The sequence below is a fragment of the Acetobacter sp. DmW_125128 genome, assembly GCF_008704325.1.
GTDB classification, from domain to species: domain Bacteria; phylum Pseudomonadota; class Alphaproteobacteria; order Acetobacterales; family Acetobacteraceae; genus Acetobacter; species Acetobacter oryzifermentans.
Map to the genome: position 1 here is coordinate 113202 of NZ_VHOP01000018.1, position 57293 is coordinate 170494.

Consider the following 57293-nt stretch of genomic DNA (forward strand, 5'->3'; position numbering starts at 1 on the left):
TTAACAGATTGGGCACTGGCACGCCGGAATCGAAAAATACAATGCCGCATGTGCAAGCAACAAAGGGCAAAAGCCCTGCCACCATGAGCACGACAGCCAGAAATGGAAGTTTTTTCATGAACGTGCAGCAGGCCTTTACCTGATAATTTCATACCCAATGTGGTTGACAGAAAAGCCCAACAAGCGGCCACTAGCAACCGTAGGCAGATTTACCCTGCCCACCGTGTTCCGCCCGGAACCAAAAAAAAGAACACCGGCTTCTGCCCGCCAGAGGCCAGACAATAAAGGAACGGAAACACCAATGAGTGCCATTGTTGACATTATCGCACGTGAAATTCTGGACAGCCGCGGCAACCCAACGGTTGAAGTAGATGTGGAGCTGGCATCCGGCGCCAGAGGGCGTGCGGCTGTTCCTTCTGGTGCCTCAACCGGTGCGCATGAAGCCGTAGAACTGCGTGATGGTGACCCCAAGCGGTTTGGTGGCAAGGGTGTTCTCAAGGCTGTTGAGAACATTGAAAACGAAATCCTGCCCACGCTACAGGGTGCCGAATCGGCAGATCAGATTGATATCGACAACGCCATGATTGATCTGGATGGCACACCCAATAAAAGCCGTATGGGTGCGAACGCCATTCTGGGTGTATCTCTTGCCATTGCCAAAGCCACGGCAGCCGAACTGCATGTTCCGCTGTACCGCTACATTGGTGGCGTGTTTGCCCATGTTCTGCCCGTGCCGATGATGAACATTGTCAACGGTGGGGAGCATGCAGATAACCCCATTGATATTCAGGAATTCATGGTGCAGCCGGTGGGTGCGCCTACTGTGGCCGATGCCATCCGCTGGGGTTCGGAAATTTTTGCCCAGCTCAAAAAAGCCCTGAGCGCTGCTGGTTACAACACCAATGTTGGGGATGAAGGCGGCTTTGCGCCTGCCCTTAAATCTGCCGATGAAGCACTGGGCTTTATCACCCGCGCCGTAGAAGCCGCAGGCTACCGCCCCGGTGAGGACGTAACCTTTGCGTTGGACTGCGCAAGCACCGAATTTTTTAAAAACGGCAAATACAACCTGAAAGGCGAAGGCAAGGAATTCGATTCCGCTGGCATGGTGTCCTACCTGTCTGACCTTGTGAGCCGTTACCCGATTGTTTCCATCGAAGACGGCATGGCAGAAGATGACTGGGAAGGCTGGGCCCTACTCACGCAGGAACTGGGCAAAAAAGTCCAACTGGTTGGGGATGATCTGTTTGTAACCAACCCAGAACGCCTGCGCCGTGGCATTCAGGCTGGTGTTGCCAACTCCCTACTGGTGAAGGTTAACCAGATTGGTACGCTTACGGAAACGCTTGAAGCCGTGCAAATGGCCCAGCGCGCTGGTTACACTGCGGTTATGAGCCATCGTTCTGGTGAAACGGAAGATTCCACCATTGCGGATCTGGCTGTGGCTACAAATTGTGGACAGATCAAAACCGGCTCTCTTTCCCGTTCTGATCGGACAGCCAAATACAACCAGCTCATTCGTATTGAGCAGGAACTGGCAACTGCTGCACGCTATGCAGGCCGCACCATTTTGAAAAACGCATAAGCTACAGCGCTTTTGGCGCAACAGATTGCAAAAAAGCTGCCTCCCCACCCGGAGGTGGCTTTTTTCATGCCCTCATGCCTTGGCGCTGCCACACTTCATGGTTTAGACAGAAAGGAAGACCCAGAGGTGCAGGCTAAGCTGCACAGAACCAGAAAAAAGGCAGCGCCAGAGTGCAGATCGGTCGTTTCATTCGTCGCACAGTGCGGGCGGTTGTGCCCCCTTTGGTTTTTCTTGGCATTGCGGGCTATTTTGGCTGGAACGCAACGCAGGGCGATCATGGTATTCAGGCCTATAAGCAGCAATTAGGTCTGCTGGAACAAGCCAAGCAATCCAAACAGGATGCTATTGCTGAGCAAGCTGCATGGCACCGCCGCGTAAATGGCTTGCGTGAGCAATCTCTGGATACAGATATTCTGGATGAACGCGCCCGCGCCATGCTGAACATGGCAGACCGTAACGATATTGTTGTGCCTTACGATAGGCGAGACCCGCTGTTTTAAGCGCCTTCCCCTAATATCTGTGCTGGATACCGCATTTTTCTGGCACAATCAGGCATAAAAAAAACGGCGCTCTCGGGCGCCGTTTTTCGTATCCACATTCCGAAGAATGCAGATTATTTGATTTTAGCTTCGCGGAACACGACGTGCTTACGCGCAACCGGATCGTACTTCTTGAGTTCCATTTTGCCGGTGTGTGCACGAGCATTTTTCTTGGTCACGTAGAAGTAACCGGTGTCCGCCGTGGAGACGAGACGGATCTTGATAACGTTGGTCTTGGCCATGACTTCCTCAGCAGAGCATGATGTACGGAGCCGCATAAACGGCACCGACGGTGTTCAAGTGCCGGCAAAATGCGCATACAAGTGCAAAAGGTCAAGTATTCTTGCATCAAAGCGGTGCAACAGGCCCAAAAAGGAGGAATTTTTATGCTGGATGTGGCTGTTGCGCGCGCCCGAATTCTTGAAAACCTAAAAACATGCGGGCAGGAAATTGTGCCGCTTTCACACGCCTGTGGCCGGGTGCTGGCCCAGCCGGTGCATGCCCGCACTGCCAACCCACCGGTTTCTGTTTCCGCAATGGATGGATACGCAGCCAAAGCGGAAGATGCGCTGGAAGGCGCAGTTTTGCACATTGTGGACGAAGTGCCCGCTGGCCACCCATCCGCCGTTACCGTGCAGAAAGGAGAATGTGTGCGCTTATTTACCGGCGCGCAAATTCCCGCTGGCGCAGATACCGTTATCATTCAAGAAAACGTGCAGCGTGAAGGTGACCACGCCAAGCTGGCTGCTCCGGCGCGCCAAGGGCAGTATATTCGCCAGCAGGGGCAGGATTTTCAGAAAAATGACACGTTATTGCCAGCAGGGCGCAGACTCGGCCCGCGTGATATCGGGCTGGCGGCTGCGGGTGGGCATGTCTGGCTTACGGTTTCACGCCGCCCGCGCGTGGGTATTTTGGCCACGGGTGATGAAATTATCCTGCCCGGAGACCCAGCCCCTGCGGATGGCATTTTTAATTCCGCCTCCTTCATGGTGGCAGCGCTTCTGCAACAACAGGGCGCAGAAACAATTATGCTCCCCATTGCACGAGACAATATGGAAAGCCTGACAACCCAGTTCCGCCAAGCGGCCACGCTGGACATGCTGGTAAGCATTGGTGGTGCAAGCGTGGGAGATTACGATCTTGTCCGCCCTGCGCTGGCTGAAATTGGGTTGCAGCAGGATTTCTGGAAAATTGCCATGCGCCCGGGCAAACCGTTGATGTTTGGCCAGCTCGGCAACACACCCGTTATTGGTCTGCCCGGTAACCCAGTGGCTGCCATGGTGTGTTCCATCGTGTTTGTAACCCCTGCCCTGCACGCCCTTATGGGCCTACCCGTTGGCACCGAACTGCAAACAGAACCCGCCATTCTGGGCTGTGATGTAAAAGAAAACGATACCAGGCAGGATTTTTTACGCGCAACACTTGCGCCCTCCCCACAAGGCGCTGTACCTGTGGCCACACCTTTTTCCCGGCAGGATTCAGCCCAGCTGAATATTCTCAAGCAAAGCCAGGCTCTGGTCATTCGTGCTCCCTTTGCGCCAGCACAAAAAGCAGGCATGCCCTGCCAGATTATCCGCCTGCCCTGATCTCTCCCTTGACATAAAAAGAGAACTTATATAGAACAAGGCTAAGATTTTCTTTTCATTACGACAGCCGCTTTTGAGGTGCGATATGCTAACGCGCAAACAGCACAAACTTCTGCTTTTTATTGATTCGCACCTCAAACAGACAGGTTTTTCGCCTTCCTTTGATGAAATGCGTGAAGCCATGGGCCTGCGCTCCAAATCTGGTATTCATCGGCTGATTTCCGGGCTGGAAGAACGCGGTTTTTTGCGCCGTCACCACCATCGGGCACGGGCTTTGGAAGTTATTCAACTGCCAGAAATGCAAGAATTGCCACCCAATGTGGTGCGTGCCAGCTTTACCCGGCCTAAGGCTGAAACCGTAAGAATTCCGCTTTATGGGCGCATTGCAGCAGGCCTGCCCATAGAAGCCGTGCCAGATACCTCCCACGTTCTCACTGTTCCAACAGAAATGCTGGGTACGGGAGATTATTACGCGTTGGAAGTAGCTGGAGATTCCATGGTGGATGCTGGCATTCTGGATGGTGACAACGTAATTATCCGCCGCACGGATCAAGCCGAAAACGGGCAGATTGTGGTGGCGTTGATTGATGAGCACGAAGTGACGCTCAAACGTCTGCGCCGCAAGGGCAACATGATTGCGCTGGAACCTGCCAATTCCAGTTACGAAACCCGTATTGTTCCGGCTGAAAAACTGCGTATTCAGGGCTGCTTGGCTGGGCTTATCAGGCAGTATTAAGCAAAGTGCCTGCGTGGTAAAAAACTTCCCCCGTAGGCATCTGCTTTTCTATTCCGAGCAGATATCATCCCATTGCGGAAAAAGCTTTGCCAGTTCGGAAACCACAGCAGGCGTAATTTCCGCACAAAATGGTACTTCTGCCAAAATACGTACCTTACCTTTTTGCTCTATGGTCTCACGGTTTTCTGCATTAAGCGGGCCGCTTAACACTACACCGGCCACGGCAATCTGCCGTGTGCGTAAGGCTTCCAAACTCAACAAAGTATGATTGAGAGTGCCTAGCCCGCTACGCGCTACTAGCACGACGGGCAAGCCCCAACGCTGTGCCAGATCAATCATCATCAGCTCTGGCGTTGCAGGCACCATCAGGCCACCTGCGCCTTCTACAACCAATGGTTTGTCTGCTTCACCTTGAGGCAGCACCAGTTGGGCCGGATCAATCTGCACGCCTTCCGCACGTGCAGCAGCATCGGGGGAAAGTGATGCAAGAAAAGCCCCTGCGGGTTTGAAACAAGGCGCATCCCCCGCAAGATGCTTAACCGTAGGGGTATCCCCTTCTTCATCCGCCAAACCGCTTTGCAGGGGCTTCCAATAAGCGCCCTGCCAACGCTGCACCAAACAAGCAGACACAAGGGTTTTGCCTATGCCGGTATCCGTGCCCGTTACAAACACACCCTTACGTGGCGGTTTGCGAAAACAGGCATACCCAACCCGCCACGTAACGGTGCACCCTGCCTGCTGAAACCGCAAGGCAACACGGCGCAACTGAACTACGGATAATGGTACGGCCCCTTCACGTGGGGTAGATGCACCTGTTGCTTTCAGATGCCTTACAAAATCCATCCCATCTGCAAAAGCCTGCACAATATCCTGCTCAGCCCAACCGCCAGAAAACGCGGCCGGTCGCCAACTTTGTGCATCGGCCAATTCTGGATAAACCGGGGTTGCCGCCTGCCGCCCTTCCTGCTGGCAAGCCTGCTGCCATTCAGCAAATGTACCGTCCAATAATGTTGAAACCGCAAACACACCATCCGGAGCCAAAAGCCCTGCAAGGTTGCGCAAAACCTTTTCTGGTTCAGGCAGCCATTGCATAATCAGGTTGCCACAAATCACATCAAACGGGCCAGAAACATCCGGCGCGGCTGCGTCCATCTGATGGTAGGAAACAGCTTCTCCTAGCCGCATTTTAGCCCGCGCCAGCATATTCGGGGCAAAATCTGTGGCCAGAATTTCTGCTTCTGGCCAGCAAGCATGCAGATGCTCTGTCAGCAATCCTGTGCCACAACCAATTTCCAAAATACGCAGGGGACTTTTGCCCGCCATGCTGGTTTGTATGCGCTGGAACAATTCACGCGCCGCCACACGCTGAACCGTGGCAGCTTGATCATACTTTTCCGCAGCATCAAAACTTTTACAAATACGCGCGGCGCGGGTGGGTGTTTTCATGGTTGTTGTTCCATCCTGTTGCGCAGCATTTCCAAAAACCGAGCACACTCAACCGGGTGCGTTTGAGGAAGCAAATGGCCACCATTTTCTACCCATTTTATATGGACCGAAGCCCGAAAAGAAACCTCGGTCATACTGGGGGAAGCAATTTCATCCTGCCGCCCCGCCAATACATTTAATGGGTTTAATGGTAAATCTGCCCGTACATCTTCCGTGCGCAGAATATCCAACCCATATGCCAGTGCTTCTGGCTGGCAGCGTGCCGCCAAAACGGAAGATGCCCCACAACGCTGGCGAAAGTCATTCACCACAGCAGCAGGTTCGCGCCCCAAGCCACGTATCATGCGTTGCACAATACGCGGTGCCACACCTTCAGGAAAATCTTCTCGGCTGGCAAAACAGGCAAACGTGTTGATACCTGCAAACCTGCTTTCGGCTGGCCAAACGCCCTGCCTGCGTTGCAGCATCAGCCACATGAACCCAAGGGAATGGCCAATTCCCAATATGGGGTGCTGACTTTGGCGCAGATCATCCAACGTAACCGTTTTTTCTGCGCCAGTGGTTTGTGGTTTCAAAAAACCCAGATCCAGCGTTACGGCATCTGGCCAATTCAGTTGCATAAGCACAGGTTGCCAGAATTCCGGCCCAAACCCCCAGCCATGCACAAACACGGGTAAAAGCCGCGCCATTATGCCATGCCTTTGCTGGCGCGGATAAACGTATCAGCCAAAGCCTCCATTTGCGCCCATGTATGGTTGGCATGAAAAACCACCCGCAAACGGCAGCTCCCCGGTGGCACAGTAGGCGGGCGAATAGCCACAGCAAGAAAACCCGCCTCTGCCATTTTCTGGGCCAGAGTGCGTGCTTGTGCCTCCTGCCCTACCAGAATGGGTACAATCTGGGTGCTTGATGGCCCGGTATCCTGCCCGGCATCGTGCATTTTCTGGCGAAAGCTGGCGGCAAGTGCGCCAACATGAGCGCGGTGGGTATCCATTTGCGGCAGCAGATCAAGCGCTGCATCAACGGCCCCCAACACCAAAGGAGACGGCGCGGTGGAATAAATAAAACCGGAAGCTGCGTTATCCAACCATCTGCATAAGCCTTCAGATGCTGCAATAAACGCGCCCATACTGCCTAAGGCCTTGCTAAATGTGCCAACCACCACATCTGCCAGCCCGTTTGCCAGCCCGGCACCTTCTGGCCCCAGTATGCCGGTTGCGTGGGCTTCATCTACGCACAGTAGCGCATCGTATCTTTGGGCCACCTCATGCAACGCGGCAATATCCGCCACATCACCATCCATGCTGAACACGCTTTCTGTCAGCACAATGCGTAGGCCTGCCCCTTCGATTTTCTGAAGTTGGCTTTCAAGGTGCGCCACATCATTATGGCGGAACCGAATCGGGCGGACACCTGCTGCTGCACAACCATGATACAGGCTGGCATGAATAAGCTTATCCGCCAGAATAACGGCGGGAGCACCACATACCTGCGCAGAAAGCCGCGCCAAAGCTGGCACCAGCGAGGCATTGGCCTGCCAGCCAGAAGAAAACAAACGTGCCGCCTGCATATGCTTTAGCCGCGCCACGCGCTTTTCCAGCACACAAGCCTGGGAGGATGTACCCGTTACCAACCGGGAAGCACCACTGCCGCTGCCTTCTGCCTGTGCCCAAGCGGATGCGCGCTCACGCAACAAAGGGTGCATGCGCAGGCCCAGATAATCGTTGGACGAAAAATCTATGACCACAACGCCATCTGAACGCTTGAGCAGCGCACCACCCGCATATTGCCATTGCTGACAGGTGCGCAAACGCCCCTGAGCAGACAGATCCGCCAGCCCCTTCTGGAAAAGATTATCAAACCGCGTCATGTAACATGTGGTGCCGCAGCCTGAAGGGCGGGTCAATCATCTATGGGGAAACATTCCATGACAGAAGCTTCCGGCTCATCTTTATCTTCCATGCCGGAATGGTACACGCAGGGCCTGCCCCATATCTGGCTGCCTTATAGCCAGATGAAAACAGCCCCTGCGCCTCTTGCCGCCGCAAGCACGCATAACACGCGCATTACCCTGACAGATGGTCGGGAACTGGTGGATGGCGTGGCGGCATGGTGGACAGCCTGCCACGGCTATAATCACCCGCATATTCACCAAGCCGTCTGCCGGCAAATGGAAACCATGCCTCATGTAATGTTTGGCGGCATGGTGCATGAACCTGCCTTACGCTTGGCGAGCAGATTATGCGCCATGCTACCGGGAGACCTAGAGCGGGTGTTCTTTACGGATTCAGGTTCGGTTTCTGTAGAAGTCGCCATGAAAATGGCTATTCAGTACCGTTTGAACAAAGGGCAAACCAAACGCACCAAAATGCTGGCGTTCCGTGGCGGCTATCATGGAGACACACTGGCCACCATGTCTGTTTGCGATCCGGAAGAGGGTATGCACCATCTCTATGGCTCTGCCCTGATGGAGCACGTCATCTCTCCCCTGCCAGTAGATGCGGCCAGCACGGCCGTTTTTATGAATCTGTTGGCAAAGCACGCGCACGAACTGACCGCCATTATCACCGAGCCTTTGGTGCAAGGTGCTGGCGGTATGTTGTTTCATTCTCCACAAACACTGCGCACCTTACGCAAAGCTGCGGATGACCATGATGTTCTGCTGATTTTAGATGAAATCTTCACCGGCTTTGGCCGAACAGGCACCATGTTTGCCTGTGAACAGGCTGGTATTGTGCCCGATATTATTACGCTTTCAAAAGCGCTTACCGGGGGCACCATGGCCCTTGCCGCCACAGTAGCACGCCAACATGTGTTTGAGGCTTTCCTTTCTGATAACCCCGAACATGCGTTAATGCACGGCCCCACCTTTATGGCCAACCCACTGGCTTGCGCCTGTGCCAATGCCTCGCTTGATCTTTTTGAAACCGCGCCACGCCTTCAGCAAGTCCAAGCTATCAACGCGTTTCTCACTGAGGCGCTAGAACCCTGCCGCACGCTGCCCGGCGTAAAGGATGTGCGCACACTTGGGGCTATTGGTGTTGTAGAACTAGAAAAAATCAGCAACCCGGATGCATTGCGCCAACGTTTTATTGCTGAAGGCGTGTGGATACGCCCTTTCCGCAATATTGTTTACCTAACACCTGCTTTTACCATTGAAAAACAGGATTTACGCAAACTTACCAATGCTATTTATAAAGTATTGTCCTGAAAAATCGTAAGGTCAGGAAGATGAAGGTGCTGTGCGCGTCCATGCCGCCGCAGCATGTTCATCTTCTTCCCGCGCATCCACCCATGCGGTATGGCCATTGGCAAATTCTTCTTTTTTCCAAAACGGCGCGCCGGTTTTAAGCCGATCAATCAAGAACGATGTGGCCGAAAGCGCAGCACCCCGATGGGCCGCAGCCGCCCCAACCAGCACAATGGGTTCGCCCACTTCTAACCGACCAACCCTGTGTATAAGGGTGCACCCAAGCAGGCTAAAGCGCTGCATGGCCTCCTGCGCAAGTTGGTTGAGAATAGTTTCCGTCATGCCCGGATAATGTTCCAGTGTCAGGCTCAGCAAGCCATCTCCACCACGCACCTGCCCTACAAACAGGCCCATACCGCCAATGTGTTCGGAAAGGTTGGAAAGGCGCAAGGTTTCAGCCCCTATGTCAAAAGCTGCCTGCTGCACCAGAACACGGACAGACATAAGTATCAGCCGCCCGTCATGGGGGGGAAAAACGCCAGCTCATCACCCGGCTGCACGCAGGTATCAAACCCGCCCAGCTTTTGGTTGATGGCCACACGGATGCGAGGCGTCGCTGCAAACACCTCATCCAGCTTAGCATCGTGCAGGCGCAGTTCCTGCACCAAAGCCGCTACAGGCACACTATTGGATGGCAGAGTAACCTGCTGGCCTTCGCGCCCCAGTTGCTCACGCAGGGCGGCAAAATAAAGAATATTTACTGAGCCTGTCATGGCCTGCCTACTGCGGTTTGAGTTTTCAGCCGTTTCATCTGCCACGCTTCAACAGCGTAGCGGTTAATGATGTACGGTAGAACGGTTATCTTTGATGGTGCTAACGGATCCATCTGGCTGGATCAAGGTAATGGTACCATCATCATTTGGGATTTCAATGGGGGCCCCATTACCACGATGCGCCCCGTATTTGCTGGAAACATCTGGTTCTGCATCTGGCAGTTTACCTGCCGTGCCTCCCCCAATAACACCGTGGCGAATATCTTCTTTTTCGCCAATACTCATTTCCTCGCCATCAGGAAGCTGCGGGCCTGCGGCAGAGTCTCCGCCCAACACGGTGCCAGCACGGTCTTTTTCAACATCTTCCAGCGTAGGCAGCGGCGTTGGTGGGCCGGGCCACATATTACCGCCTTCTGGCAGGATGGGGACATCTACAGCAGACTGCCCCCTGATCCGCCGCATGTTTAAATCATCCCCGGTGGCTGCATTGGGGTTTTCACCCGGAAGCGTTGCTGTATCCGAGACAAACTTGTCAAAGCCTGCACATCCGCTCACGATCATACATAAACCTAGAAGAGCGGCTTTCCGCATGCCCTGACTCCGCAATCATCATCTTTCAACAGCAGGCGAATCATTCCCTGCCTGCGATTGCGGCCTTTTAGAACCGCACCTCATGCTAAATAACGGTTTATCCACCAGACACAAGGCGATGCAGCAAAATGAAGTTATTTTTCTGGAATAGATGCAACGTATTACTAAAATAGTAACAAAGTTTTTTACATTTCAACATGACGTAGGCCGGTTGTTAAATAATCCCAGCCGGTTATCAATGTAAGCACCGCAGAAATCCAAAGTAATACAGCACCAATAAGCGCAACTGGCAGCCACGGCATACCCAATAAAGCGCCTGTGCCATCCCCCGCCAGCAAAAAACCAATAGCTGTCATCTGGAAGCCGGTTTTCCACTTTGCCAAACGGGTTACAGGCAAGCGTGCGCGGCGTTCCGCCAGATATTCCCGCATGCCGGACACCAGAATTTCACGGCACAGAATAATAATGGCAGGCCATAAACCCTGATAAGGCAGGCGTGCAAAACCAGCCAGAACCATTAAACAAGCCCCAACCAGAAGCTTATCTGCAATGGAATCAAACATACGCCCGAAATCTGACATCTGATGGCGTGAACGTGCCAGCTTACCATCAAAATAATCGGTTATTCCCGCTAGAATAAACAGCAGACACGCCAAGGCATCTGTGCGCGGGCTCCCCCATGCAGCCAGAGTGACCACAATGGGTATGGCTACAATACGCGAGATTGTCAGGACATTCGGCAGATCTGTCAGCATTGCGAGATATAGTAACCTATTTCCTGCACTGCTGGAATGGCTTATGCCATCGCAAAGGTGTCAGATACCCAGAATTCTTCTGCAATGCTCATATGCCCATATTTATCCCGGTGTCCAATCCGGGTGAAAATGGCCGTAAATGGCGCGCGCTGTTTCCCGGCTGATACCATGAGCGGCTTCCAGTTCTGCCAAACCAGCCTGCTTGATGGCGCGCGCTGAACCAAATGTGTTTAACAACAGCTTTTTACGTGCAGGCCCAATACCGGGCACATCATCCAGTTCGGACTTCACCAGTGTTTTGGATCTACCAGACCTATGGGTGGTAATGGCAAAACGGTGGGCCTCATCGCGCAGCCGTTGCAAATAGTACAGTACGGGGTCTCTCAGATCGAGCTGGAAGGGTTCCTTATCCTCCGTATAGAACCACTCCTTCCCAGCATCGCGGTCCGGCCCTTTGGCAATACCTACAAGTTTTACACCCGTTACGCCCAGATCATCCAGCACACTGCGCACGGCAGAATATTGCCCTGCCCCACCATCAATCAGCAGAACATCTGGCCAGTTAGAGGTATCGCCCTCTTCTGCCTCTTTCAAAGCGCGGCCAAAGCGGCGTTCCAGCACTTCGCGCATCATGCCAAAATCATCCCCCGGCGTGACAGGACCTTTGATTTTGAACTTGCGATACGCCTTGCGGTTAAAGCCCTCCGGCCCGCCCACAATCATAACACCATAGGCGTGCGAGCCCTGAATATGGCTGTTATCGTACACTTCTATGCGTTCTGGCGGCGCATCCAGCCCCAGAACATCTGCCACGCCTTGTAGCAACTTGGCCTGCCCTGCGGTTTCCGCCAGCTTGCGGCTTAGTGCATCCCGCGCGTTGCTCACGGCATGGTCAAGCACCTGCTTTTTCTCGCCCCTTTGCGGCGCAAGAATTTCCACCTTGCGCCCCCGCCGAAGAGAGAGTGCCTCTGTCAGCAGCAAAGATTCCGGGAGTTCATAATTGACCAAAATCTGTGCTGGACAGGGTTTGTCATCGTAAAACTGCGCGATAAAGGCAGAAAGCACATCTGCGGGTGAGGCATCCTGCGTATGGGCGGGAAAGAATGAGCGGCTGCCATTATTACGCCCACCGCGAATGAAAAAGACCTGAATACAGGCGTGTCCGGCCTCCTGCCACAGGGCCAGCACATCTGCATCCTGAAGAGATGCGGGGTTGATTACGCTGGATTCCTGCATTTGCGCCAACGCACGAATACGATCGCGCAATACAGCAGCACGCTCAAAATCCAGCGCTTCTGCTGCCGCATTCATTTCCTGCCCCAAGGTTTCACGCAGCGCCGTATCCTTGCCAGAAAGGAACTCTCGCGCCTGTTCCACCAATTTGCCGTAAGCTTCCTGATCTATTCGATCCACACACGGGCCAGAGCAACGTTTGATTTGATAAAGCAGGCACGGCCGGGTGCGTGCGTTAAAAACCGCATCCGTGCAGGAGCGTAGCAGAAAAACGCGCTGGATCAGATTAAGGGTCTGATTAACCGCCCAAGCCGAAGCAAACGGCCCCCATAGGCTGGCCCCTTTAATGGCCTTGCCACGGTGTTTGGCAATTTGCGGAAACGCATGCGCATCTGTCAGCATCAGCCACGGATAGCTTTTGTCATCCCGCAGCAGAATGTTGAAGCGCGGCTTCATGCGCTTGATGTAGTTGGCCTCCAGCAACAGTGCTTCGGCTTCCGTATGGGTGGTAACAATTTCCATTGCTACCGTTTCGGAAACCATGCGCCGTAGCCGTTCGGGCAAGCGGTTAATGTGGGTGTAAGACGTTACCCGCTTTTTAAGCGCCAACGCCTTGCCAACGTACAACACTTCCCCCTTAGCGCCGAGCATACGATACACGCCGGGTGAAAGCGGCATGGTTTTAAGTGCATGCCGAATGGCCTCTACCCCCTTTACAGCAGGGGCTGCTTGTTCCTGCGCCACAGGCAGGGTATCTGAAGGGGAAGAATCAGCTGTCATCATACGCTCTTGGTCGAAAGGGAAATTTCATCCACCGTTTTTGTGGATAACTCTGTGGAACAGCTGGGGCTGACTCATCATAAACCGCAGAAAGTCAGCCCTTTCAACAGATTGCACAGTTTTTGGTCATTCCCGCCAACTCACTGATTTCAAAAGATTTAATGTGTTGCGGTTTTTTGACACCCTATGATTTTTGAACTTTTTGTTGAAAATACGCGATGTCAAGACAGGAAGTGGACAATTTTTGCAGTTTTTTGTTCTCATACAATCCTGCTTTGTTCTGCCGCCTGTTCTGCCTTTTCCAACACGCGCAGGAAGTTTTCACCCCAGAAAGCCGCAATTTCACTTTTGTCATAACCTCGGCGCATCAACTCGGCAGTTATGTTCACGCCCTGCGTGGCGTTCTGCCAGTCTTCCAACGCGCCACCGCCATCGAAATCTGAGGAAATACCGACGTACTCTGGCCCAAGCCTGCGCACAACGTAATCAATATGATCCACCAGATCAGCCACAAAGCCTTGCCGTTTACCTTCCTCCGGCTTGGTCTTCAAAAACGCGGGCATGGCCGTAATCTGGATAACGCCACCACTTTCCTTGAGCGCATCCAACTGCTCATCATCCAGATTGCGCGGATGATCGCACAGCGTGCGCACACAGGAATGACTTGCCACAATAGGCGTGGTTGAAACCTGCACCGCCTGAAGCATGGTTTGCTTGGAGGAATGAGAAACATCCACCACAATGCCAAGGCGGTTCATTTCTGCAATTGCTTCACGCCCAAGAGCAGAAAGGCCGTTGTGGCGCTGTGGTGCATCCCCAAGGCTGGGGCGATGAATAGCCGCATCTGCCAACGCGTTATGTCCGTTATGGGTGAGCGTAACATAACGCACCCCCTTGGCCCGAAACTGCTTGAGCAATGCGGAGTCATCCCCCATGCCGTAGCCATTTTCCACAGCAGGAACAACAACCAGCACACCTTCATCAAACGCGGCGCGCATATCTGCCACAGCGGAACATACACGTGCGCTTATACCATTATGGGTGCCCTGCATGCGGCCTATGGCATCCAGCATAGCCAAGCACTGCGCTTGCGCCTGTGCGTGCCCTTCCCGATCTATGGCGGCTTGGGCAATGTACGCCACAAAGCATCCGGCAGACATGCCGCCCTTTTGCATTTTAGGCAGATCCACCCGTCTATCTGCCGTATTCTCAAACGCATCATTCCGATCGGGCCACGGAATATCAATATGGCTATCCAGAGTGAACAAGGCGCGATGCAGCGCAACTGCATCCGGAGAAACGGAAGAAGATTGGGTTGTCATAATCTAGAAAATGGCCCTGTTACATGAAATTACAAGGGAACAGCCGGGTTCCATCTGCCCTAGTTATGCGCCTGTTTTTGCTTGCCCTGCAAACTGCAATCCGTCATGCCACCGCACATGCGATTAGTAACATGGAACATCAATTCCCTCCGCCTGCGCCTGCCTCTGCTTGAAAAGCTGGTGCAGCACCTCGCCCCAGATGTTGTGTGCCTACAGGAAACCAAGGTGCCAGACCCTCTGTTTCCCGAAGACGGCGTGAAGGCTCTGGGGTTTAAGCACCTGCATTACCGGGGCATGAAAGGCTATAACGGCGTTGCCATTCTTTCTCGCCACCCGTTAAGGCCTGTCACGCAAACCCCAATATGGTACGGTAAGGAAGATTGCCGCCACGTAGCCGCAACCGTATGCACGCCAGAAGGCGAAGTGGAATTGCACGACTTTTACATTCCCGCAGGTGGGGATGAGCCAGACCCAGAAACCAACCCAAAATTCGCCCACAAACTGGCTTTTGTAGAAGAAGTGACAGAGTGGTTTCAGTCTCGCCCCCTTAACCGCACGGTATTGGTGGGAGACTTCAATATCGCGCCGCTTGAGCATGATGTATGGAGCCACAAGCAGCTTCTTAAAATTGTCAGCCACACCCCGCCGGAAACAGAACGCCTTAACCGCTGGCTACAAACCGGCTTTGTGGATGCCATGCGCCACTTTGTCCCGCCGGAAGAAAAACTTTATACGTGGTGGTCTTACCGTAACCGGGACTGGAAAAAATCTAACCGTGGCCGCCGTTTGGACCACGTATGGATGACGCCTGACCTCCTACCCAACCTGCATGGCATGACGGTTGTGCGTGAAGCACGAGATTGGGAAGGCCCTTCCGACCATGTGCCCGTTGTGGTGGATTTCAGCCTTTCGGACTAACGCCTGATTTGAGGCGCTTGTGAGAAAAAGCGCCTCAAATATGCGCCTGAATGCTTAGTAACGGTACTGCCACAGCAGCCCGACACTACTGCCCGGATCGTTTTCCGGGGTGGTAAAGCCTGTTACGGTGCCGCCTGTGCCCACGGTTGTGTTCAGCTTGAGATGTTTTGTCAGGTCAACCTGCACCTGTGCCTGTGTGCCAGAGCCAGAAGTTGCCTGCTTGGCACCTACGTAAACACCTTTCATCACATATTTACCGGCCTCAACACTGGTACCGCCATTCCCCACACCAGAACCGCCGCCAATAGCCAAACGATCCAGATGCAAAGTTTTGCGGATAGTGCCCATTGGGTCAAACGGTGTAAGCCCTGTAAGGGTGGCAAGTGCCGTGCCCAATTCCACCATCTGCGTGGAGGAGAGAGAGTGCGCATCCGTGCCAAATAACAGCATGGCCAATACCTGATCCTGCGGCAGCGGCGGCATGGATTCAAACGTAATCTTGGGCGCGCTGGCATACCCGCCCACCTTCAGCATAGCCGTTTGCCCCTGCACGGCACGGTCGGCCTCAAAATCCAACGTGGGGTCCATTTTATGGCCAACGCCAGAACCATTAAAAGCCACCCGCCCCTTGGTGAAGTTGAGTGAAATACCAGCCAGATCAAAGTTACCACGCTTGAGATCAAACCCTCCGCTAACCTGCGGAGCCTGCGTTGTGCCGCCAACTTTCAACTTGCCAGCCATTTCTGCATCCAAGCCATGCCCACGCACAAAGAACTTGCCCGGAGATGTCACGCTCAGGTTCAGCCCGATCACCGCGGCCTTGGTGCTTTCTACTTTGGCGGCTTCCGCCTGCTTTTGCTCATCACCGGGGCGCACAACATCAAGCCGCGCTACGGATGAGGGCAAGGAATTGGGAATGTTAATTTCCACACGCCGCAAATCCACCGTGCCATCAACATCCATGCGGGTTTGCACCTGCCCTTTTACGGCAATATCCGCGTTCATCACCGCTGTTAGCAGATCACTGGAAATGGGCCGGGCATCATGGGCCTGCAAACGAATATCCAGCGGCATGCCGGGGGAGCCAATGCCCACAAAGCCGGTTACGCCCAAATTGCCATCACCAGCCTTGGCCGTAAGGTTCTGAATAACGATCTTGTCGTTCTCGCCCACCACGCGGCCATTGATATTGGCCAGATGGAAGCCTTGGGCAAAATCCTGCACATCGGCATCGCGCAGATCCACCGTGCCCGTTACACGGGGGGAGGACATGGAGCCCGCAACCAGCAGCGCCATTTGGGCTTGCCCCATGGCCTGCCGCGCCTGCGCGCCCAGAATGCCATTGGCAATGCTTAAATCCAGATTGCCATTTACGCGCAGGTTCATTGGCCCGGTTTTGTTCAGCGGGGCCGTGCCAGCCACATTCACGTTCAGCTTGGGCCCCGCACCTGCCGCCACCTGCACCTTGGCAGAACTACCAGCCAGATTGGCTGCGGCATCTAGATGCAATGGCGGAATGGAAGCCGCAGCAGAACTGCCAGCCATACGCAAATCACGCCCGGTAAGCTTAACCTGCCCTTGCGGTGCATTTAACGTGCCCGCCACCTTGGCCTGAACGGAAACCGTGCCAGATGCCTTGAAATCTGGCGCAAACGGATGTGCCAAGGCAGGCGTAAGATTACGAATATCCGCCGTAACAGCCAAAGAAGGCTTGATCTTGCCTGCAACATCAATGGTGGCGGGCTGGCTGCCTGCCGTTACCAACGTGGCCCGCAGCCGATCAACCCCCATAGTCTCCCCAAACGAGACCAATGCAGGTCCCAAAAGGCGCAGTGTCTCCTGTTTGGCGGTAGCATTCAGGCGCTGCACTTTCACCTGTTTGGCAGGCAGGTTTAACAGGGCTGCGGTATCCAGCATCAAAGGGCTGCCAGACCAGCTTGCTGGTCCCACCTGCGCGGTGAGCGCCATAGCGTTATCCGGCCCCTTGGCAATCAGACGCGCCTGCCCGGTTACGCCAGAAGCAGAAAGCCCCCCCAGTTTAAGCGTAAGATCAGCATTGGGATGAGCCGCCGGATCTTTTACCGTACCAGCTAAAGCCAGAGAGCCAATTTTTACGCTGGGCATAGCCACGTTGCCATCCAGCTTAAGGGCAACCTGAGGTGTATCCGCCACCTGCGTAGTTTTAACAGAAGCTGCCAGCGCGCCAGAGATAGCCTGCCCAATAAGCGGACGAAAATCTGCCAAGCGCCCCACTTTCAGATCCAGCGTGCCCAGAGGCACCACCTCACCTGTAGGAAGAGAAAGCTGCCCCTGCCCGGCCACGCTGTTCCATGACAGTTTACGAATATCAACCTGCCTGTCACCCTGTGCGCTTTGGGCCAAAGCCACATCCAACACCAATGGGGCGCGGTTAAGCGTGCCATTTGCCTGCACCGTGCCTTCTGGCGCAGTTGGCAAGTGCTGCACATTGGCATCCAGCGCTATGGGGCCGCGTGGCATGGTGGCAGTACCGGGGTCTCCCTTCGCATGCAGGGTGGCTGTAAAATCCTGCATCGGACCTTTGGCCTGCAAGGCCAGCGTGAGCGCCCCACGCAAGGAGGGTAACGCCCGCGCCAGATCTGTCAGCCCCAGATCAAACGCCAGATCCATATCGCGGCCCGTGTTTACCTGCCCGCCTCCTTTAAGATTAAGGGCACGGCCATCCACACTGAAGTTTTGCAGGTCAATCTGTTTAGCCGCTGGTAGCTTATCCTGCGCAGGCAAGGGCCGCATGGTGGCTGTAAGGGCAAACTTGCCGTCCGGCCCGATCAGCCCGGCTGCCTGAGGCTGCCCCCCTGTAATAGCCAGCGTGCCATCTGCTGTAAGGTGCGTATCTCCCTCCGGCTTTGCCGGAAGGTCAAACTGTGCGTTCATGCCCGCATTACCGCGCAAAGGCGTACCGGCCATTTCACCAAACGGTAGCAAATCGGGCAGCTTTAACGCTACCGTGCCACGCTGTGGCGCAGCAGACTGCACATTGCCAGAAAGATTCAGCAAAGGATGAGACAGCGTAAAAGCCAGCGGTTTGCCGGGCTTTTGTGGCTCTAACTGCGCATCAAGCTGCAACGGCGCAGATGCCAGCAATGTTGGCGCTTTGCCCGGCAGGCGCACACCATCTGCTGTTGCCACCACATGCAACAGATTGGCCATATCGGCACTGCCATTCTCACCTGAGAACTGAACTTTCAGCGTGCCCACACCTGCGCCAGATGCAGCAAGCTGATCAACCTGCACCTGTGCTGTGCCCAGCGGTGCTGCCATTTTACCATGCAACTGCGCCCCTAAATGGATGCCCCCCCACGCCAGATCGGGCGAGAGAGACATGGCGGGGGCATCTACTCCGGCATTCAGGTTACCAAGCTTTTCAGCCAGCAAATCCAGCACGCCATCTGCATGGGCTTTTATATCCCCAGCAGAAGCAGCAAAACCAAGCACAGCAGCCGAAGGCGGGCCATTGATATCCAGCTTAAGCGCCAGAGGCACCAGTTGCGGCATTTTAAGGCGCGTGGCTGCAAAACCATCTGTGCCCTCGCTGGCATCCAGATGCAGGCCCAGCTTACCTTTGCTGGTGGTGGTTGCCAGATCAATCTGTCCGGCGGCATCCAGCCTTTTCAGATGCAGCGCAATATCCGCACCCGGCAAAGAAGGCAGACTTAACCCATTGATAACCGGATCAATATTGGATAACTGACCGCGCCCAGCCAAGGAAAAACTTGCCGGAGAACCCGCAAGCGCAGCCCCCACGTTAATACGCCCCACTGCAAGTTTGCGAATATCCACCCCCAGATGGAGCGCAGAAGGTGAGCTTTTGGAAGGCGTGGCTGGCTTGGCCGGATCAGACACAGGCAGGCGCGGAATATCCAGCTCATCTGCCGTAACGGCATAAATACGCGCCGTGCGCCCAATTATTGCCAGAGGTGACCAGTTAAGCGCCACGTTATGCAGCGTAAGCCAAGCACCCTGCTTATCGTGAATTTCCAGCGTATCCAGCCGGAAGTTATCGGGGAAACGCCCAGACATGCCCGAAAGCCCGATCATCCCGCCCGTAAGGGAGGATGTCTGGTGCATGAGCATTTTGCGGCCCGGCCCGGTATTGGCCCCCACCAGCAAAACAGCTACGGCAAGGCCCGTTATGCCAAGCAGAGAACCACCGGTTATAAGGGCAACACGCCCTACACGCCGCCACAGTGGGCGTGTAGGTTTATCTGGTGTGCGTGGCAAAATGGGTTCTGGCATATCGGCCATTAGAATGTCTCCCCAAGGCCGATATACAGATCCCACTTATCACCACGTGGGGCGCGGTTAAGAGGTACGGCAACATCCAGCCGGATGGGGCCAATAGGCGTATAATAACGCACACCCCCACCAGCACCCACGCGCAGCTTGCCCGTAAAGGGCAAACTGCTGCTGCCAACCTGACCGGCATCTATAAAACCGGCCATGCCCACGTTGCCTATAATTCTTTGGCGAAATTCTGCACTTCCTGCATCTAGCGAGGTTCCGCCAATAGCATAGCGCGTATTTTTATACTGCGGCCCCACACCCTGCCAGCGAAAGCCTCTTACTGTAGAACTGCCCCCAGCATACAGACGTTGATCTGGCGGAATATCCCACGTGCTGGCGCCCTGAATACTGCCAACCATGCCACGAAATGCCAGAACACTATTGCCGGGCTTGCTGATGCCCAGATGGTGCAGATCAAAGTATGTAGAGGCCGTGCCGTTCAGAATGGCAAAAAACGAGGTGCCGCTGCCCTTATTCCCCAAGGAAACGGATGGCGTAATGCTCATGCTGGCGCGTACGCCGTGTGTTGCGGGCTCGATAGGGTTTCCAACGCCTGTGTTATCAAACATGACGGAAAGTGGCGCAGAAATAATGGTGTAATCCCGCGTGACACCAAACTGCTCGATCTTTTCCTGCTCTGCCATCAACCCAAAGCTGCCGTTCCAGTTTTTAGCCAGCGGGCGTGTAATGCCGCCACGGATCAAAAATGCCGTTTGCCGGTAAGACCAGAACAACTGTCGCAGCCCTTCAATACGCGCACTTAGATTCTGATTGCGTTCCAGAAAATCGGGTTTGAAGAAATCTGCATACACATCATACCCCAAGCCTTGCTGGGCCGAGCCACCAAGCCCGGTAATAAGAGCTGTCAGCCGCAAACGCTCTGCATTGCCCAGCAGGTTATAATGTGTCCATGATCCACCAGCACGCGCGCCCAAATCTGTGGAATATCCGCCCTCTGCCCCCACGGAATGTCGCTTGGCTTCCTTAAAGCTGAAATCCAGCGGCATGGTGCCATCTACCGCATAGGTGGAGGCATCCTGCACTGTTACGTTCGAAAACACCCCAACGGAGGCCAGATCCTGCCGCGCGTTTTCAATTTTAGAAGGCTGATAAAGCTGGCCTTCTTGCACTGTCATACGGCGACGCACGAATTTTTCGTGCACCTGTTTCAGGCCGGTTGTGTCTATCTTACCAATATTTAGCACCGGGCCCGGCGTGACCGGGTAGGTAATATTCAGCGTATGCGTAGTGGGTTCCAGAAAAGCCTTGGGCTTTTCCACTGTCGCCAGGGCGTGCCCATCTTCCCGCAGGGCGTCCATCAGGTTGCTGCCACCATCCAGCACGCTTTTGGCAACGGCTGGCTGGCCCGATGCAAGGCCAAAGGCTTTTTTCTGGGCATCTGTTAAAACAGGTGGTTTGCCAGTTTTACCATCCACCAGCGTAACGGTGCCCAGATGAAACAGCGGGCCTTTATCTACCTTCACCTCGGCCTGAATCTTTTCACCCGTCGGCACGGATTCGATCCATTGAGAAAGGGCGGGAGACATCCCGTCCATCTTCACGGCATCCTTGCCACCATTCCGGCTGAGGGTGATATGCACTGTACCGGCGTAATAACCACAGCTTTCCAGCGCCGTGCGTAGGCGGTCATATTCATTCCGCACACGCCCAGCCAACGCAAATGGCCCCACCGCATGCGTGGACTGGAGAGACTGCAGATCAGATGAGCTTTTAATAGCCGTATCCAAATCCGCCTCTCCGGTCGGCACCAGTTTGGTGGTGTAAGGCTGTGGATCTGCCGCCCAAGACCAAGACAGGCAGGACGATGCCCCCCACAAGGCGGCGCCAGCCAGAACACGATTCGCGGTGAGAGCAAGCCTGTTCAGCATGTTATTCTTGCGTGTCCTCACCAATAATCTGCCTGCCACCTATTTGCGGAAGTTCTGCTTACAAACCCTTTTATGCACATACCATGACAAAAATACGGTGCCGAAGCCGAAAACAGCTTCTGTTGCGCATAAATTGGGAGATGGATTGTCCCGCCAGCTAAAATCGCGGTAAGAGAGCGCATGCTTTTTCATTCCATCTGCGCCGCTGCCGGGCGCGTTTGTCCGACAGAGCTGTGTCTGGCAGAAATGAAACGATGACACCACGCCCGTCTGATCAAACCCATCCCCCCTATGCTTCCCCCAAAAAGAAGCCCAATGGCCTTTCCCCCTTACCTGCATGGGTGGAAGCTTATTTCCGCCGCACGGCAGATTTAAGGGCAGCCTTGCGCCTTGGTGCGCTGGTTGTCTGGGTGCCGCTATCTGTGGGTTTTGAAGCGTGCCTGCTGCTTGTGCCCGGCACGCCAAAAATCCGCTGGACGCGGGTTATCTGGGGCGTGCTGTGCCGTATTATCGGGTTGCAGATCCATATTGTGGGGCAACGTGTGGGCACAGTGGGCGGCCTAAAAGCCCGCCAGCGGGGGGAACGCCCTGTTATCTATATTTGCAACCACATGTCTTGGTTGGATGTGCCTGTGCTGGGCACCATCCTTCCCTCCGTATTTGTGGCCAAGGGCGATATTGAAAAATGGCCCATCATGGGGTTGGTCTCACAAATCGGGCGCACCATTTTTGTCAGCCGCCAGCGCAGCACCACAGGCCGTGAGCGTGATGAAATGATCCGCCGCATGGTGGAGGGGGATAATCTGGTATTGTTCCCTGAAGGTACATCATCAGATGGCTCCCGCGTGTTGCCGTTTATGTCCGCCTTTTTTGCCATCGCAAAATTGCCACGCCTGAAGGAAGGCATGGATAAAAGCCTGCTGCCCATAACGTTTGAACCAGGCATGACGCCCCTTATCCAGCCCGTATCCCTTGTATATGACCGGCTGGAAGACCTGCCCATTTCCCGCCTCCGCCGCCCCGTGTTTTCATGGTACGGAGATATGGACCTTGGCCCCCATGTATGGGCCTTGCTGAAATGGAAGCGTTCCCGCGCAACTGTGTTGCTGCACGAACCGCTAGACCCAGATATGTTCCCCAGCCGCAAGGCTTTGGCACAGGCGGCATGGAAAGCCGTATCCATAGGGGCGGCAGAACTGCGCCAGAACCGTAAACCTACAGTTATCAAAGGCCGGTTTAACCCAGCCACTCTGCCTGCCAATTTTCTGCCGCCTTCTGTCAAGAAAGCCAAAAGGATACTTGACAGAACCGCCTGCTTTTTTGCTTCAATACGTATAAGACTTTAGGCAACAAACTAGGTGGCTGTTGCAAGCCACCAAACCCATAAGGAACATTCGGTCTGTTAACCGCCAGAATACTTTTTGGCCGTTCTTACCTTTCCACTATTCTCGCCTTGGTGAGAAAAGAGGCTTGACCTGCACGCGCTCTGGCCCGATTTCCTCCACCTGCCGCATGGAATGGGCCTGCGGCATAGCGGAGCGCCTGCCATCATGACTGGAACCCCAGCCAACACATCCCCTGCTCGTGGCCTGCACGTTATTACGTGGGGTTGCCAGATGAATGTGTATGATAGTGCACGTATGGGGGATGTTCTGCGACCACTTGGCTATCAGCCTGTTGCCACGCCAGATGCAGCGGACATGATTATCCTGAACACCTGCCACATTAGAGATAGAGCGGCAGAAAAAGTGTTTTCAGAACTCGGTCGCCTGCGCAAGATCAAGGAAGCGCGGGAAACCGCCGGGCAGCAAACCATTATTGCCGTAGCCGGATGCGTAGCACAGGCAGAAGGACAGGAAATTCTGGCCCGCGCGCCGTATGTGGATATTGTTCTGGGCCCGCAAACCTATCACCGCCTGCCAGAAATGGTAGCCCGTGCGGCCCGTGCAGGTGGCGCGGTTATTGAAACGGATTTTCCAGCAGAGCAGAAATTCGATTTTCTGCCAGAATCCGAGGCCCCGCAGACCGCAGGAAATTACACCGCTTTCCTTACCATTCAGGAAGGGTGCGATAAATTCTGCTCCTTCTGTGTGGTACCTTACACACGCGGGGCAGAAAGCAGTCGCCCCGTGCTTTCCGTGCTGGCAGAAGCACGCCGTATGGTGGAAAGCGGTGTAAAGGATATCTGCCTGCTAGGGCAGAACGTAAATGCCTATCATGGTGAAGGCCCGGATGGCTCCACATGGGGCTTGCCGCAACTGGCATATGAACTTGCCAAGCTGCCCGGCCTTTCCCGCATCCGTTACATGACATCCCACCCGCGAGACATGGATGATGCGCTGATAGCCGCCCACCGTGATCTGCCGGAGTTGATGCCGTTCCTGCATCTGCCGGTTCAGGCTGGGTCTGACCGTATTCTGCGTGCCATGAACCGTGGCCATACAGCAGATGAGTATCGGGATATCGTGCGCCGCCTGCGTGAAGCACGGCCCGATCTGGCTCTTTCATCCGATTTCATTGTGGGCCACCCCGGTGAAACGGATGAGGATTTTGAAGCCACCATGCAGCTTGTGCGTGATGTTGGCTTTGCTTTGGCTTATTCCTTCAAATACTCCCCACGCCCCGGCACCCCTGCCGCAGGCGCTGGCATGCAGGTGCCAGAGGATGTGAAGGATGCCCGCTTGCAAGCTTTGCAGGCCCTGCTGCGTGAACAACAGGATGCCTTTAATGCAACACTTGTGGGCAAAACCATTCCTGTTCTGTTTACCTCAGAAGGACGGAAACCGGGCCAGATAGCCGGGCGTTCTCCGTGGTTGCAGCCTGTGCATGTTTCTGGGCCCAAGCATCTGATTGGCAAGGAACTGCCCGTGCGTATTGTTGAACGCCTGACCAACTCCCTGTCCGGCGTTTTAGAAGAGGAGTGTGTGTCCGCTTGAGTAGCACGCGTATTTCCGCCTCACCCCGCATGGCAGCAGAAATGCCCCATGCCTCTGCTACCCTACAGTTTGAAGATAACACCCTTCTGGCGCGCCTTGTGGGAGACCACGATAAGCACTTACGCTGCTTGGAAGAAGGTTTGGAAGTGGAGGTTGCCCGGCGCGGCAACCGCATTTCCATTCAAGGTGTGCCCGAACAAACAGCCCGCACGCGTGCGGTGCTTGGCGTGCTGTACCAAAAACTGGCAGCAGGCGAAAACGTGGATATCAGCAGCATAGAGGCCGCCATACGCATGTCCCGCCCGCCCCAAAACACCACCAGCATTCTCCCCAACGCGCCACAGACCGCCCCGGAATTGGAAGGGGATCTCCCCCTTATCCGTATGCGGCATGGCAATATCGAACCCCGCTCCCCCGGTCAGGCCGCATATATGAAAGCACTGGCCAAAAAGGAACTGGTGTTTGGCATTGGCCCAGCAGGCACGGGCAAAACCTATCTGGCCGTGGCGCAGGCGGTGGCCATGTTGCAGGCTGGCTCCATTGATCGGATCATTCTTTCCCGCCCGGCTGTGGAAGCGGGTGAGCGGCTGGGTTTTCTGCCCGGAGATATGAAAGACAAAATCGACCCCTACCTGCGCCCGCTGTATGATGCCCTTTACGATATGCTGCCAGGGGATCAGGTCGTGCGCCGTATGGCTTCGGGGGATATTGAGGTGGCTCCGCTGGCCTTTATGCGCGGGCGCACGCTTTCTCATGCCTTTGTTATTCTGGATGAAGCCCAGAACACCACCATTGCACAGATGAAGATGTTTCTTACCCGCCTTGGCCCCGGCTCTCGCATGGTGGTTACGGGCGATCTTACGCAGATTGATCTGCCAGCAGGCACCACCTCCGGCCTACGTGATGCCGTAGAAACGCTTGAAAACGTAAAAGGAATTACTATTTCCCGCTTTGATTCAACAGATGTGGTGCGGCATAAGCTAGTCGCCCGCATTATTGAAGCCTATGATGCAAAGGCGACGGCTGTAAGGGACGCCTCCCATAGCAAGGGCCGTCAGGAGAAAAATGGAACCGCCAAGTAGCCCCGCCCATATCCCTATGCAGGATATGGATGCCCCAGAAAAAAGCCTGCCTTTTCAGGCTGTTTTTTCCGATGAGCAGAACGAAGGCCCTGAAATCCTTATCCGGGATAGGCGCTGGCGCTCTTATGTGCATAACCTGGAACAGTTGGTATGGCGCGCCTTGGCCGCTTGCTCAGAATATGGCGGCCTGCCCGATACTGTTGTTTTGGCAACAGATCGGGAGGTGCGAGAACTGAATGGCCGCCACCGTGGCAAGCAGCGCCCGACCAATGTGCTAACATTTGAACCTCCGCCCGGCATTAACGGCGGAGACATTATTCTGGCGCTGGAAACCGTGGTGCGTGAAGCCCGCAAAGCTGGCAAACCTGTTGCAGACCATCTTGCGCATTTGGTCATCCACGGCAGCCTTCATCTGGCTGGGTATGACCACCACCATCCTGGTGAAGCGCGCGAAATGGAAATGCTGGAATCCCGCCTGCTTTCGCGGCTCAAGGTTCCCAACCCTTGGAAACCCCGATCATGAGCGAACACGATTCCTCTTCAGACAAGCAGGAAGCCAATAGTCGCGGCCTGTTTTCCTTTTTCCACCGAAAAAAACATCAGACAGACCTGCGCAGCTCCATTGCCGCGCTTGTGCAGCAGGCTGCGGATGAACCAGAAGACTCTGCAACAGGTGAAAAACCGGAGCTAGACAGGCAAGAACGCGCACTTATTGCCAACGTGCTGCGCCTGCGCAACATTTCTGCCGATGATGTGATGGTGCCACGCGCCGATATTGTGGCCATGCCGGTTTCCATCAGTCTGGACGAAGCATTGGCCATGATGCGGCGGGAAAACCATTCCCGCATGCCAGTTTATCGGGATCAGTTGGATGATATTGTAGGCATGATCCATGTGAAGGATCTGATTGCCTATGTTGGCACCAGCGAGGCCTTTAATCTGGAAGTGCTTTTGCGCCAGCCGCTGATGATTGCCCCCCAAATTCCGGTGCTGGATCTGCTGTTACAGATGCGCCAGCGCCAGACCCACATGGCGCTTGTGATTGATGAATACGGCGGCATTGATGGTTTGGTAACCATTGAAGATCTGATTGAAACCATTGTGGGTGACATTTCAGATGAGCATGATGAGCCTGCCATTGTCATGATCACCCCACGGCCTGATGGGTCTTTCGATATAGATGCACGCTGCCCGATTGAAGAGTTTGAAAAAACCATCGGCCCCATTCTGACCGAGAGTGAAAGAGAGGCCGAAATTGAAACCATTGGCGGGCTTGTGTTCCGCATGGCAGGGCATGTCCCTACCCGTGGTGAAGTGCTGACGCATGAAAATGGCTATCTCTTCCGCGTGCTAGATGCAGATGCCCGGCACATCCGCCGTGTGCGCGTGCGCAAGCTAACCGAACAGTCTGCAACACCTACTCTGGCGGAAACATCTGCTACTACGGATAAATCTGTGGGTTGACGGCAGAGCAAATCTGCCGTCATGCCTTTAACCGCTTATGATTTGCACCCATTAAGGGAGACCGGATTTCCATGTCTTTCACCCGCCGTTCCATTTTAACTGCCGGAAGTCTGGCCGTTGCCTCCACTGCCCTGCGCGGTATCTCTTTAGCGGCAGATGCCACAGATACACGCTTCACCCCGCGTGAACTGGGCAACCCGAACGCCAAAATTGTTGTGGAAGAATGGTTCTCCCTTACCTGCATTCATTGTGCGCATTTTGCAGAAAACACCTTTCCGCAGGTGCAGAAAGAACTGATCGATACCGGGAAAATCCGCTACGTTTTTCATGATTTTCCCACAGATCAGCTCGCAACAGTTGCCGCCATGGTCGCCCGCACCCTGCCACCAGAACGGTATGAGCCTTTCTGCTCCTCCCTGCTTTCCAGCCTAGACCGCTGGGCCTACACCAAGGAAGGCAACCCGAAGGATGAGCTCAAGAAAATGGCCGCCTTTGCTGGCATGCCGGGCGATACGTTTGAAAAAGCCATTGCTGATCAACAACTCATGCAGTTCATTCTAAACCAGCAGACCGAAGCGCAGGACAAATTCCATTTTGATTCCACCCCCACTTTCCGCTTCAACAATAAAGAGCAGGTGTCCAGCGCGCTAACTTACGATGACTTTGCCAAGTATTTGGCAAAAGCCAGCTAAGCTTACGCATGCTCTCCTAAGCCCGCGCACCTTACCTGCATGACAGTTCGTTTTGTTCGTCTGCGCATTGTCGGATTCAAAAGCTTTGCGGATCCGGTAACGGTAGAAATCCTACCCGGGCTGACAGGTATTGTCGGCCCCAATGGGTGTGGCAAATCCAATGTGGTGGAAGCCCTGCGCTGGGTTATGGGCGAATCTTCTGCCCGTTCCCTCCGTGGGGGGGAAATGGATGACCTTATTTTTGCAGGCACCACAGGCCGCCCCGCCCGATCTTTAGCCGAAGTAACTGTTACGCTGGAAGGCACCAAGGGTTTTGGCCCTGCCGCCTTTGCAGATATGGACGAACTGCAAATTACCCGCCGGGCAGAACGCGGGTCTGGCAGTGATTACCGCATAAATGGTCGGCCCGTACGTGCGCGAGATGTGCAAACCCTATTTGCCGATCTGGCATCTGGCGCACGTTCTTCCGCCATGGTGAGCCAAGGCCGCGTGGCCATGCTGGTGGGCGCTCGGCCAGAAGAACGCCGTACCATTTTGGAAGAAGCCGCAGGCATTACCGGCCTGCACGCCCGCAGGCATGAAGCAGAACTCAAGCTGCGTGCCACAGAATCCAACCTGACACGCGCAGAAGACCGCCGCCAGCAACTCTCAGACAGACTGGATGGACTAGCCGAACAATCGCGCGATGCCAGCCGCTACCGAGAGCTTTCTGCTGCGTTACGAGAAGCAGAAACAGAACTTCTGGCCGTATTACATGCACGTGCCCGATTGGCTGTAGAACGCGCGATTGATAACGCCGCCCGCGCCCGCAAAGCCCTAACCGAACATGAGGAAGCCGCGGAAAGCGCGGTGGTTGCCGAGTTTGAAGCCAATAAGGTTTTGCCCGGAGCCAGAGAAAAAGCTGATGCAGCCCGCACCGCGCTGGAACGGTGCCGTGTGCTGGCCGAAGGCGTTGCACGGGAAGAAGAACGCGCCGCCACACAGGCCAATGATGCAGCAGAACGCCTAAAACAGCATGAAGCAGACGCAGACGCGGCCAAAACCCGGCTGGATGATGCCACTGCAACACTTGAACGCCTACAAGCTGAAAAAGCAGAAACAGAAGCCAACATTATCTCACTCCCTGCCCGCACGGCAGAGACAGAGGCAAAGCAACAGGCTCTTACAAAAGAACTGGCAGAAACAGAGCAGAAGCTCACCCAGTTAACCGCAGACCTGAACACCGCACGCGCCGCCCATGAACGTGCAGCAGAAAATCTAACAACCGCACAAAATCACCATGCCCGTATTGCGGCTGCATACACCGCATTACAGGCAGAATTGACATTACTAGAGCAGCAACTACCGGATTCTGAGGCCATTCAAGCGACACAAAAATCTGTCGAAGAAGCCCAAACCGCTTTCCAGAATGCCAAAACCACATTGGATGCGGCGGAGCGCACGCGGTCTGAATGCAATGTGGCGCTTTCCGTTGCGCGCAATAATGCACAAGCAGCAGAACAAGCGCTTACCGAACTGCGGCGCACTCTGGAACAAGCACGCTCTCGGCTGGATTCTCTCAAGGCTGATCTCGCTCAAGCGGAAAAACGTCATGCCGATACGCTGGCCGCTTTGGTTGAAGAAAGCATCCGAACCCAGCTTAAGCAGGAAACCGAATCTGCCTTTCAAGCCGTGCACGCTGCCCGTGAAGCTCTGGAAAAAGCAGAAACAGAACGGCTAACCACCAATACAGCCCTAACTGATGCCAGCCGCGCCGCGCAGGAAGCTGAAGCCCAGCGCCGCAATGCAGAAAACAACCTGCGGGCTGCCGAATCCTCTTTCAAACGCGCAACGCAGGAAGCCCAAACCCTTACGCAAGCGCTGGAAAAGGCACAAGCAGACGCCCCGCCTGAAGATGCGCTCAAGCAAGCGCGGGAACAACGCGCCACACAAGAACAGGCCCTGCAAACAGTTGTGCAGGCGCTTGAAACAACAGAGCACAACCTGCAACACCATCGGCAGGAACAAACACAAACTCAGCAACAGCTTACCACTCTGCAAGCCGAACTCACCCGCCTGCGTGCGCAAGCTGAAGGCTTGGCCGAAGCACTGGGGAATGAGAAAGAAGCCTCGGCTGAGCCCATATCCGCTCAGATCACCGTTCCCGAGGAATACGAAGTTGCGCTGGCTGTAGCGCTTACAGATGGGTTGGACGCCCCCGCGGCAGACAATGCCCCGCGCGGCTGGCATTTGCTAAAAGATGCCGCTACCGCACCTCTGCCCGGCAAAGCTGTTGCGCTTAAATCCGTTATTACGGCACCGCCAGAACTGAACAGAGTGCTGGCATATACTGGCGTTGTACCCGATGGCACAGATGGCACCAGCTTGCAGGCACAACTTTTGCCGGGGCAATGCTTGGTTTCTCGCGCCGGAGATTTATGGCGATGGGATGGTTTTTACACCCGCGCGGGTGAACCCGATTCCTCTGCCCGCAGGCTGGCCCAACGCCGTATTCTGCGCGAAACGTCGGCCCGCATTGCGGAAATGGAACAGTATGTTCCGCAAACTGAGCAAAAAGCTGTAGCCGCCCGCGCCAATGTACAGGCCGGGGAAAAGCTAGCGCAGGAACAGCGCATAGAACGCAGTAAGCTAGAACAAAACCTGCAAAAAGCCCGTACGCAGGAATCTGATCTGGAACGCCAGCACACATCGTTCCGGGCACGGTTAGATGCGCTGCGTCCACAGCAGGAACGCGCGCTTGCCGCCCAAACAGAAGCCGAATCTGCCTTGGCAACGGCCACAGCAGCACAACAGAATCTGCCCCCCGATCAAAGCTTTCAACAAGCCCTCGCCACCGCGCGGGAACAACATGCAGCCGCACAAAAAGCGGAGCAGGACTGCCGCACAGCCCTTAAACTGGCAGAACAGACCTTCCAACGTGCGCAGCAAAAGCAGACCCAAACAGAAAACCAGCACACAGCCGCCACAACGCGGCTGGAAACACTGGCGCCAGAACGCCTCCGCCTCCGCCAGAATCTGGAAGCCGAAGAAGCCAACGTTCTTGAACTTGAGCAGCGGTTAACATCTGCCCAAACAGAAAACGCCACAGCGGTGGCCCTGAAAGACGCACAAAACAATCTGGAACAGGCGCAACAGGCCTTTCAAACGGCCACATCCACCTTTACCCAAGCCGAAAAAGCTGCTCAAGACACCATCCAACAGCAGCAAAAAATACAGGAGCAGGCCCTTACGCTGCGCAGCCGAATTGCCGCCCTAACCCCTCGGCTAAAAGAATTGCAGCAAGAACAGCAGGACTCCCAAGATAAACTCACAGCCGCCACACAAACAGAAGCCCAAACAGCCGCAGATCTGCCACAGGATGCCGAGGAAACACTCGCCCAGTTGCACACACAGCGCGCGGCTCTTACCAGTCAGCTAGAAGCAACGCGTGAACTGCGCGCCACCCTTCAGGCCGAATCCTCAACGCTGGAAATACGCCTGACATCTCTTGTGGCCGCAGCAGAAGAATGGAGCCAACGCGCCACCACAGCGCGCACAGAAGCCGAGAACGCAGCCCAACGCGTGGAAACAGCACGTAATGAGCACACCAAGGTTTCAGAACTTCCGGCCGAAGCGCAACGCCAGAAACAACAAACCCTTTCAGCACTAGAAGAAGCCGAAGCAGCCTATGCACAGGCAGATAAAATACGCGCTGAAGCCGAAGCTGCATTAAACGCCGCCAATGAACAACGCCGCCGTACAGAATCTGAGCTGAACACTGCGCGTGAAAACCTGCTAAAAGCCGATGCTAAAAGTGAGCAGGCACAGGCTATTCTGGATCAACTTTTGGCCGATACCCCTGCCCCGCCGCGTCAACCCACGGGGGATCTGACAGAAGCGGCTGAAAGCTCCCTACGCCGCAAAATCTCTCGCCTCACGCGTGAACGCGAGGATATGGGGCCAGTCAACCTGCGTGCAGAAATTGAAGCCGAAGAGGCATCTACCCAAGCGCGCACACTGGCAGATGAGATTGCAGATCTAGAAGCCGCCATTAGCCGCTTGCGTGGTTCCATCGGCACACTAAATAAAGAAGGACGTGAACGGCTGATGGCCGTGTTTACGCAGGTGGATCACCACTTCCAGTCCTTGTTCACCCGCATGTTTGGTGGTGGCCGTGCGCATCTGGGGCTTGTGGGCAGTGATGATCCGCTGGAAGCAGGGCTGGAAATTTACGCCCAGCCACCGGGTAAAAAGCTTGCCACACTTTCCCTTCTCTCTGGGGGTGAACAAGCTTTAACCGCATTGTCATTGATTTTCGCGGTTTTCCGCTGTAACCCTGCACCAGTATGCGTTCTTGACGAAGTGGACGCGCCGCTGGATGATGCCAATGTAGGCCGGTTTAGCGCCCTACTTGGTGATATGGTAACCGAAGCGGGAACCCGTTTTCTGGTGGTAACCCACCATCAGTTAACTATGGCCCATATGGATCACCTGTTTGGTGTCACCATGCAGGAGCGAGGCGTAAGCCGCGTGCTTTCAGTTGATCTGGCACGGGCTGCTTCCATGGCTGGCCAGAATGATAAGGAAGAACCGAATGTCGCATCCTGAAAAGGCGGCTGACATCTCTGTGCAACAGAGCAGCAAGTCTTCTCGTGGCTGCTTTAAAAAGATCGCTCTGGCTGTTGGGCTGTGCGTAGCCGTGGGCACAACACTGGTTGTGCAACACTCCAAGGCCTATGGCATTATGGCGCGCATCCATCATGGGCTGATTGTTTGCACACCGGGTACAGGGCTTGTAACCACCCCGGTTTCCACCTCCTCACCTCATAATGGCGTGCCCTCCATGCTACGGTTGGAACTTGCCAATGGGCCGGATGGCCGGATTATGGTGGAACCCGGCTCTAATGAACTAGAAGGCGTGCTGGCCTCTGCCCACCACTCCAACACACTGCTGATGCTGGATATCAACAGCGCCAGTGCCGATAATGTGGTAAAGCTGGTACGCAAAACCCGGATGCGGGATAGGGTTATTCTGGTGCCTTCAGATCATAAGGACACAGAAACCGTTCTGCATGCCGATTCCAAAATTATGGTGGCCATTCCCGTGCATTCCGAGCGCGATGCCTATGCTGCCCACAAACTGGCAGGCCACCATCCTTATGCCGCCTACCTTTCGCCTTCTGCCGCACCATATTTGTTTGCCCTGACACACCGCGATGCCGAAGCTATTATTACGGATAATCCGGACACACCCAAAAGCTCCACCAGTGAGTTTCTGGCTGAACGCCCTGTGGATATCATGATTACTCAACAGCCCACACAAATGGCTGATACAACCACCAATAAAAGCTAAGCGTAAAAAAGGCTTCTTCCCACCTCTGTTAAAGATGCAGGAAGAAGCCAGAAAAAAGAGGTAGAAAACCTACCTCTTCTTCTTTTTACGCAGGCATCATGGTGCCTGTTTCAATAAACCGCTGATGCCAGGAAAGAGCTTCCGTCAGCAAGTGTGGTGTATGCTTACCAAAGGAGTTCTTGAGCGCACGGTCAAAGTAATCCTGCAACATGGGCCGGTAATCTGGGTGTGCGCACTTAGAAATAATTTCACGCGCACGCTGCACGGGTGAAAGCCCACGCAAATCTGCCAGACCCTGCTCGGTTACAAATATCTGCGCATCCTGCATGATGTGGTCCACATGCGCAGCCATAGGCACAATGGCAGAAATCTTGCCACCTTTGGCCGTAGAAGGAGACAGGAAGATGGATAGATAGGAACTGCGGGCAAAATCTCCCGAACCCCCAATACCATTCATCATCTTGGAACCCATCACGCGGGTAGAATTTACGTTGCCGTAAATATCTGCCTCAATCATGCCGTTCATGGCAATACAGCCTAAACGGCGGATAATGCCGGGGCTGTTGCTCACATCCTGCTGGCGCAGAATGATCTTGCTCCGGAAGAAATCCATACGGTTATTGATTTCTTCCGCCGCTTCCGGGCTGAGTGAAAAAGATGTAGCAGAGGCAATACGCATACGGCCAGAATCCAGCATAGCCAACATGCCATCCTGAATGACCTCACTATACCCGACCAAATTTTCAAACGGGCCTTCCTTCAGCCCTTCCAGCACGGCATTGGCCACATTGCCCACGCCAGACTGAAGAGGCAGAAGCGATGGCGGCAGCCGGTTCTGTTTGACTTCATGCCCAAAGAAATCAAGCAGGTAGCCTGCAATGGCCTTGGCTGTTTCATCCGGCGCAGCAAATGGGGCGTTTCTGTCCCTATCATTCGTGCGCACAATGGCAGCAATTTTATCTGGGTTTACACGTAAAACCGTACCACCCACGCGCTGGTCTGCCCGTACAATCGGCACAATATCACGCGTTGGCGCACCGCTTACGTTGCCATCCCAGATATCATGAATGCCTTCCAGCGCCGGATTCTGCCATTCATTCACTTCAATAATGACTTTGTCAGCCAGATTGAGGAATGTCTGGGAGTTGCCGACAGAAGATGTAGGCACAATACCGCCATCTTCCGTAATGGCTGTAGCTTCCACCAGAGCAATATTGAACTTGCCGTAATTGCCCTGAATGGCGCGGCCAGCTACCTGCCCCAGATGGTTATCAAAATATTCTGTCTCACCCGAATTAATACGGTTGCGCATGGTGGCATCCGTATTGAATGGTGAGCGGAAATAAACCCCGTTGGCCTTTGCCAGTTCACCATCCAACTGTGGGCCGGTAGAGGCACCCGTAATCAGGCTGATCTGGTATTTCTCACCCCGATCATGCGCAGCCTCCATTCGGCGGGCCAGCGCCTTGGGTACTTCCTTGGGGTAGCCTGCACCAGTAAAGCCACTGGTGCCCACCACATCACCGTGTTTAATCAACTCGGATGCGGTTTCTGCCGGACATACTTTACTGCGCAGCGCGACGTTCCGAATGCGCTCTGTCATGAGAGGGCTTCCTGTTCTTTTTCAAGCTGTTCCGAATTCCCGAAAGCACAGACCACCAAGAAGGCGCGGCTGCAACTGTTTGAAGCCGTTCCAGCACATTCTTCTACCTGTGGCATGTTATCCTTCCGTTTCAGGCTGTTTTTCAAAAACCCGATTGCCCGTATAACGTAAGCGCAAACAGATCGTGCTGGCGCGTCACATACTTGTGCACGATCTGGGGGCAAATGAAAAAAAACTTGCTGTTCCAGTTCCTGTTTGATCTCGAAAAGCCTACATGGAAGTAAGGAAATAACGGATTAAAACACCATGCTTGAACTGCTTCCCCCTGACGGAAACGTGAAAGATACAATGCGAAACGGACTCCGCATTGTGGGGGACGTGCATGGAGATCTGGACGCTTTCCGCCATGCCGTTGCCACAGACCGCTTTGTGATTCAGCTAGGTGATCTTGTAGATTACGGGCCAGACAGCGCAGGCGTATTGCGGCTGATGTTGCAGGTTATGCACGAAAAACGGGGGCTGTTTTTAATTGGCAACCATGATCGCAAACTTGGGCGCGCCCTTATGGGTAAGCGTTTGCGCTCTACCCCTCATTTAGAAGAAACACTGGCACAGCTTTATCAGCCAGAAAACACCGATGTCTTGCATGCCCTTTTGCCCGTGCTGGAAAACGCCCCGGCATGGCTGGTGATGGGCCAGACCGTTTTTGTGCACGGCGCGTTTGACCCACGTATGCTGATGGAACCACCTCCGCCGCCATTAGGCCGCGTTACCTATCTGCTTTCTCGCGCTTTGTTTGGAGAAACAACAAACCGCATGCAGCCAGATGGATACCCCGAACGCACACTAAATTGGGTAAACACCATTCCCGCAGGGTACACCATTTATTGCGGGCATGATCAGCGCTCCACCAATGGCTGCCCGCTGGCCATTCCGGGCCGTTCTGGCGGGCAGGCCATTTTTGTAGATACGGGCGCTGGCAAAGGGGGACATCTGGCATGGCTAGACCTGCCCCCACCTTTTGTGGAAAAAGCCTGAGCAGACTTTACCAACCACAGCGCATTTTACAGGCGCTGGTGCATATTCTGACAGAACCGGAACAGCATGACCGTGACAGACGACCAGTCCATCTCCCCCACTCAGGCCCTTCAGAACCTGCGCTGCAGCATAGACAACATCGATTCCGCCTTGGTTTCCATGCTGGCTGAACGCTTCCGTTGCACCAAGGCTGTGGGGGCACTTAAAGCACGCTACAACATGCCACCAGCAGACCCAGCGCGTGAGGCCCAGCAGATTGCCCGCCTGCGCAAACTGGCAGAAGATGCGCATCTGGATCCGGATTTTGCTGAAAAGTTCCTGAACTTCATTATCCATGAAGTTATCCGGCACCATGAGGCCATCGCACGGCAAACAGCCGAAGCCCCCAAGGCATAAGACCTACGCATGCGCCGCCTTGTTCTGCTTCGCCATGCTGAAGCAGCTTCCGCCCCGTTAGGAGATTTCAGCCCTGAAGCTGATATGAACCGTCCCCTTACACCTGCGGGGCAAGAGGCGGCACGGCGTTGCGGGCATTGGCTGGCAGCGCACAGCATTGTTCCTGATAGTATTATATGCAGCCCGGCCTTACGCACACGGCAGACATTGGCTGGGGCAGTTACGGCTCTCCCGCCCACTCTCCCTCCGCCGGATTATTGTGCGGATATTTACGAAGCCACGCCCGAGGCTTTGTTGGCACACATTCAGCAGGCACCCGATTCAGCTTTTACCGTGCTGATGGTGGGGCATAATCCAGGTATTTCCTTATTAGCCCACCACTTAGATATGCAGGCCAGTGAACTGGACCAGGGATTCGCGCCGGGGGCTGTTGCCATTTTTGAAATGTACGGAAGCAACACATTGCCGGATATGACACACTGGCAAATGTGCGATGGCCAAAGCATGCATTTGCACACATTCGCGCGACCCTAACCCCAAAAAACTGTGGTTTTCCAAGCATACTCCGTTCCGATAACGCTTCGTTTATCGCCAGCAATCTTCCGGTTTCCTTTTGAATAGGTGACAAAGTGGAACGAGCAGGCCGCAGCAGCGACCGTGGCCCAAACATGCAAAAGGAAACACTAATGAGCGCGTCGCAGAAAGAAGGTAAGCTATCTACCGCTACCATTTCGGTTGGTGGGAAATCCGCCGAAATGCCTGTACTTTCAGGCACTCTGGGACCGGATGTTGTCGACATCCGCAAACTTCCGGCGCAACTGGGCGTTTTCACGTTTGACCCCGGTTACGGGGAAACAGCCGCCTGCAACAGCAAAATCACCTTTATTGATGGCGACAAGGGTGTTCTGCTGCACCGTGGCTACCCCATTGCCCAGCTAGCGGAAAATGCTTCCTATGAGGAAGTTATCTATCTGCTTCTGAATGGTGAACTGCCGAACAAAGCACAGTACGATACCTTCACCAACACCCTTACAAACCACACCCTGCTGCACGAGCAGATCCGCAACTTCTTTAACGGCTTCCGGCGTGATGCCCACCCCATGGCCATTCTGTGCGGCACGGTTGGGGCTTTGTCTGCCTTCTACCCAGATGCCAACGATATTGCCATTCCCGCCAACCGGGATCTGGCCGCCATGCGCCTGATTGCCAAAATCCCAACCATTGCAGCATGGGCATACAAATACACGCAGGGTGAAGCCTTCATCTATCCGCGGAATGATCTGAACTACGCAGAAAATTTCCTGTCCATGATGTTCGCGCGCATGTCCGAACCCTACAAGGTTAACCCTGTTCTGGCCCGCGCCATGAATCGGATTCTGATCCTGCATGCCGATCATGAACAGAATGCTTCCACCTCTACCGTGCGTCTGGCGGGTTCTACAGGCGCCAATCCGTTTGCCTGTATTGCTGCGGGCATTGCGGCCCTGTGGGGGCCTGCACATGGTGGTGCTAACGAAGCCGTGCTGAAAATGCTGGCTCGCATTGGCAAGAAAGAAAACATCCCTGCCTTTATCGCGCAGGTGAAAGACAAGAACAGCGGCGTAAAGCTGATGGGCTTTGGCCACCGCGTTTACAAAAACTTCGACCCACGTGCGAAAATTATGCAGCAGACCTGCCACGAAGTGCTGACAGAACTGGGCATTAAGGACGATCCGCTGCTTGATCTGGCTGTCGAGCTGGAAAAAATTGCCCTGAGCGATGATTACTTCGTGCAGCGCAAGCTCTACCCGAATGTGGATTTCTATTCCGGCATCATTCTCAAGGCCATGGGCATTCCCACCAGCATGTTCACCGTGCTGTTTGCCGTTGCCCGCACCACCGGCTGGGTTAGCCAGTGGAAGGAAATGATTGAAGAACCGGGCCAGCGTATCAGCCGCCCTCGCCAGCTTTATATTGGCGCACCACAGCGCGACTATACGCCTCTTGCCAAACGGTAAGATAGGTTAACCCAAAAAGCCGGTTTTCCTTATGGAAGACCGGCTTTTTGTTTGTCCTGTTCTTCAGCGCCACAAAGACACAAGCCACCACTTGGGCATAAAAAAACGCATGCCCTAACGGAACATGCGTCTGATTACATAGGGCTGTACGCCTTAGGTGCGTTAGTTGCAATCACACCCTTTGGTTGGCCCGGAATCCATGCGGACAACATGATGATCAATCCATTCGGACACAAGGCGGCGCGCTTCATTCACTGATGCTTCGGGGTGATGAATACGGTACAAGGTGGTGCAGGCATTAAATGCCGTAACATCCGCTGTCCCAACTTCGCGCAGTTCCTTGTAAGCCGTTATAACGGCCCGCTCACACTTGCGCGCGATACGATTAGCTTCGGCGGCCACGGCATATTCCTTAACTGATAATCAATCTTAACTGGGAATGATTAAACGCTACATCAACCATATAAGCAAGGTGCAAAAATCAATTCTGGGGCTTTTGAACATCACAAGTTTTTCACTCATACGCCGCCCACCTATTTATCTGGCATGCATATGCAGGAAAACTGCCATATCAGGCATAGATTTTCCACGCCTGCGGCGTTATTCCAAACATATATAGACAACCGCCAAATTCAAGGACATGCGCACATGACATCACCCTCAGGCGTGGCCTCTGCCCACCCCGCTGAGACCAGCGACTGGGACCGCGACGCGGCCCTGACCACCGCACGCCTGCTGCTGGAAATCAAAGCCGTAAATTTCCGCCCGGAAGATCCGTACACCCTGACTTCTGGCTGGAAATCTCCCGTCTATATTGATTGCCGCCGCATTATCTTTTTCCCCCGCGCCCGTGCCAAAATTATGGAACTTGGGGTGGAAAAAATTGGCCGCCACGTTGGGTATGAAAGCCTGGATGCCGTTGTGGGTGGTGAAACCGCAGGCATTCCGTTTGCCGCATGGATGGCAGACCGCATGATGCTGCCGATGGCTTATGTGCGCAAAAAACCCAAAGGTTTTGGCCGCAACGCCCAGATTGAAGGCGATGTGCCCGAAAACATGCGCACCCTGCTGGTAGAAGATCTGACCACCGATGGTGGCTCCAAAGTGCAGTTTGCCAATGCGTTACGTAATGCTGGCGCCATTATCAACCACGCATTTGTTGTGTTCTATTACGGCGTTTTCCCCGGTGCGCAGAACACGCTGGCAGAAATGAACGTATCTTTGCATGCCCTGTGCACGTGGTGGGATGTGCTGGAAGCATGCTCTACACGGCCATACTTCTCTGAAGAAGCTGCATCAGAAGTGCGGCGTTTTCTGGAAGATCCTTGCGCTTGGTCTGCTCGCCACGGTGGCGTTGGCACTTTGGAAGAAGCCGCTGCATTTAAAGCCAACAAGGATAAATAAAACGGTGCAGATAGATGGCCCTGCCCTTTTTGGCCCCCGGCATATTCTGGCATTTGATTCCGGAATTGGAGGTTTGGGTATTGTCAGGGCCATTCAAGCGCTGGCGCCAGATGTCTGCATAGATTATTTGGCCGACACCGCCATTTTTCCGTATGGCGAACAGGATGACGATTTTCTTATTGAGCGAATCGTCTCCTTGCTCTCTCAGGCTATTCGGCGGCTTCAGCCTCAGGCTGTGGTGGTGGCCTGCAATACGGCCAGCACATTGGCGCTGGAAGCCCTGCGGGCCGCATGGCCAGATATGCCCTTTGTAGGATGTGTTCCGCCCATACGCTGGGCTGCGCGTATCACCCAAACCAAGGTTATCGGGTTGCTGGCCACACGCGCCACCGTGCGGCGGCCATACCTTTCTCGGCTCCATGCGCTTTACGCGCCAGAATGCACACTTATTGCCCATGCCGCCCCCGGCTTAGCTGGATGTGCGGAATTAGCCTTCCGTGGACAGGATGTGCCTGATTCTACGATTTTACGAGAAATAGAAGGGCTGTTTGTTCACCCGGATTCTAACAGACTGGATGCTGTAGGCCTTGGCTGCACACATTATACCTTTGTGCTGAACCGCCTGCGTGCGCTCTCTCCACCCGGCCTGACGTGGCTAGACCCTGCGCCAGCCGTAGCGCGGCATACCTGCAACCTGTTGGCTCATTTACCACAGAAAACCCACACACACCGCTACGCATGGTTTACGGCCCTACCTGATACCCAGAACGATCAAGCCCTGCTCACACACTTAAAGCCTTACGGGTTCAGTGCCGTGACATTATGGGAAGATATTAATGAGGTAGAAGCCAGCTATTAACCCGTAATAGCCAGCCCCCAATACACAGCCGCTCTTAACGCTCGCGGCTGGCAGAATAGCTGGCCGTTTCCAGCAGCAGGTTTTTCAATGTGTCATCTGGGAACATAGAAAGATTTTCACGTGCTTTAGCCGCGTAATCTTCCGCACATTTTAGGGTAATCCCAATTGCATTTGTTTCTGCAATACGACCCAACGCGGCTTCCAGATCTCCGGGGTGCTGATCACATTCCTCAATCACCCGGCGCCAGAAAATACGGTCTTCCTCATTCCCGGCTTCGTAAGCTGCCAGAACAGGCAGGGTGACTTTTCCTTCACGGAAATCATCCCCTACTTCCTTACCCAGTGTGGCCTGATCTGCCGCATAATCCAGCGCATCATCAACAAGCTGGAAAGCCATGCCCAAATTGGCACCATACATGCGCAATGCTTCACGCTGTTCTGGCGTAGCTTCACCAATGACAGCGCCAGATTCGCACGCAGCAGCAAACAGTGCTGCTGTTTTGCCGTAGATAACCTGCAAATACTGATCTACCGATGTGGAAAGATCATTCTGCGTGGTCATCTGCATGACCTCACCTTCCGCCAGCGTGGCAGAAGCCGCAGACAGAATCGCCATAACACCCAGTGAGGCATCGGCTGTTAGAATCTGGAAAGACCGCGCAAACAGGAAGTCCCCCACCAGCACAGAAGCCTTGTTGCCAAAAATGGCATTGGCGCTTGCCAGCCCACGGCGGAGCTGGCTGTCATCCACCACATCATCATGAAGCAGCGTGGCTGTGTGAATGAATTCTACACACGCGGCAATTTCTACATGCCGCATGCGCCCATCCTGATTATTGTAGCCGCACATTCTGGCCGCAGCCAGAGTAAGCAAGGGCCGCAGCCGCTTTCCGCCAGCCGCCACTAAATGGGCCGCAAGCTGCGGTATAAGTGCCACGGGGCTTTGCATACGGTCTACAATGACCTGATTGCAGGCAAGCATGTCCGACGCAAGATAATCGGCCAGCGCTTTCAGGCCTGCTTCTCCTGGTTTACTCACTGAAACTCCAGATCCATCCTGGCTTGTGGTTCTGCCTGTTTCTGACAGACTGATTGCAACACCCAAACGTTTTATCCCCCAGCCATGGGATGAGTTGACGTTCTTCTATATGCGAGGCACCTGAAAAACGGTCAAGCGCCTACGAATTCAAGCCAGCCAGACACATAGCTCCCATCGGAAACCATGCCAGCTCGTTTTGCCATTACTCCCGGAACGCTTTTGCGTGGCCGTATCTCCTATAGCCAGTTTCTGCAAGGCTATCGCACCGGGTTGGAACCCGTGCTTATGGCTGCCGCTGTACCGGCCCGTAAAGGCCAGCATGTGCTGGAAATTGGCTGTGGCGCTGGAGCCGGGCTGCTTTGCCTGCTCCACCGCGCGCCCACCCTTCAGGGCACGGGCGTGGAAAAAGAAAGTGATACAGCAACCCTGGCCCAGCAAAACATGGTCGCCAACCATCAGCAGAATATCAGGATTCTGAATGCCACATTTCCCGATGTTTTTCTGGAAGATAACCCGCTGCCCGAACAATATTTTGACCACTGCATGGCGAATCCACCGTGGCATGCCCCTTTAGGCACAGCCTCGGCGCACCCGCGTCGTGATCTGGCCCGGCGGATGGGGGCAGATACCTTACCCACATGGATTGCAGGCGCAGCCCGAATCCTGCGCCATAAAGGCAGCCTTACGCTTGCTTTACCCGCGGCATTAGCAGACCAAGCCATTTTCTGCCTGAGCAAATCCGGATTTGGGGGTGTTACGCTTTATCCGTTCTGGCCAAAGGCCGGGCGAGAATCGCGCATTGTCTTGGTGCAGGCCCGCAAAGGCGTTAAAAGCCCAGCCCGTGTTTTGGCTGGTCTGGTGCTGCACGAAGCCGATGGCGCTTTCACGCCATCGGCCCGCACAGTGCTGGAAGAAGGCGCCCCGTTGCCAGGGCTATAAGCTGTTTATTCGAACACAGAGTTTTCAAAAGCCTCTTCCCACGTACCGGCTGTGGAAGCACGGCTGTATTCTGTGGAGCGGTTTTCAAAGAAGTTGGTGTGTTCTACGGCATTCAACATATCATCCAACCACGGCAGCGGGTTGGTTGTGGTGTTGTAAATTGGCTCCAGCCCAAGCTGAGTAAGGCGACGGTCTGCAATAAAGTGGATGTAGGTTTTCACCTGCTCCGCATTCAGCCCTTCTACAGCACCCATTTCAAAGGCCAGATCAATAAAGGCCTCCTCATGCTCTACAATGGTGCGGCAGATATCTGTTAGTTCCGTGCGTAGCTGCTCTGTCCACAGCTCAGGGTTTTCCTGAATGAACACGCGGAACAACCGGATAATGGACAGGCAATGCAGTGTTTCATCACGCACAGACCATGAAACAATCTGCCCCATGCCCTTAAGTTTGTTGAAGCGCGGGAAGTTTAGCAGAATGGCAAAAGAGGCAAAAAGCTGAAGCCCTTCCGTAAAGGCCCCAAAAGCTGCCAGCGTTTTGGCGATTTCATGCTTGCTGTCCACCGTGAACGTTTGCATGTAATCGTATTTATCCTTCATCTCCTTATACTTAAGGAAAGCGGAATACTCGGTTTCGGGCATACCGAGTGTATCCAGAAGGTAGCTGTACGCTGCAATATGGATGGTTTCGATGTTAGAGAAAGCTGAAAGCATCATCAGCACTTCCGTGGGTTTAAACACACGGCTGTAGTGCTTCATGTAGCAGTTGTTCACTTCCACATCGGACTGGGTGAAGAAGCGGAAAATCTGCGTCACCAGATGCTGTTCACCTTCGTTCAGAACGCGGTGCCAGTCTTTTACATCATCGGCCAGAGGCACTTCTTCTGGCAGCCAGTGCAGCCGCTGCTGCGTCAGCCACGCATCATACGCCCATGGGTAGCGGAACGGCTTGTAAACCGGGTTGGCTGTCAGCAGGTCAAACTTCTGTTCCTGCTGCGGCTCCTGACCAGACATATGCTCGCTCATGCTGCCTCCCTTAACGGCAACACGCAGGATGCCGTCATATTTCTTTTATAAACAAATTGTTAGTAGCCAATGCTTACTGACAGGCCAAGCATTCTTCGTAGTCATTCCCGCTTGATGCAGAACCTGACGATGCTTGGGATGAATCCACATTCATCACATCATTCTTGGCCAGAACATTGCTCACTGTATCTGCACGCTGGATAGACAGGCTGCGGCAATAATACAAAGATTTCAGGCCCTTTTTCCAAGCCATGTAGTGGATCTGGTGCAGATCCCGCTTATGCACATCGGCCGGAAGGAACAGATTGACGGACTGTGCCTGACAGATAAACGGCTGGCGATCTGCCGCATGCTCCACGATCCAACGCTGATCCAGTTCGAACGCGGTTTTAAACACGTCCTTTTCCTGCTGGGTCAAAAAATCCAGATGCTGCACGCTGCCTTTGCTGGTGGTAATGGAAGACCACACCTCCGGCGTATCCTGCCCTTTTTCCTCCAGCAGCTTCTGCAAATGCCGGTTACGTACGGTAAAGGAGCCGGAAAGCGTTTTCTGCAAGAACACATTGGCCGCAATTGGCTCAATGCCGGGGCTGGCGTTCCCCGCAATAATGGAAATGGACGCCGTAGGCGCAATAGCCATCTTGTTAGAAAAGCGTTCCATAACGCCGTATTCTTCAGCATCCGGGCATGGGCCGCGCAGTTCCGCCAACTTGCGGGATGCTGCATCTGCCTGCTCACGAATATGCTTGAAAATCTTACGGTTCCAGACCTTTGCTATCACACTTTCAAACGGCACGTTGCGGCTTTGCAGGAAGGTGTGGAAGCCCATAACACCAAGCCCAACAGAGCGTTCACGCATGGCCGCATATTTGGCGCGGTGCATATCTTCTGGCGCACGGTCGATAAAGTCCTGCAGCACATTATCAAGGAACAGCATCACGTCCTCAATAAACTGCGGGTTATCCTTCCACTCATCCCATGTTTCCAGATTCAGGGAAGAAAGACAGCATACAGCCGTACGTGCCTTACCGTGATGATCGATCCCGGTTGGCAGCGTAATTTCGGAACACAGGTTGGAGGTTTTGACTTCTAGCCCAGCTAACTTGTGGTGTTCCGGACGCGCATTGTTCACATGGTCGGAGTAAACAATGTAGGGCTCACCTTGCTCCATGCGGGCCGTAAGAATACGTATCCACAACCCACGGGCAGAAATCTTACGGATAACACTGCTATCTTTAGGGGAGATCAGCGCCCATTCATCATCGCTTTCCACAGCCCGCATAAAGGCGTCTGACACCAGCACACCATGATGCAGGTTCAGCGCCTTACGGTTGGGATCTCCCCCAGTGGGGCGACGCAGTTCGATAAATTCTTCAATTTCTGGGTGCCAGACTGGCAGATACACCGCAGCAGACCCGCGGCGCAAAGAGCCCTGAGAAATAGCCAGTGTGAGGCTATCCATCACGCGGATAAACGGAATAACGCCGGATGTTTTGCCGTTGCGGCCAACATTTTCACCAATGGAGCGCAGATTACCCCAATAGGAACCAATGCCGCCGCCCTTACTGGCCAGCCAGACGTTCTCATTCCACAGATCAACAATGCCCTTCAGGCTATCGCTGGCTTCGTTCAGAAAGCACGAAATAGGCAGCCCGCGTGATGTTCCGCCGTTAGACAGAACGGGCGTTGCTGGCATGAACCAGTGCTTACTGATGTAATCATAAATGCGCTGGGCATGGGCTGCATCTGCCCCGTAATACGAGGCCACACGGCCAAACAGATCCTGATACCCTTCATCCGGCAAAAGGTAACGGTTATCCAGCGTGGCCTTGCCAAAAGGTGTGAGCAACGCATCACGAGAGCGATCTACCCGCACTTGGTGGTGGCCGGGCAACTGCACCATATCTTCCATCTTGCCAGCGTTGAACAGATCGGGTTCCCCGGCTTCTGCCCCCCCGGACGAGGAACGACGAATGTCATTTTCCTGTACGTCAATCAGGGTCATGGCTGGGTTACTCCGCTATTTTCTGCGTCAATTTTGGGGTCGGATGGGGGGCTTTGCCTCCGCACCATATCTCGTGCTTGTGCTCTATCTTGCCCCCTATATCTAGTGAATTTTTGCACAGAAAGCTAGAAAAAGGGGCTTGAAATTTTGAAAGTGGCGGTTTTCTCCCGCTTCTGTGGGGTGCTTTTTTATTCGGCCTGAATCAGTCCGGAAAGCTCCATCCGGCGGCGAGATTCGGCAATACCATCTGCCACGGCCAGAGCTGCCGCCAGAGCGCGCCGACCGGCATTTGCGTCCACCACCACAGGGGCACCGTCCAGACACGCAGCAACAAAAGCTTCGTGTTCAGCCATAAGCGAATCATGCTCTTTCCACGTGATATGCTCGCGCCGGAATCCGCCTGTACCCGGTAAGGGAAGGCCCCGATCACGGCCAATCATTGTCAGTTCCCGTTTTACAAAATCGGCGGACAAGTAGCCTTCCTCAGAAAACAGGCGCATGCGCCGTTCCGTTTTTAGCGAGATGCGGCTGGCGGTTATGGTGGCCACACAGCCGTTTTCAAACCGCACACGCGCATTGGCAATATCTTCATGAGCAGAGCTTACCGCCGCACCCAAGGCATCCACCTGCGCAATAGGGCTATCTACAATAGCCAGAACCAGATCCAAATCATGGATCATCAGATCCAGAATAACGGATACATCCGTGCCGCGCGGCTTGTAGGGGGCAATGCGTGTGGCCTCTATATAAAGAGGGCGGGTGATACGCTGGGTAATGGCATCGTGCTCGGCAGAATAACGCAGCAGGTGCCCAACCTGACAGACCAGCCCGCTTTCATGCGCCAGAGTAACCAGAAAATCTGCCTGTTCCAGCGTGGCGGCTATGGGCTTTTCCACCAACACATGCTTGCCCGCACGCAGCGCTTGCACTGCCAGTTCAAAATGAAATTCTGCTGGAGCAGCCACAACCACGGCATCACACGCTGCCAGTAGGGTATCAACATCCTGCATAACGGGGCATCCGGCTTCTTTTGCTACCAAGGCCGCGCGCTTGTTATCGGGATCAAACAGCCCCACCAGCGTTTCCCGCGCAACGTGGCGCACTTTCAAGGCATGAAAACGTCCGAAATGTCCGGCTCCAATTACGCCAACCTTAAGTGTTTCAGCCATGAAATCCGCCTTCTTTTTGTGCCCTACAAGACTGCATGCAGGCGTAGCACCCCCGTAGCCGAATGCAAGCGCCCTCAACAACAGGCAGCCTTGCCGCAAACTGATGCAGTTTGGCCACGTACATCTTGGTGTGGCGGCCATACAACAGGTATGAAACGCGAATAATGCAGCACAACGGTTGCATCCCGCCTGCCGGGGCGGCATGTTCCCGGCAAGAAAACTGCAAGCGATCAGGTGAGAATGTATTACAGCCGCCTCAAACTGGCCTCGGTGCTGGGCGTGTGCCTGTTGGGCCTGCTGCTGTGCCTACCCAACGGTATGCGCAAGCCTTTCCCTTCCATACCATGGCGTCAAATCCATCTGGGGTTAGATTTGCGGGGCGGGTCTTACCTGCTGATGCAGGTTGACCTTAAAAGCCTCACGCACGACAGGCTCCAGACCTTGGCAGAAAACACGCGTGATGCCCTGCTGAAATCTCAGCTCGGTTATCAGAACATCAACGTGAATGCCGACAAAAACACCGTCTCCTTCCAACCGCGTGATACGGCTGAAGCAGATAGGGATGTTGCTACGCTGGACAAGCTGCCCCGCGTTGTGCCCAATGAATTCAGCGTTAAAAAGCAGGATGACGGCACAATCGCTCTGGTGCTTTCTGCAGATGCCATTAAGGCCCGCGCGCGGGAGGCTGTGACACAGTCTATCGAGATTGTGCGTCGGCGTATTGATGGCACGGGCGCGGTTGACCCCGAAATCACCCGTCAGGGCGATGATCGGATTGTGGTAGAGCTGCCCGGCATCAGTGATCCAGAACGGATTAAAGCGCTGCTTGGCACCACGGCCAAAATGACCTTCCGGCTGGTAGATTCCAACCCGCTGCACGCCACCTATGCCCCCCCGGGTGTGAGCCTTGTGCCCATGGCTAACCCGGCGGAAGGCGGCCCCCTGCCTGTTTTTGACCATGTGGATGTGGATGGCACAGACCTGACCAACGCAGGCGCAGTGATTGACCAGCAAACAGGCGAATGGGCTGTCAGCTTCTCTTTCGATTCAGTGGGCACGCGCGCTTTCTCATCTGTTACGCAAACCAATGTTGGCAAACGCTTCGCCATTGTTCTGGATAACAAGGTGATTGAAGCCCCCGTTATCCGCACCCCCATTACGGGCGGTAACGGGCAGATTACGGGCGGATTTGATGCCCAGAAAGCCACGGATCTGGCACTTATGCTCCGCGCTGGCGCACTGCCCGCACCTTTAAGCGTGGTGGAACAGCGCAGCATCGGGCCATCTCTTGGGGCCGATTCCATTCGGGCCGGTATTCTCAGCCTTGGCGTTGGCTTCCTGCTGGTTGTGGTTTTTATGGTGCTGTTTTATGGCCGCTTTGGCTGGTACGCAGATATCGCCCTGCTGGCCAACCTTGTGCTGATGGTTGCCATTCTCTCTCTGTTCGAAGCTACACTTACACTGCCGGGTATGGCGGGTATGCTGCTGACCTTGGGTATGGCGGTGGACGCCAATATTCTGATTAACGAACGCATACGTGAAGAAGTAGCCCGTGGCCGCACCCCTTTGGCTGCCATGCAAACCGGGTTTGAACGCGCCACCTCCACCATTGTAGATAGTAATGCCACGGCCTTTTTGGCCCATGTCATGCTGTTTGTATTTGGCACCGGGCCGGTGCGTGGCTTTGCGCTAACCATTACCATTGGTATTGCCACCACGCTGTTCACCACCCTGCTGCTTTCCCGCATGCTTATGGCCCGCTGGTATGCGCGTACGCGCCCTGCCAGCCTGCCTGTCTGAAGCGAGGCCATTATGTTCGGACGTCCTCTTCTGCGTTTTGTGCGCAAAGACACGCATATCAACTTCATGCGTGGCCGGTACATGGGGCTTATTGTCTCGGCCGTGCTTTCCATTGCCTCTATTATTCTATTCTTCCACCCCGGCCTTACGCTGGGGCTGGATTTTAGAGGCGGCATTGTGGTGGAAGCCAAAACCAGCGGCCCGGCAGATTTTGCCAAGCTGCGTACGGCGCTGGCGGCACAGCATATCTCCCACGCATCGCTACAGGCATTTGGCGCACCCGATGATGTGTTGATCCGCCTAGATGCCGGAGATGACCAGAATACAGATGCCGTGGTGGACACTGTGCGCCGCGCGGTTACAGATGCACAGCCCGGCACCACCATTTTGCGGGCTGATGCGGTTGGCGCTTCTGTTTCGGCCGAGCTGTTCCGCAATGGTATGCTGGCCCTTGGGCTCAGCTTGGCCATGATTCTGGTTTACATCTGGTTCCGCTTTGAGTGGGAATTTGCCCTTAGCGCCGTGATCACGCTGGTTCTGGACCTGACCAAAACCATGGGCTTTCTGGTTATCACGGGTTTTGAATTTGACCTTGTGATGGTGGCCGCCATTCTGACCATTCTGGGCTATTCCACCAATGATAAGGTGGTGGTGTATGACCGCGTGCGTGAAAACCTGCGCAAATATCGCACCATGCCCCTGATGGAACTGATCAACCTTTCCATTAACGAAACGCTGAACCGTACTTTGGGCACATCCTCCACCGTGTTTTTGGCAGCTCTTCCGCTGGCGCTATGGGGCGGCGCTACGCTTTCCGGTTTTGCATGGACCATGTTGTTCGGCATTGTGGTGGGTACTTCCTCCTCCATCTTCATTGCAGCGCCGCTACTGCTGTTTATGGGAGAAGGCAGACTAAAACGTGGTGCCAAGGCTGGCCCAGCCCCGGCGCAGCAGAAAAGCTGATACGCTTTTCCTTGCAACAATAAGCCAACAAAAACGGAGCGGGTTATGCACCCTGCTCCGTTTTTTTATGTCTAGCGCATGAAACCGGATGTTGGTGGTGGTGGTAAAAGAATGGCGCCAGACAATGCAGGAGAAAGAGGCTGCGTGGGTTGTTCCACCGCGCCAATAAAATCTTCCACCTTCTGGCCCGCCTTCCGCAGCCTGCGCCGGGTTGGTTTATCCCGAAACGCCAGAATAGCCAAAAGCGCGTTTCTGTCTGTTGTAATAATATTGAAGACTTGGGCAGGTGGCAGATCTTCTGTCATTATCCGCCCGCGCGCCATACCATTGGCTATGACGTAACTGTACAGCAATGTGCGCGGTGTTTCCTGCACCTTCAACCCGCGTGAGCTTTGGCACCCTGCCAACCCTAAAATGGCCAGAACACCTATTGCTGAACGAAAAAAAACCGGAAAGCCGGATCGGGAGCACTTCATATAAGAAGCATATCCCATATCCCACTTTCCGGGAACAGATCACACAGCTACCATTTTAAGCCAATGGTGGCTGGCATAAGGCGTATTAGCCCTGATGCGGTGCCTGATCTTTATTGTTGGCTGCCAGTTCATCACGAATCTGCTCAAGCAGAACTTCGGTTTTGGATGGCGGCGGCGGTGCCTTGGGTTCTTCATCTTCACGCACATGCAAGCGTGTCAGGGCTTTAACCATCCAGAAAATAGCCATGGCTACAATCAGGAACTGGATAACGGCGTTCAGGAACAAGCCAAGGTTCAGTGTAACAGCACCTGCTTTCTGGGCTTCTGCCAGAGTTGCCAGATGCGGGCCCTTAAGCGTGATGAACAGGTTGGAAAAATCAATCCCGCCGATAAGCAGACCAATCAATGGGTTGAAGATGTCTTTTACCAAGCTGTTCACAATGGATGTAAACGCAGCACCAATAATAACACCAACAGCCAGATCAACAACGTTGCCGCGCATGATGAACGCCCGGAACTCGCCCACCCAACCTGGGGCATGGACGTGAGATTTAAGGTCAGCCATACAAAAATTCCTGTTTAATACTGAAAAATCCGCCCAGAGGTAGCCGTTTTACTGCTTTTTCCTCAAGCCCCTGTATCAAGATTGACACATTTTTCTTAATATTTAAGGTATTCTGTAACACAAATGCTGCACAAACGCTGTTATTTGCCCTTTATATGCTTCACTTCATTATCATGCCCAACAAGGCAAATGAACGGTTGATCCAGCATACGCATTTCGTTTATATGCACGGCAATCTTGGCCCGGTCGGTATCGGGCCCTTTCTGCTGTAACGAAAGAACCAGTTTCATGAAACCCGGCATTCACCCCGATTATCACGAAATCAATGTTGTCATGACTGACGGCACGGAATTCAAGACGAACTCCTGCTATGGTAAGGCTGGCGACACGCTCCGTCTGGACGTTGACCCCAAGTCTCACCCAGCTTGGACAGGCGTGCAGCGTATGCTGGATACCGGGGGCCAGGTTGCCAAGTTCAACAAGCGTTTTGCTGGTATTGGCACCCGCAAAAAAGGCTGATTTTTCAGTTCTTTGCGTATGCAGAAAAGCCCCGCCTCTTGAAAAAGAGCGCGGGGCTTTCCACGTTCAGGGGTAAGGAAATGCCCGCATATGGGGTTTCCGCCAAAAAATGCTGCCGGGCACGATTGCCTTCGGGGGTCTTGGCAAAACCGGCAGAACCTTGCTGAACGAGGAGGTTCTTACATGAGTTACGATTTTACACCGCTATTTCGCACGGCAATTGGCTTTGACCGCCTTGCACAGGTTATGGATTCTGCGGCCCGCTCACCGGGCAACTCCAGCTTTCCGCCCTATGATATCGCCAAAACGGGAAGTGATAGCTACACGCTTACCATGGCCATAGCTGGCTTTGGGCCGGAAGATATAGAACTGGTGGTGCAGGATAACACGCTTGTTGTATCTGGCCGCGTTAATGCTCCGCAGGATGAAGGAGAAATCCTGCACCGAGGCATTGCCCGCCGTGCGTTTGAACGCCGCTTTGCACTGGCAGACCATGTGGAAGTAACAGGCGCAGAAATGAATAACGGGCTTTTGCGCATTACGGTGCAGCAGATTATTCCTGAAGCGCTTAAGCCACGCCGTATTCCTGTTAAAACTGTCAGCACCACGCCAGAAGAACGTGCCGTTACAACCGAGCAGAAAAATCAGGTGTCGCAGCAACCTCAGCAATCTATTGCCACAGCCGCCTGATTGCTGAAGTGTTACCAATACACTTCATATAGGCCCAGCAAGGGGGAAGCTGCAGTTTCCCCCTTATTTAATGTGTAGAATATTGAGCCGTTATGTGTATTGCGGCTTGACCTGAAGCTGCCACTCCCCCCATATCGTGGCACAGATGCGCGCCGGCAGGCACGCAGGCCTGCGGAACACGTTCCGGGCCGTCAAGTTCCCGGTGCCTGCGCAAGCGCCGCCCGACGACAGGAATACAAAAACATGACGACCCTACCGTTAATGCCCAAAGCAACTGCTGTGTGGCTGATTGAAAAAACTGCTCTCAGTTTTGAACAGATTGCCGCTTTCTGCGGTATGCACCCGCTGGAAGTGCAGGCCATTGCTGATGGCGAAGTGGCACATGGTATTGTCGGGTATGATCCGGTTGCGAATCACCAGCTCAAGCAGGAAGAAATCCAGCGTTGTGAAAAAGACCCCAACGCACGGCTGAAAATTCTACCTTCTAACAACCCTGTGCGCCGTCGCTCCAAGGGGGCGCGTTATACGCCTGTTGCTAAACGTCATGATCGTCCGGATGGCATTGCATTCCTGCTGCGCAACTATCCGCAACTGAGCGATCAGCAGGTTGTTAAGCTGCTTGGCACCACCAAAGATACCATTGCCAAAGTGCGCAACAAGCAGCATTGGAACACCCCCAACATCAAACCGCGTGATCCGGTAACCGTGGGGCTGTGCAGCCAAACAGATCTGAACGCTGCCGTGCACGAAGCCAATATGCGTCTGGAACGTGATGGGCAGGAAATTCCTGCGCCCGTAACAGATATGGAAAGCTTTAGCTCTTCCGAAAACTAATGGAATGATGCCCTGAGGCAGAAGATCGTTCTTTCTGCCTCAGAAGCATTTAAGCTGCCAAATACGGCGTTAAACCGAAAGGCGCTCTATTTCTTCCTTTATTCGTAGCTTTTGTAATTTTAAGCACATCAGCACGCGCTCGTCCGGTCTGGGGCGTCCACCTTCGCTCATAATTTTCTGATCAATACGGAAATGGCGCGATTTAAGACTCTCGATCCTTGAAAGGCGTGTCATTTGGGTGCCTCCACTCGATTGATGACCCACAAACGCTAACGTACTGAGGATAAGAAAGTTCATGTTAATTTCATATATCACGCCCTGCTGGCATGCGGGCTGAGCATAGAAGTTTTTTTGTAATCCTGGCTGGCGTCCGGCTCTTACATGGTAAACACTGCTTCGGGCATGCTATTCACTCTGCGGGCCGCCAGACCCGGCGCACGATTCCGCATCAGTGGTGAAGGAGACAGGACATCATGCTGCGAGATCGCGATTTACTGCTTGCCCAACTGCATGAACTGCGTAGTGAACACAGAGATCTGGATACAGTTATCAGCCGGATGGGGCATGAAACCACCTTTATTGATCAACTATATCTCCAGCGGCTTAAAAAGCGTAAACTCCTGTTAAAAGATCAGATCACCAAGGTTGAAAGCCTTCTGATCCCTGATGATATCGCCTAAACCACCCCGTTACAGACTTTAGAAAACCCGGATAGATACCTACCGTGAGCGAAACCGCCCCCCTGCCCTCCGCTTCCGATGCTTTAGATGACAAAGCAGCCTCTGCCCCAGTTGTGGGGATTATCATGGGCAGCCAGTCAGATTGGGAAACCATGCGCCATGCGGATGGATTGCTGACCGAGCTGGAAATCCCGCATGAAACCCTAATTGTTTCAGCACATCGCACACCAGATCGGCTGGCTGATTACGCACGCACAGCAGCCGAACGCGGGCTAAATGTCATTATTGCTGGTGCTGGCGGGGCTGCGCATCTGCCGGGTATGTGCGCGGCATGGACACGCCTGCCCGTTTTAGGTGTTCCGGTAGAATCCCGCGCACTTAAAGGCATGGACAGCCTGCTTTCTATTGTGCAGATGCCCGGTGGCGTGCCCGTGGGCACTTTGGCTATTGGTGCATCCGGGGCAAAAAATGCAGCCTTGCTGGCAGCCTCCATTCTGGCGCTGCACAATCCGGCCCTTGCTGCGCGGCTTGAAACATGGCGTGCATTGCAAACAGCCTCTGTCCCCAACTCCCCCATTACCGAAGATAAATGACCTCCTCACATTCTCCGCTTAAGCCCAATGCCGTTATCGGCATTGTGGGCGGTGGCCAGCTTGGCCGTATGTCTGCCATTGCAGCTGCACGCCTTGGGTTTCGCACACATATTCTGACAACCGAGGCCAATGGCCCGGCGTCTCAGGTTTCTCACGCTGTAACATGCGGCAAGTATGATGATCCGGTAGCACTGGATGCATTTGCCAGCGCGGTTGATGTTGTAACTTTTGAGTTTGAAAACATCAGTGCAGATGCGTTGGACCTTTTGGCCACACACTGTCCTGTGCATCCTTCGGGCCATATTTTGCGCATCAGCCAAGATAGACTGGCTGAAAAAACTTTTTTTGCTTCTGCGGGCATCCCATTAGCACCGTGGCATGCGGTCACAGATGTAAAAACCCTACATGAAGCCGCAGAAAAAGTTCGCTTACCGCTGATTCTCAAAACCACCCGCAATGGATATGATGGCAAAGGCCAGCGCCGTGTGCACCATATCCATGATCTGGAAGATGCTTTTAACGCCTTGGCACCACATCCTCTGGTTGCAGAAGGTATGGTAGATTTTGCCTGCGAAATTAGCGTTATGGTGGTGCGCAGTGCCGATGGTACGGTGCGGTGTTTTGATCCAGCGCTCAACCGGCACTGGAATGGTATTCTAGACCTTACACTAGCTCCGGCCCCTATTGATCCAAACATTGCCGCGCAGGCCGTAAAACTGGCCACCACTATTGCAGAAAAACTGGAATTGGTTGGCATTCTGGGCGTTGAGATGTTTGTTGATCGCACCGGCAACCTGTTGGTGAACGAAATGGCCCCTCGCCCCCATAATTCGGGCCACTGGACCATGAACGCCTGCCCACAGGATCAGTTTGACATGCACATCCGTGCAGTTGCGGGGCTGCCTTTGCCCCATGCTGTGCGCCATTCTGATGCCATCATGAAAAATCTGGTTGGGCCGGAAGATATGGCTCTGTTGCCACAAATTATGGCTACTCAAGGCTTTATTCCGCACTTATACGGCAAGAAAGAAGCCCGCGTTGGCCGTAAAATGGGGCATGTGAATATTCTGTTCCCCTACGGCGCACTTCCCGGCAATTTGGGTATTCAGGATGCTTTGGGGCCACTGGCCACCAAAACCGCTGCCCCGGAACCAAAAGAAGACACAGCCGCCAGTTAAGACACTGCGTGAAGCAGGATATTTACAGAAGCCCTGCTTCACGCATGCTCAACAGCTTTTCTCCGGCAACAATAATATGATCCCATACGTGGATATTCATAATTTTTGCTGCACCACAAATTTGCGTTGTCATCACCACATCATCGGCTGAAGGCGTTGGGTCTCCGCTTGGGTGATTATGCACCAACACCAGAATAGTAGCTTTGAGCTGCAAGGCGCGTGATACAATTTCCCGCGGGTAGACAGGCGTATGATCCACCGTGCCCTGCCCCATAACATCATCAACCAGAAGCTGGTGCTTTTCATTTAGAAACAATACGCGCACCTGTTCGCGCTTTTCAGGCCCCATAACAGCCCGTAAATACGCATAAAGCTGTGTGCTATCAGCCAATATGCCAGAACGGCGTAATCTTGCGCGTTGGATACGCAACCCAGTTTCACGCGCCAACATCAGCAAAACGCGTGCAGCCTCTGGCAATGCCTTTATGCTTTTACTTGGCTCCTGCCAGCTTATAGCTGCCATTACTGCGGACAGGTTTCCATATTCATGTAATAAGTTCTGTGCCTGTTCCTGTGCTTTAGCATTACGCGGCTGTGCCTGTACTATAAGCCTGCATAGCAGAGAAAAATCCGTTTCTTCCGCCTCAGAAGCTTCTGGCACTGTGCCGCCATAAATTTCGGCTGGAAACGCAATAGCTTCCGCAGTTGAAACATTCAGCCGAAAATGCGTGGCATCAGCAAATTGACTTGTCGCTTTTTTTTCGGGTTTTGTAGGTGGGCGCGTCAAAATTTCGGCCCTGCGTGGTGGTTAAAGCTACGCCATTCACCCCACCCAATGGTAATATGATCATGCACCTCCACCGCCAACAATGGGGCGCTACGCTGCAATTCCCTTACAAAAGGCGCATTTTGCGCAAGGCTTTGATCCAGCGTTTGATTTTCTGCCACCAAATCCACAGTTACCAACGCACAGGCATGCAAAGCCAATGCACGTTGCAAAACCAGCGCCACAGCCTGCCGAATACAGGCCATAGCCTCATGGCTGCTGCCTTCATGCAAAAACGCTGGCACCGTTTCATCGGCAATTAACTGGTTGCGGCTATCCAGAAACAAGGCACGCACCTGCCCTCTGGGGGCATTTGCCAGATAAACATCTGCATATTCTAAAATACTGTCCCAGTTGCCCAAAAACTGGCGTGATTCCTCACCACTTTCTGGCAACCGGTCTGCCACGCAGGCCACATCTTGCAATACTGCGACACTTGCCCGTGTAACACCACTGATCTGGCGCAGATTTTCTTCTCCTGCTTCCAGCACAGCCTGCAAATTACCAAACGTATTGATAAGGCTTTTTGCCAAGGGCTTTGTATCTTTACGTGGAATCCCGACATACAACAGCATTTCCAGCAATTCGTAATCAGCCAAGGAAGCTGCGCCCTGGGCCAACACGCGTTGGCGCATACGTTTGCGATGCCCTGTAGGGCCGGTGCTTTCAAAAACAGGCAGGGCACCTTGCGGTGCATTTAAACAACCTTGGGTTGTGTCAGCCTTTACTGCAAAGCTGCTGGGCTTTTTTTGCCTTTTCTGCTCAGCCGACTGTCTCCCCATTCCATTGCTCCGTTTGGCCTGAAGCGCACATGCTTATATAAAGGCATGGTGAATACGTCCGAACACCCCTCCGCCCCGCTTTTTTCATCTCCGTCTGCATCGGGTGACAGTTATCTGGCTCGTCTTAACCCCGAACAGCGCGCTGCTATTGAAACAACGGATGGCCCTTTGCTGGTGCTGGCTGGTGCTGGCACAGGCAAAACACGGGTTTTAACCACCCGCTTTGCGCATATCCTGCTGACAGGCCGCGCCAAGCCATGGCAGATCCTGACAGTAACCTTTACCAATAAAGCTGCGCGAGAAATGCGTGAGCGTATTGGGCTGCTTTTGGGCAGTCCGGCAGAAGGGCTATGGTTAGGCACATTTCATGCCCTGTGTGCGCGTATGCTGCGCCGCCATGCCGAATATGTGGGACTCACACAAAGCTTTACAATTTTGGATACGGATGACCAGCTGCGCCTGCTCAAACAGGTTATGGCCCCGTGGCAGATTGATATCAAACGCTGGCCTGCTCCTGGCCTTTTAGGCGTTATTCAGCGCTGGAAAGACCGTGGGCTTACACCAGAGCGCATTACCCCCTCCGAGGATTCGGACTTTGCCAACGGCCACGCCCGCGCCATTTACACCGCGTATCAGGCCCGCCTGAAGCAACTGAACGCCTGCGATTTTGGTGATCTGATGCTGCATGTGACCGAAATTTTGCGCACACGGCCTGATGTGCTGGCACAGTATCATCGCCTGTTC

General features: G+C 54.1%; 55 protein-coding genes (2 of these 55 cut by a window edge). 30 read left to right on the forward strand and 25 right to left on the reverse strand.

Annotated features, from left to right (window positions below):
• Positions 1-118: the start of a DUF3429 domain-containing protein gene (locus FKW19_RS07250; protein ID WP_063353937.1), read on the reverse strand. The gene continues 359 nt to the left of window position 1, outside the view; only the first 118 of its 477 coding nucleotides appear in the window; it begins with the start codon at positions 116-118; the stop codon falls past the left edge of the window.
• A gap of 183 nt (positions 119-301) precedes the next feature.
• On the opposite strand from FKW19_RS07250, the gene eno reads away from it, so the two are divergent.
• Positions 302-1582 carry a phosphopyruvate hydratase gene (gene eno / locus FKW19_RS07255; protein ID WP_035351467.1) on the forward strand — a complete coding sequence of 427 codons (1281 nt, stop codon included), beginning with the start codon at positions 302-304 and terminating at the stop codon, positions 1580-1582.
• Positions 1583-1752: 170 nt separating this feature from the next.
• Positions 1753-2082, forward strand: a complete 330-nt coding sequence (locus FKW19_RS07260; protein WP_006115173.1) for a septum formation initiator family protein — start codon at positions 1753-1755, stop codon at positions 2080-2082.
• Positions 2083-2195: 113 nt separating this feature from the next.
• Here FKW19_RS07260 and rpmG read toward each other — a convergent pair whose 3' ends face one another.
• A complete protein-coding gene (gene rpmG / locus FKW19_RS07265; protein WP_003623017.1) occupies positions 2196-2363 on the reverse strand; it encodes a 50S ribosomal protein L33 in 168 nt (55 codons plus the stop codon).
• A 69-nt stretch (positions 2364-2432) separates the two neighbouring features.
• Between rpmG and glp the strand changes: the two genes are divergently transcribed.
• Together glp and lexA are read left to right on the forward strand one after the other, a co-directional pair.
• Complete coding sequence (gene glp / locus FKW19_RS07270) at positions 2433-3707, forward strand: gephyrin-like molybdotransferase Glp (RefSeq protein ID WP_089178897.1); 1275 nt, start codon at positions 2433-2435, stop codon at positions 3705-3707.
• Between the two features lie 85 nt (positions 3708-3792).
• Complete coding sequence (gene lexA, locus FKW19_RS07275) at positions 3793-4443, forward strand: transcriptional repressor LexA (protein ID WP_035351469.1); 651 nt, start codon at positions 3793-3795, stop codon at positions 4441-4443.
• 48 nt (positions 4444-4491) lie between these two features.
• Here lexA and bioD read toward each other — a convergent pair whose 3' ends face one another.
• From bioD to FKW19_RS07290, 3 genes are read right to left on the reverse strand one after another with little or no spacing between them, the layout of a single operon-like run.
• Positions 4492-5889: a dethiobiotin synthase gene (gene bioD, locus FKW19_RS07280; protein WP_089178896.1), complete on the reverse strand. Its 1398-nt coding sequence runs from the start codon at positions 5887-5889 to the stop codon at positions 4492-4494.
• A complete protein-coding gene (locus FKW19_RS07285; RefSeq protein WP_089178895.1) occupies positions 5886-6578 on the reverse strand; it encodes an alpha/beta fold hydrolase in 693 nt (230 codons plus the stop codon). The genes bioD and FKW19_RS07285 overlap by 4 nt, the downstream gene beginning before the upstream one ends.
• On the reverse strand, positions 6578-7759 hold the full coding sequence (locus FKW19_RS07290) for an 8-amino-7-oxononanoate synthase (RefSeq protein ID WP_089178894.1): 1182 nt from the start codon (positions 7757-7759) through the stop codon (positions 6578-6580). The genes FKW19_RS07285 and FKW19_RS07290 overlap by 1 nt, the downstream gene beginning before the upstream one ends.
• A gap of 42 nt (positions 7760-7801) precedes the next feature.
• On the opposite strand from FKW19_RS07290, the gene FKW19_RS07295 reads away from it, so the two are divergent.
• Positions 7802-9100: an adenosylmethionine--8-amino-7-oxononanoate transaminase gene (locus tag FKW19_RS07295; protein ID WP_089178893.1), complete on the forward strand. Its 1299-nt coding sequence runs from the start codon at positions 7802-7804 to the stop codon at positions 9098-9100.
• Between the two features lie 12 nt (positions 9101-9112).
• On the opposite strand, the gene FKW19_RS07300 is transcribed toward FKW19_RS07295, so the two are convergent.
• The 6 genes from FKW19_RS07300 to FKW19_RS07325 form a co-directional block, all read right to left on the reverse strand.
• Positions 9113-9583 carry a molybdenum cofactor biosynthesis protein MoaE gene (locus FKW19_RS07300; RefSeq protein ID WP_006115167.1) on the reverse strand — a complete coding sequence of 157 codons (471 nt, stop codon included), beginning with the start codon at positions 9581-9583 and terminating at the stop codon, positions 9113-9115.
• Between the two features lie 5 nt (positions 9584-9588).
• The gene (gene moaD / locus FKW19_RS07305; RefSeq protein WP_035351479.1) at positions 9589-9852 is read right to left on the reverse strand and encodes a molybdopterin converting factor subunit 1; all 264 of its coding nucleotides are present in this window, start codon (positions 9850-9852) and stop codon (positions 9589-9591) included.
• A gap of 63 nt (positions 9853-9915) precedes the next feature.
• On the reverse strand, positions 9916-10443 hold the full coding sequence (locus FKW19_RS07310; protein WP_035351481.1) for a hypothetical protein: 528 nt from the start codon (positions 10441-10443) through the stop codon (positions 9916-9918).
• Between the two features lie 185 nt (positions 10444-10628).
• Entirely contained in the window at positions 10629-11198 is a 570-nt protein-coding gene (pgsA, locus tag FKW19_RS07315; RefSeq protein ID WP_003623001.1) for a CDP-diacylglycerol--glycerol-3-phosphate 3-phosphatidyltransferase, read from the reverse strand.
• Between the two features lie 102 nt (positions 11199-11300).
• A complete protein-coding gene (uvrC, locus tag FKW19_RS07320) occupies positions 11301-13214 on the reverse strand; it encodes an excinuclease ABC subunit UvrC (RefSeq protein WP_006115164.1) in 1914 nt (637 codons plus the stop codon).
• Between the two features lie 257 nt (positions 13215-13471).
• On the reverse strand, positions 13472-14533 hold the full coding sequence (locus FKW19_RS07325; protein ID WP_089178892.1) for a dipeptidase: 1062 nt from the start codon (positions 14531-14533) through the stop codon (positions 13472-13474).
• 105 nt (positions 14534-14638) lie between these two features.
• Here FKW19_RS07325 and FKW19_RS07330 point away from each other — a divergent pair, with 105 nt between their 5' ends.
• Positions 14639-15451, forward strand: a complete 813-nt coding sequence (locus tag FKW19_RS07330) for an exodeoxyribonuclease III (protein WP_089178891.1) — start codon at positions 14639-14641, stop codon at positions 15449-15451.
• A 54-nt stretch (positions 15452-15505) separates the two neighbouring features.
• Here FKW19_RS07330 and FKW19_RS07335 read toward each other — a convergent pair whose 3' ends face one another.
• Positions 15506-19735: a translocation/assembly module TamB domain-containing protein gene (locus FKW19_RS07335; protein ID WP_089178890.1), complete on the reverse strand. Its 4230-nt coding sequence runs from the start codon at positions 19733-19735 to the stop codon at positions 15506-15508.
• Positions 19735-21663, reverse strand: a complete 1929-nt coding sequence (locus tag FKW19_RS07340) for an autotransporter assembly complex family protein (protein ID WP_035351488.1) — start codon at positions 21661-21663, stop codon at positions 19735-19737. Before FKW19_RS07340 ends, FKW19_RS07335 begins: the two co-directional genes overlap by 1 nt.
• Positions 21664-21917: 254 nt before the next feature.
• On the opposite strand from FKW19_RS07340, the gene FKW19_RS07345 reads away from it, so the two are divergent.
• The 8 genes from FKW19_RS07345 (at position 21918) to FKW19_RS07380 (ending at position 33169) form a co-directional block, all read left to right on the forward strand.
• Positions 21918-23009 carry a 1-acyl-sn-glycerol-3-phosphate acyltransferase gene (locus FKW19_RS07345; RefSeq protein ID WP_089178889.1) on the forward strand — a complete coding sequence of 364 codons (1092 nt, stop codon included), beginning with the start codon at positions 21918-21920 and terminating at the stop codon, positions 23007-23009.
• 171 nt (positions 23010-23180) lie between these two features.
• Complete coding sequence (miaB, locus tag FKW19_RS07350; RefSeq protein WP_006115158.1) at positions 23181-24599, forward strand: tRNA (N6-isopentenyl adenosine(37)-C2)-methylthiotransferase MiaB; 1419 nt, start codon at positions 23181-23183, stop codon at positions 24597-24599.
• Positions 24584-25681: a PhoH family protein gene (locus FKW19_RS07355; RefSeq protein WP_193561069.1), complete on the forward strand. Its 1098-nt coding sequence runs from the start codon at positions 24584-24586 to the stop codon at positions 25679-25681. Before miaB ends, FKW19_RS07355 begins: the two co-directional genes overlap by 16 nt.
• A gap of 16 nt (positions 25682-25697) precedes the next feature.
• Positions 25698-26204 carry an rRNA maturation RNase YbeY gene (ybeY, locus tag FKW19_RS07360; protein WP_150150619.1) on the forward strand — a complete coding sequence of 169 codons (507 nt, stop codon included), beginning with the start codon at positions 25698-25700 and terminating at the stop codon, positions 26202-26204.
• Positions 26201-27145 (forward strand): hemolysin family protein, encoded by a 945-nt coding sequence (locus FKW19_RS07365; RefSeq protein WP_035351492.1) that lies wholly within the window; start codon positions 26201-26203, stop codon positions 27143-27145. Before ybeY ends, FKW19_RS07365 begins: the two co-directional genes overlap by 4 nt.
• 71 nt (positions 27146-27216) lie before the next feature.
• Positions 27217-27837, forward strand: a complete 621-nt coding sequence (locus FKW19_RS07370; RefSeq protein WP_089178888.1) for a thioredoxin domain-containing protein — start codon at positions 27217-27219, stop codon at positions 27835-27837.
• A gap of 39 nt (positions 27838-27876) precedes the next feature.
• Positions 27877-32424: an AAA family ATPase gene (locus FKW19_RS07375; protein ID WP_089178887.1), complete on the forward strand. Its 4548-nt coding sequence runs from the start codon at positions 27877-27879 to the stop codon at positions 32422-32424.
• Positions 32411-33169, forward strand: a complete 759-nt coding sequence (locus FKW19_RS07380; RefSeq protein WP_035351494.1) for a hypothetical protein — start codon at positions 32411-32413, stop codon at positions 33167-33169. Before FKW19_RS07375 ends, FKW19_RS07380 begins: the two co-directional genes overlap by 14 nt.
• 85 nt (positions 33170-33254) lie before the next feature.
• On the opposite strand, the gene FKW19_RS07385 is transcribed toward FKW19_RS07380, so the two are convergent.
• Entirely contained in the window at positions 33255-34772 is a 1518-nt protein-coding gene (locus FKW19_RS07385; protein ID WP_006115151.1) for an acetyl-CoA hydrolase/transferase family protein, read from the reverse strand.
• Between the two features lie 306 nt (positions 34773-35078).
• On the opposite strand from FKW19_RS07385, the gene FKW19_RS07390 reads away from it, so the two are divergent.
• From FKW19_RS07390 to gltA, 4 genes are all read left to right on the forward strand, one after another.
• A complete protein-coding gene (locus tag FKW19_RS07390) occupies positions 35079-35810 on the forward strand; it encodes a metallophosphoesterase (RefSeq protein ID WP_006115150.1) in 732 nt (243 codons plus the stop codon).
• A 66-nt stretch (positions 35811-35876) separates the two neighbouring features.
• Complete coding sequence (locus tag FKW19_RS07395; protein ID WP_089178886.1) at positions 35877-36206, forward strand: chorismate mutase; 330 nt, start codon at positions 35877-35879, stop codon at positions 36204-36206.
• Between the two features lie 9 nt (positions 36207-36215).
• Complete coding sequence (locus tag FKW19_RS07400) at positions 36216-36740, forward strand: histidine phosphatase family protein (protein WP_089178885.1); 525 nt, start codon at positions 36216-36218, stop codon at positions 36738-36740.
• A gap of 152 nt (positions 36741-36892) precedes the next feature.
• On the forward strand, positions 36893-38203 hold the full coding sequence (gltA, locus tag FKW19_RS07405) for a citrate synthase (protein ID WP_035351757.1): 1311 nt from the start codon (positions 36893-36895) through the stop codon (positions 38201-38203).
• A 162-nt stretch (positions 38204-38365) separates the two neighbouring features.
• Here gltA and FKW19_RS07410 read toward each other — a convergent pair whose 3' ends face one another.
• Positions 38366-38605 carry a hypothetical protein gene (locus tag FKW19_RS07410; RefSeq protein ID WP_003622965.1) on the reverse strand — a complete coding sequence of 80 codons (240 nt, stop codon included), beginning with the start codon at positions 38603-38605 and terminating at the stop codon, positions 38366-38368.
• A 246-nt stretch (positions 38606-38851) separates the two neighbouring features.
• Between FKW19_RS07410 and FKW19_RS07415 the strand changes: the two genes are divergently transcribed.
• Both FKW19_RS07415 and FKW19_RS07420 read left to right on the forward strand, forming a co-directional pair.
• On the forward strand, positions 38852-39607 hold the full coding sequence (locus FKW19_RS07415) for an orotate phosphoribosyltransferase (protein ID WP_012812827.1): 756 nt from the start codon (positions 38852-38854) through the stop codon (positions 39605-39607).
• A 4-nt stretch (positions 39608-39611) separates the two neighbouring features.
• Positions 39612-40466, forward strand: a complete 855-nt coding sequence (locus FKW19_RS07420; protein WP_089178884.1) for a glutamate racemase — start codon at positions 39612-39614, stop codon at positions 40464-40466.
• A 34-nt stretch (positions 40467-40500) separates the two neighbouring features.
• On the opposite strand, the gene FKW19_RS07425 is transcribed toward FKW19_RS07420, so the two are convergent.
• Positions 40501-41571 (reverse strand): polyprenyl synthetase family protein, encoded by a 1071-nt coding sequence (locus FKW19_RS07425; protein ID WP_006115144.1) that lies wholly within the window; start codon positions 41569-41571, stop codon positions 40501-40503.
• A gap of 117 nt (positions 41572-41688) precedes the next feature.
• Here FKW19_RS07425 and FKW19_RS07430 point away from each other — a divergent pair, with 117 nt between their 5' ends.
• Entirely contained in the window at positions 41689-42444 is a 756-nt protein-coding gene (locus tag FKW19_RS07430; protein ID WP_063353917.1) for a tRNA1(Val) (adenine(37)-N6)-methyltransferase, read from the forward strand.
• A gap of 5 nt (positions 42445-42449) precedes the next feature.
• On the opposite strand, the gene FKW19_RS07435 is transcribed toward FKW19_RS07430, so the two are convergent.
• The 3 genes from FKW19_RS07435 to FKW19_RS07445 form a co-directional block, all read right to left on the reverse strand.
• Positions 42450-43469 (reverse strand): ribonucleotide-diphosphate reductase subunit beta, encoded by a 1020-nt coding sequence (locus FKW19_RS07435; RefSeq protein WP_006115142.1) that lies wholly within the window; start codon positions 43467-43469, stop codon positions 42450-42452.
• A 73-nt stretch (positions 43470-43542) separates the two neighbouring features.
• A complete protein-coding gene (locus tag FKW19_RS07440; protein ID WP_035351500.1) occupies positions 43543-45474 on the reverse strand; it encodes a ribonucleoside-diphosphate reductase subunit alpha in 1932 nt (643 codons plus the stop codon).
• Between the two features lie 188 nt (positions 45475-45662).
• Positions 45663-46643, reverse strand: coding sequence for a Gfo/Idh/MocA family protein (locus tag FKW19_RS07445; protein WP_035351501.1), 981 nt, complete (start codon positions 46641-46643; stop codon positions 45663-45665).
• Positions 46644-46877: 234 nt separating this feature from the next.
• On the opposite strand from FKW19_RS07445, the gene secD reads away from it, so the two are divergent.
• Entirely contained in the window at positions 46878-48443 is a 1566-nt protein-coding gene (secD, locus tag FKW19_RS07450; protein WP_006115138.1) for a protein translocase subunit SecD, read from the forward strand.
• Positions 48444-48455: 12 nt separating this feature from the next.
• Complete coding sequence (secF, locus tag FKW19_RS07455) at positions 48456-49406, forward strand: protein translocase subunit SecF (protein ID WP_063353915.1); 951 nt, start codon at positions 48456-48458, stop codon at positions 49404-49406.
• A 71-nt stretch (positions 49407-49477) separates the two neighbouring features.
• Here secF and FKW19_RS07460 read toward each other — a convergent pair whose 3' ends face one another.
• The 3 genes from FKW19_RS07460 to FKW19_RS15415 form a co-directional block, all read right to left on the reverse strand.
• On the reverse strand, positions 49478-49882 hold the full coding sequence (locus FKW19_RS07460; RefSeq protein WP_116100289.1) for a hypothetical protein: 405 nt from the start codon (positions 49880-49882) through the stop codon (positions 49478-49480).
• Between the two features lie 85 nt (positions 49883-49967).
• Positions 49968-50447, reverse strand: coding sequence for a large conductance mechanosensitive channel protein MscL (gene mscL / locus FKW19_RS07465; RefSeq protein WP_006115135.1), 480 nt, complete (start codon positions 50445-50447; stop codon positions 49968-49970).
• A 140-nt stretch (positions 50448-50587) separates the two neighbouring features.
• Positions 50588-50737, reverse strand: coding sequence for a hypothetical protein (locus FKW19_RS15415; RefSeq protein WP_162269445.1), 150 nt, complete (start codon positions 50735-50737; stop codon positions 50588-50590).
• Between FKW19_RS15415 and rpmE the strand changes: the two genes are divergently transcribed.
• The 3 genes from rpmE to FKW19_RS07480 all read left to right on the forward strand — a co-directional run bounded on the left by rpmE (position 50736) and on the right by FKW19_RS07480 (position 52490).
• Entirely contained in the window at positions 50736-50966 is a 231-nt protein-coding gene (rpmE, locus tag FKW19_RS07470; protein WP_006115134.1) for a 50S ribosomal protein L31, read from the forward strand. The two genes, FKW19_RS15415 and rpmE, sit on opposite strands and share 2 nt — an antisense overlap.
• Before the next feature lie 183 nt (positions 50967-51149).
• On the forward strand, positions 51150-51656 hold the full coding sequence (locus tag FKW19_RS07475; protein ID WP_035351759.1) for an Hsp20 family protein: 507 nt from the start codon (positions 51150-51152) through the stop codon (positions 51654-51656).
• 243 nt (positions 51657-51899) lie between these two features.
• Positions 51900-52490, forward strand: coding sequence for a DUF1013 domain-containing protein (locus FKW19_RS07480; protein ID WP_035351508.1), 591 nt, complete (start codon positions 51900-51902; stop codon positions 52488-52490).
• Positions 52491-52559: 69 nt separating this feature from the next.
• Here FKW19_RS07480 and FKW19_RS07485 read toward each other — a convergent pair whose 3' ends face one another.
• The gene (locus FKW19_RS07485; RefSeq protein WP_080585990.1) at positions 52560-52724 is read right to left on the reverse strand and encodes a YdcH family protein; all 165 of its coding nucleotides are present in this window, start codon (positions 52722-52724) and stop codon (positions 52560-52562) included.
• A gap of 239 nt (positions 52725-52963) precedes the next feature.
• Between FKW19_RS07485 and FKW19_RS07490 the strand changes: the two genes are divergently transcribed.
• The 3 genes from FKW19_RS07490 to FKW19_RS07500 are packed head-to-tail and all read left to right on the forward strand — an operon-like array spanning position 52964 to position 54941.
• Complete coding sequence (locus tag FKW19_RS07490; protein WP_006115131.1) at positions 52964-53170, forward strand: YdcH family protein; 207 nt, start codon at positions 52964-52966, stop codon at positions 53168-53170.
• Between the two features lie 44 nt (positions 53171-53214).
• Entirely contained in the window at positions 53215-53763 is a 549-nt protein-coding gene (gene purE / locus FKW19_RS07495) for a 5-(carboxyamino)imidazole ribonucleotide mutase (RefSeq protein WP_006115130.1), read from the forward strand.
• The gene (locus FKW19_RS07500) at positions 53760-54941 is read left to right on the forward strand and encodes a 5-(carboxyamino)imidazole ribonucleotide synthase (RefSeq protein WP_089178883.1); all 1182 of its coding nucleotides are present in this window, start codon (positions 53760-53762) and stop codon (positions 54939-54941) included. Before purE ends, FKW19_RS07500 begins: the two co-directional genes overlap by 4 nt.
• A 22-nt stretch (positions 54942-54963) precedes the next feature.
• Here FKW19_RS07500 and FKW19_RS07505 read toward each other — a convergent pair whose 3' ends face one another.
• Together FKW19_RS07505 and FKW19_RS07510 are read right to left on the reverse strand one after the other, a co-directional pair.
• Positions 54964-55728 carry a RadC family protein gene (locus FKW19_RS07505; RefSeq protein ID WP_006115128.1) on the reverse strand — a complete coding sequence of 255 codons (765 nt, stop codon included), beginning with the start codon at positions 55726-55728 and terminating at the stop codon, positions 54964-54966.
• Entirely contained in the window at positions 55725-56549 is an 825-nt protein-coding gene (locus FKW19_RS07510) for a RadC family protein (protein ID WP_089179904.1), read from the reverse strand. Before FKW19_RS07510 ends, FKW19_RS07505 begins: the two co-directional genes overlap by 4 nt.
• A 45-nt stretch (positions 56550-56594) precedes the next feature.
• Between FKW19_RS07510 and FKW19_RS07515 the strand changes: the two genes are divergently transcribed.
• On the forward strand, positions 56595-57293 hold the 5' end (the start) of the coding sequence (locus FKW19_RS07515; protein ID WP_193561068.1) for an ATP-dependent helicase. The gene runs 1533 nt beyond the window's last position; 699 of the gene's 2232 nt are visible here — the first part of the coding sequence; it begins with the start codon at positions 56595-56597; its stop codon lies beyond the right edge, outside the window.

What these genes read in the sequence shown, in the direction of transcription:
- eno (WP_035351467.1), top strand. Translation starts at nt 302, where the DNA reads ATGAGTGCCATTGTTGACATTATCGCACGTGAAATTCTGGACAGCCGC.
- rpmG (WP_003623017.1), bottom strand. Translation starts at nt 2,363, where the DNA reads ATGGCCAAGACCAACGTTATCAAGATCCGTCTCGTCTCCACGGCGGAC.
- glp (WP_089178897.1), top strand. Translation starts at nt 2,433, where the DNA reads ATGCGCATACAAGTGCAAAAGGTCAAGTATTCTTGCATCAAAGCGGTG.
- lexA (WP_035351469.1), top strand. Translation starts at nt 3,793, where the DNA reads ATGCTAACGCGCAAACAGCACAAACTTCTGCTTTTTATTGATTCGCAC.
- bioD (WP_089178896.1), bottom strand. Translation starts at nt 5,889, where the DNA reads ATGAAAACACCCACCCGCGCCGCGCGTATTTGTAAAAGTTTTGATGCT.
- FKW19_RS07285 (WP_089178895.1), bottom strand. Translation starts at nt 6,578, where the DNA reads ATGGCGCGGCTTTTACCCGTGTTTGTGCATGGCTGGGGGTTTGGGCCG.
- FKW19_RS07290 (WP_089178894.1), bottom strand. Translation starts at nt 7,759, where the DNA reads ATGACGCGGTTTGATAATCTTTTCCAGAAGGGGCTGGCGGATCTGTCT.
- FKW19_RS07295 (WP_089178893.1), top strand. Translation starts at nt 7,802, where the DNA reads ATGGGGAAACATTCCATGACAGAAGCTTCCGGCTCATCTTTATCTTCC.
- FKW19_RS07300 (WP_006115167.1), bottom strand. Translation starts at nt 9,583, where the DNA reads ATGTCTGTCCGTGTTCTGGTGCAGCAGGCAGCTTTTGACATAGGGGCT.
- moaD (WP_035351479.1), bottom strand. Translation starts at nt 9,852, where the DNA reads ATGACAGGCTCAGTAAATATTCTTTATTTTGCCGCCCTGCGTGAGCAA.
- FKW19_RS07310 (WP_035351481.1), bottom strand. Translation starts at nt 10,443, where the DNA reads ATGCGGAAAGCCGCTCTTCTAGGTTTATGTATGATCGTGAGCGGATGT.
- pgsA (WP_003623001.1), bottom strand. Translation starts at nt 11,198, where the DNA reads ATGCTGACAGATCTGCCGAATGTCCTGACAATCTCGCGTATTGTAGCC.
- uvrC (WP_006115164.1), bottom strand. Translation starts at nt 13,214, where the DNA reads ATGATGACAGCTGATTCTTCCCCTTCAGATACCCTGCCTGTGGCGCAG.
- FKW19_RS07325 (WP_089178892.1), bottom strand. Translation starts at nt 14,533, where the DNA reads ATGACAACCCAATCTTCTTCCGTTTCTCCGGATGCAGTTGCGCTGCAT.
- FKW19_RS07330 (WP_089178891.1), top strand. Translation starts at nt 14,639, where the DNA reads ATGCCACCGCACATGCGATTAGTAACATGGAACATCAATTCCCTCCGC.
- FKW19_RS07335 (WP_089178890.1), bottom strand. Translation starts at nt 19,735, where the DNA reads ATGGCCGATATGCCAGAACCCATTTTGCCACGCACACCAGATAAACCT.
- FKW19_RS07340 (WP_035351488.1), bottom strand. Translation starts at nt 21,663, where the DNA reads ATGCTGAACAGGCTTGCTCTCACCGCGAATCGTGTTCTGGCTGGCGCC.
- FKW19_RS07345 (WP_089178889.1), top strand. Translation starts at nt 21,918, where the DNA reads ATGACACCACGCCCGTCTGATCAAACCCATCCCCCCTATGCTTCCCCC.
- miaB (WP_006115158.1), top strand. Translation starts at nt 23,181, where the DNA reads ATGGGCCTGCGGCATAGCGGAGCGCCTGCCATCATGACTGGAACCCCA.
- ybeY (WP_150150619.1), top strand. Translation starts at nt 25,698, where the DNA reads ATGCAGGATATGGATGCCCCAGAAAAAAGCCTGCCTTTTCAGGCTGTT.
- FKW19_RS07365 (WP_035351492.1), top strand. Translation starts at nt 26,201, where the DNA reads ATGAGCGAACACGATTCCTCTTCAGACAAGCAGGAAGCCAATAGTCGC.
- FKW19_RS07370 (WP_089178888.1), top strand. Translation starts at nt 27,217, where the DNA reads ATGTCTTTCACCCGCCGTTCCATTTTAACTGCCGGAAGTCTGGCCGTT.
- FKW19_RS07375 (WP_089178887.1), top strand. Translation starts at nt 27,877, where the DNA reads ATGACAGTTCGTTTTGTTCGTCTGCGCATTGTCGGATTCAAAAGCTTT.
- FKW19_RS07380 (WP_035351494.1), top strand. Translation starts at nt 32,411, where the DNA reads ATGTCGCATCCTGAAAAGGCGGCTGACATCTCTGTGCAACAGAGCAGC.
- FKW19_RS07385 (WP_006115151.1), bottom strand. Translation starts at nt 34,772, where the DNA reads ATGACAGAGCGCATTCGGAACGTCGCGCTGCGCAGTAAAGTATGTCCG.
- FKW19_RS07390 (WP_006115150.1), top strand. Translation starts at nt 35,079, where the DNA reads ATGCTTGAACTGCTTCCCCCTGACGGAAACGTGAAAGATACAATGCGA.
- FKW19_RS07395 (WP_089178886.1), top strand. Translation starts at nt 35,877, where the DNA reads ATGACCGTGACAGACGACCAGTCCATCTCCCCCACTCAGGCCCTTCAG.
- FKW19_RS07400 (WP_089178885.1), top strand. Translation starts at nt 36,216, where the DNA reads ATGCGCCGCCTTGTTCTGCTTCGCCATGCTGAAGCAGCTTCCGCCCCG.
- gltA (WP_035351757.1), top strand. Translation starts at nt 36,893, where the DNA reads ATGAGCGCGTCGCAGAAAGAAGGTAAGCTATCTACCGCTACCATTTCG.
- FKW19_RS07415 (WP_012812827.1), top strand. Translation starts at nt 38,852, where the DNA reads ATGACATCACCCTCAGGCGTGGCCTCTGCCCACCCCGCTGAGACCAGC.
- FKW19_RS07430 (WP_063353917.1), top strand. Translation starts at nt 41,689, where the DNA reads ATGCCAGCTCGTTTTGCCATTACTCCCGGAACGCTTTTGCGTGGCCGT.
- FKW19_RS07435 (WP_006115142.1), bottom strand. Translation starts at nt 43,469, where the DNA reads ATGAGCGAGCATATGTCTGGTCAGGAGCCGCAGCAGGAACAGAAGTTT.
- FKW19_RS07440 (WP_035351500.1), bottom strand. Translation starts at nt 45,474, where the DNA reads ATGACCCTGATTGACGTACAGGAAAATGACATTCGTCGTTCCTCGTCC.
- FKW19_RS07445 (WP_035351501.1), bottom strand. Translation starts at nt 46,643, where the DNA reads ATGGCTGAAACACTTAAGGTTGGCGTAATTGGAGCCGGACATTTCGGA.
- secF (WP_063353915.1), top strand. Translation starts at nt 48,456, where the DNA reads ATGTTCGGACGTCCTCTTCTGCGTTTTGTGCGCAAAGACACGCATATC.
- FKW19_RS07460 (WP_116100289.1), bottom strand. Translation starts at nt 49,882, where the DNA reads ATGAAGTGCTCCCGATCCGGCTTTCCGGTTTTTTTTCGTTCAGCAATA.
- mscL (WP_006115135.1), bottom strand. Translation starts at nt 50,447, where the DNA reads ATGGCTGACCTTAAATCTCACGTCCATGCCCCAGGTTGGGTGGGCGAG.
- rpmE (WP_006115134.1), top strand. Translation starts at nt 50,736, where the DNA reads ATGAAACCCGGCATTCACCCCGATTATCACGAAATCAATGTTGTCATG.
- FKW19_RS15415 (WP_162269445.1), bottom strand. Translation starts at nt 50,737, where the DNA reads ATGAAACTGGTTCTTTCGTTACAGCAGAAAGGGCCCGATACCGACCGG.
- FKW19_RS07475 (WP_035351759.1), top strand. Translation starts at nt 51,150, where the DNA reads ATGAGTTACGATTTTACACCGCTATTTCGCACGGCAATTGGCTTTGAC.
- FKW19_RS07480 (WP_035351508.1), top strand. Translation starts at nt 51,900, where the DNA reads ATGACGACCCTACCGTTAATGCCCAAAGCAACTGCTGTGTGGCTGATT.
- FKW19_RS07485 (WP_080585990.1), bottom strand. Translation starts at nt 52,724, where the DNA reads ATGACACGCCTTTCAAGGATCGAGAGTCTTAAATCGCGCCATTTCCGT.
- FKW19_RS07490 (WP_006115131.1), top strand. Translation starts at nt 52,964, where the DNA reads ATGCTGCGAGATCGCGATTTACTGCTTGCCCAACTGCATGAACTGCGT.
- FKW19_RS07500 (WP_089178883.1), top strand. Translation starts at nt 53,760, where the DNA reads ATGACCTCCTCACATTCTCCGCTTAAGCCCAATGCCGTTATCGGCATT.
- FKW19_RS07510 (WP_089179904.1), bottom strand. Translation starts at nt 56,549, where the DNA reads ATGGGGAGACAGTCGGCTGAGCAGAAAAGGCAAAAAAAGCCCAGCAGC.